Below are 56,980 nucleotides of genomic sequence, written 5' to 3' on the forward strand. Positions count from 1 at the left end.
AGATGCCCCGGTCCTTTTGGCGCTACTAGAAATACATCTACATTAGCTGGTGGTTTTACTTGATCAAAGTGAACATTAAATCCATGTGCGAACACGAGGGAGTTTCCAGCCTGTAAATTTGGTGCAATTTCAGCTTCATATACTTCTGGTTGTAATTCATCAGGCAGTAGAATCATTACTACATCAGCTTTTTCCGCTGCTTCTGCTACTGTATATACAGAAAATCCATCTTCATTCGCTTTATTCCAAGACTTACCTTTTCTTAAACCTACTACTACATCAAATCCGTTATCACGTAAATTTTGCGCATGTGCATGACCTTGCGAGCCATATCCGATGATTGCTACTTTCTTTTCCTTTAATACATTTACTGTTACATCTTTCTCATAATAAACTTTTGCCATTTTCATTTCCCCCTATATTTAAATGATTATTGAATTAACATAACTTGCTTATCTTGTTTTTTCATACTACGTGTAAATGCTGTTACACCTGTTCTAGCAATTTCTTTCAAACCGTATGGACGAAGTAATTCAATTAACGCTTCTACTTTGTCTTGCGTACCTGTTACTTGCACAACTATGGAATCCTTCCCAACATCTATTACAGCGGCTCGAAACGGTTCAATTAAACTATATAATTCTGCCCTCGCTACAGAAGTTGCTACTTTAATAAGAGCAAGCTCTCTAGCAATCATCGCTTCTTCTGTAATATCTGATACTTTCAGTACGTCAATTTGTTTATGCAGTTGTTTAATTAACTGCTCCACTTGCTGTTCACTTTCAACGTGTACAACAATCGTCATTCGCGATATATCTGATGATTCTGTATGACCTACTGAAATACTTTCAATATTAAAATGTCTTCGTGTCATAACCCCTGTAATTCGGTTTAAAACACCACTTTGATTTCGAACTGTCGCTGTAACAATTCTCTTCACCCTTTTTCCACTCCCTCCATTTGGTGAACACCTTTTCCTGGCGCAACCATCGGCATAACCTTCTCTGATTGAAGTACACGACAATCAATTACGACTGGCTCTTGTAATTCAATAGCATGCTGGATTTGCTTCTTTGCAAGAAGTGGATCGTCAATACGAACACCTTTTATGCCATATGCATTCGCAAGAGCGACGAAATCTGGTTGGCATGGTAATAAAGAATGTGAATATCTTTGATTGTAAAATTCATCTTGCCACTGTCTTACCATTCCTAAAGCTTCATTATTTAAAATAAATACTTTAACGGGTAAAGCGTGTTCTTTTAATACACTTAATTCTTGTAGAGTCATTTGAAACCCAGCATCACCAACAATTGCAATAACTAATTCTTCAGGCTTTGCAATTTGCGCACCGATTGCTGCTGGAAATCCAAACCCCATCGTTCCTAATCCACCAGAAGTTACCCATTTATCTGGATTTTTCAGCGGATAATATTGGGCTGCCCACATTTGGTGTTGCCCAACGTCTGTTGTTACAATCGCTTCTCCCTTCGTAATTTCATATAACATATCAATTGCGTATTGGGGCTTAATACTTTCAGAATTTCTTTTATAAGAGAATGGATATTGTTCTTTTCTCCCCTTTAATAAAGTGATCCATTCATGATGATTTTCTTTTCCCCCTTCTGGTTCAAGTAATACTTCCAATGCCCGCTTAGCACTTGCAACAATAGGAATTTCAGTTGGCACATTTTTCCCGATTTCTGCTGGATCGATATCGATATGCGCAACAGTAGCCCCTTTAGCAAAATAAGCTAAATTCCCTGTAAGCCGATCATCAAATCTCGCGCCTATATTAATGAGTAAGTCACATTCATATAACGCCATATTTGCTGTATAAGAACCATGCATTCCTCCCATCCCTAGAAATAGTTCATCATCTGGTGGAAAACCACCAAGACCAAGTAATGTATGCACAACAGGGATTTCATATTTACGAGCAAAATTTGTCAATTCTTTCGAAGCTTTCGCATGCAATATACCCGCTCCAGCTAAAATTAACGGTTTTTTTGCGGTTTCAATTACTTTGAGTAATTTGTTTATTTGAAGTAGATTCGGTTCATAATTAGGGTTATATCCCGGTAAATCCATTTGTACATTGCTACATTGCTCACCTTTCTCGACTACCATATCTTTCGGAAGGTCAATAACGACTGGTCCTGGTCTTCCAGTTTTAGCAATATGAAATGCTTCTTTAATAATTCGAGGTAAATCTGAGGCCTTTCGCACTTGATAGTTATGTTTTGTCACTGGCATCGTAAGTCCCATAATATCTGCCTCTTGAAAAGCATCGCTCCCAATTAACGTTGTTGCTACTTGGCCTGTAAATACTACAAGTGGCAATGAATCAATCATCGCATCAGCTAGACCCGTAATTACATTTGTAGCACCTGGCCCACTCGTTGCAATTACAACCCCTGGATGCCCTGTAATTCTGGCATACCCTTCAGCAGCGTGAATTGCCCCTTGCTCATGCCTTGTTAAAATATGCGGAATTTCACAATCATACAATGCATCATAGAGAGGTAAAACGGCACCACCCGGATAACCGAAAATCACTTCTACGCCTTCCTTTTCTAGCGCTTCTAACAATAGCTGTGCACCAGTTGCCAGTTTCTCTTCCGTTTTTGAAGACATTGTTCTTATAAGCCCCCTTTTTCAAACTTTTATACAATAAAAAAATCCTACGTCCACACTCCAGCTATGTGCTGAAGGGACGAAAGATTTCGCGGTACCACCCTTCTTCGCAAGAATACTCTTGCCTCAGTGATCCATAAATGGATCTAGCTAATAACGGAGCTACCGTCTAAGCCTAGACAAATGCTTTAGCTTAGCACTCAAGGGCGATGTTCGTCGACGTGAACCATCGGTTTTCAGCAACCACCGACTCTCTGTGAGGCTTCACAATCAACTACTCCTCCCTATCAACGCTTTCTTATGTTAAAAAAGTTGTTATCCAACTTTATTTTCTTCGTAAATTTTCTCTCCATCTTCTACAACTAACTTACGAAACTCTTTTAATAAACGGTTCGTATGTGGACCTGTTTGCCCTAAGCCAATCGTTCTACCATCTACTGTCGTAACAGCAATCACTTCAGCAGCTGTTCCTGTTAAAAACACTTCATCAGCTACATATACATCATGTCTTGTAAATAACTCTTCTCTTACGTCATACCCAAGTTTTTCGCCGATTTCTAAAATGGCGTTTCGTGTAATACCTTCTAACGCTCCAGCAGAACTTGGTGGTGTAATTAATTTATTTCCTTTAACAATAAACACGTTATCTCCTGATCCTTCAGCTACATATCCTTGATCATTTAACATAAGTGCTTCTTGTACTCCAGCTAATTTCGCTTCAATACGAACTAAAATATTGTTTAAGTAATTTAAAGATTTTACTTGAGGGGATAAAACATCGGGACGATTTCGGCGCGTTGCAACTGTTACAACTGGAATCCCTTTCTCATAATATTCTTGTGGGAATAAAGATAATTGTTCTGCAATTACTACTACATTCGGCTTCTTACATGAATCGGGATCCAATCCAAGATTTCCTGCTCCTCTTGATACAACAAGGCGAATGTATCCATTAGATAATTTATTTTGTCGAATCGTCTCAACAACAATATTTGTTACTTCATCTAATGAATATGGAATTTCTAAAAGGATTGATTTTGCTGATTCATACAGCCGGACAAGATGCTCTCTCAAACGGAAAACATTACCGCTATAAACTCTAATTCCTTCAAACACTCCATCGCCATATAAATAGCCATGATCATATACTGAAACTTTTGCCTCATCTTTTGGAACAAATTCTCCATTTAAGAAAATCCATTGCTCATTCACTAGAAGCGCCTCCTATGTTCTATGAATTTTTTATTGTTTCCTAGTTTACTCTCCTTTCTAAATAAATCAAGTGAATTTTTAGAAAATTTATAATTTTTAATCATACGTACTTCTTTGCTTATACTGATTTAACAACATTGTTAACGTTTACAAAAAGTCAAAAAATTTTTTTCGCCAATTTCCACTAAAAAAATATTTGTTTAAAAGAAGGATTTTCATCAATTGATACGAATCTATTGTATTCAATAAACGGACGTCCGATTTTATAAATCCGGGGATATATAACGACTTTTGCTGAAAAAGGGGGAAAATAACAAAAATAGCGCTGTCTAAAAATAACATTCATATTTTTCATTTCGTAATCATAATCCTATTTTTAAAAAACAATTTGTCAAAATAAAGGAGGAAATAAATATGGCGTGTGTACAAATTAAAGGAACGAGACAAGAGGTAGTAGAAATGCTGCAATTATTTGATCTAATGGATACGAAAGGTTTTTGTAAATTCGATAATTACGTAGAGGTAGAACCAAATACGAAAGAACATAATCATTTTATTGCTTCAATCGACATCCATTCAAATACTTCTTCAGCACAAGATACATTAAACGATCAATTCGTTAGTCAAATGCTTACTGGCGTATATAACGACTAAACAAAGATTTACTTCCTACCGTCTTTTCATAAATATATGCAGTGAACTTGAGCATACTAGCAATTAGATGGTAGGAGGTGATAATTATGGCTAGAATTGGCGTTGAAAACTCATTAACAGACGTTCAACAAGCTCTTCAACAACAAGGTCATGAAGTTGTTACACTTAACTCAGAACAGGATGCACAAGGGTGTGATTGTTGCGTTGTAACTGGGCAAGATTCTAATGTGATGGGCATTGCAGATACATCAATTAAAGGATCAGTCATTACAGCTCACGGTTTAACAACGGATGAAATTTGTCAACAAGTTGAAAGTCGCACTTAAAAAATGAAAGAGGACCCCTTTTAAAAGGAGTCCTCTTTTTTATATTCACCTAACGGGAAAGTAACATATACTGGATGAAAGCCCTACCTCTCTCTCATCATTACGGTTCCACTGACCGCTCCTTGATTCACTAGTATACATATATAGCTTATAAATACAATTTATAGGGTTTGTTCACAAAAGTTGTTGATAAAATTACCCGATCTTTCGCAAACTTTTCGTATTGCATTCATAAGAGATATTTACTTTACACTAGCTGTAACCGAGACACGAATTAAAATTCTAACACCAATACAATAACTTGTCAACTTTTTTCCGTAAATTAAAAACAGACATTAACGGTTTGTCTGTTTTAGAATGGAGCTTTTTCTTTTATTACATATACAACAAAGCCGCTAACTAACATAAATAAGCCAACTACTAAGTTTTTGATATTAATCATAAATTCCTCTCCCTTATTCCACACATCATATATATTTACATTTCAATTATTCCGATCATCCTAAAGCGCACTTTTTCTAATATATCATAATTCCTAAAAAATGCAAGTTCACTTTTGACGACCATTCACAAATTTATCTACAGTGCTTGGTACAGTATTTAAAGCCTTTTCAATTAAATGTGTACTGCTGTTGAGATGTAATACTTGCACCCCATTAGAACCAACTACTAAAAAAGCTACTGGACTAATGGAAACCCCAGCCCCGCTTCCTCCTCCAAATGGATGCCCTTGTTTGTTCTCTTTATGCTGATTTTGCCCACCGTTATGTTTTTCAGTGATGAAATCCCCTTTAAAATCACTTCCACCAGCTCCAAAACCAAAAGCCACTTGAGATACTGTTAATACTACATTTCCGTCAGCTGTTGAAACCGGGCTCCCAACAATTGTATTTACATCTACCATCTCTTTTAAATTTGTCATTGCCGTTTTCATTAAATTTTCAATTGGATGTTCCATTATGTATTGCACCCTTTCCTCATTATTCCTTTTTATATTTTCCAAAATAGAGGAAGTCATACTAACTTTTCCTATTTCAAAAAAACATTTTCCTTCTTTTAAAAGATACTACTCCCTGTACATGCTCCGGTATAGTGAAACTTTAATCAGTGGGATGTGTACGTAGCTCGACTCCCACAAATAGCGGGATAAAAAAGAAAAAGAGATACATACTACTATTGAACCTTGTTATGAAAGGAGTCATGACTTTGACTGAGAAATTTGATGATTATAAAAAAAGAGATAGAATAGATAGTGATTATAGTGACTATAAAGAAGAGTACGCCGCTGAGGTTGCACCACAACGCATTGATTATGATTACGATGATAAAGACGATAAAGATGTTGTAAAATCGTCCGCTGCTGGATCAACTGCTGGTTTTATCGCTCTTGCGCTATCTATCTTATCGCTATTTACATTTCCAACACTATTTGGTCTTGTTTCTGTTTTACTCGGTATTTACGCTTATAATCGCGGAGCTACTGTAACTGGCGGTATCGCTGCAGTTGTCGGTGGAATTGCTGCACTTATCGCAATTTTATTCCGAGTAGCACTTATTGGTCTATTGTTCTCCCTGTTCTAAAAAAGAAAAAGGTATCTCGCTTAACGCGGGATACCTTATCCTGTAAACACATCTTCCGATGGATATTTTATTTTTTGTTTTGCTGGTCGCGCTAAAGAGAACACAAGTGTTAATGGTCCAATTAATCCGCAGAACATAACAAACATAATAATACATTTTCCAAATGCCGATAGCTTTCCAGTAATTCCCATCGTTAATCCGACTGTGCCAAACGCTGATATTGTCTCAAATAATAATTGAATAAAGCTGAAGTTTTCTGTAAGCATTAATATGAATACCGCTGCTAAAATAAGTATTTGACTGGCAACAGCAATCGCTAAGGCCCTCGTTACTGTCGACATTTTAATTGTACGCTGAAATAAAACAATTTCCTCCTTTTTTCTAAAGAAAGAAAGGACAGATGTAATTAAGATAACAAACGTCGTTAATTTAATTCCTCCACCTGTTGATACACTTCCTGCACCAATAAACATTAAAATCATCGTAAATAATATAGATGATTCTTCCATACCTCCATAGTCAACCGTATTAAATCCAGCTGTCCGCGGAGTAATACCTTGAAAGAAGGAAGCCCATAGTTTTTCATTTAAAGATAAATTCCCTAACGTCTTCACATTATTATATTCCAATACAAAAATCACAATCATTGCTATAACATTTAGTACTACTGTTCCAATAATCATTATTTTTGAGTGAAGTGATAATTTTCGAAAACTGCGACTATACCATATATCAATTAATACGGTAAAACCGAGTCCACCAATTACAATTAAAGAGCAAATCCCAATATTAATAATGGGATCCCCTACATATCTTGTTAAATTATCTGGCCATAAAGCAAACCCTGCATTATTATAAGATGCAATTACATGAAAAATACTATAGTATAAACCTTTTCCAAAACCAAACTCTGGAATAAAGCGAAACGATAAAAAGATGACCCCAATAAGTTCAATACAAATCGAAAATATAAAGACACGCTTTACTAATTTTACAAGACCACCTATATTTGTTTGATTAAATGCTTCTCCAATTAATAAACGATGGCGTAATCCGATTTTTTTACCTAGTACCCAAACAATTAAAATGGCAATTGTCATAAGGCCTAGACCACCTGTTTGAATTAAAAACATAATAACAATTTCGCCAAACATCGTAAATGTACTTGCTGTATCCACTACTCCCAAACCAGTTACGGTCGCTGCTGACGTTGCTGTAAAGAAAGCATCTACCCAACTAATATGTACTTTCGTTGCGAATGGTAATTTTAATAACAAACCGCCAACCACAATTAAGCAGAAAAAGCCTAATGCTAATATTTGTGGTGGGTTTAATCGTATAAGACGATTATACAGCCCTTGTTTTTTTGTTACGTCCATATCACTAACTCCCTTATTAAAGTGAAGCTTCCCCTCATACAATAAAAAGCTTTTTAAAAGCCCTTAAATAATTGGGACAAACCTTATATTCTCATAATATAGTTGAGCATAATCTTTTTTTTCATAGATTACAACTTTTATTTATATTCAGATTCCTTTTCGTTTTATGCTGGAAAACTCTATATCCTAATTCTATATTGCTAGCAATAACAATTTCATATGTACTATTTTTCAAATCCCCATATCTTTCACTCTATGTTCACATAGAGGTCACATCCACCTTTTATAGTATATGTATCGAAGCTGTTCCTCCCTAATTTATAAGACATTCCCCAGTGTCTTTGAATAGCTTCCATCCCTAATTAAATTGACATAAATTGTCCCCTTCCCTTGACCATCTTATAAATGATGGTCTTATTTTTTGTTTGCTTTATCTTTTATTCCGCTATTTGTGGGCAATAAACGCCCGATTGGTTAAGGCTAATAATCAATAGGGGATGAACAAAAAACACTCATTAAATTTTCATTTTATTTAAAACTCCCTCTCTCTTTCACTCTATATTCACACAGAGGTCACATCTATCTTTTATAGTATGTGTATTGAAGTTGTTCCTCCCTAATTTATAAGACATTCCCCAGTGTCTTAAAGCAGCTTCCATCCCTAATTAAATTGACATAAATTGTCCCCTTCCTTGACCATCTTATAAATGATGGTCTTATTTTTTTGTCTTTCTATCTTTTATTTAAAACTTCCACTCTCTTTCACTCTATGTTCACACAGAGGTCACATCTACCTTTTATAGTATATGTATCGAAGTTGTTCCTCCCTAATTTATAAGACATTCCCCAGTGTCTTTGAACAGCTTCCATCCCTAATTAAATTGACATAAATTGTCCCCTTCCTTGACCATCTTATAAATGATGGTCTTATTTTTTTGTCTTTCTATCTTTTATTTAAAACTCCCTCTCTCTTTCACCCTATGTTCACATGAGAGTCACACCTACCTTTTATAGTATATGTATTGAAGTTGTTCCTCCCTAATTTATAAGACATTCCCCAGTGTCTTAAAGCAACTTCCATCCCTAATTAAATTGACATAAATTGTCCCCTTCCCTAGACCATCCTATGTGATGGTCTATTTTATTTTCCAAACACAAAATCAGTCTATCTACACCTAAAAACCAAAAAATTCAGAAAATATTGTTAAATTAGGGATTTTTTCGGTATAATTACTTTAGAAAGAAATTTCACAAAAACAAAAGGGGGGATTTTATTGAAACAAACAAAAGCAATCTTAATCGCATTATTTCTAGGTCTAGTTGTTGGACTCACTCTAAATTTAGCTGCTCCATCTATCTTTGAGCCACTAAATCAATATGTGTTCAACCCAATTGGTCAATTGTTTATTCGACTTATTAAAATGCTAGTTGTTCCTGTTGTGTTCATTTCTATCGTACTTGGTGCTGCCGGCCTTGGAGATCCGAAACAACTTGGAAGAATCGGTTTAAAATCAATTTCATTCTTTCTCGTAACAACTGCGGTTGCCATCTCTATAGCGGTTACATTTGCACTTATTATAAAACCAGGAGCTGGCGGTAATTTTAAAACAGAAGGTCTTAAGTATGAAGGTGCAAAAACTGAAACATCTTTCGTTGACACATTGCTAAATATCGTACCAGATAACCCAGCAAAAGCGATGGCTGACGGAAACATGTTACAAATCATTACCTTTGCCGTATTGATTGGACTCGGTATAGCTATTTTAGGAAAACGAGTTCAAGGTATCCATTCATTACTTGAACAGGGCAACGAATTAATGATGTATCTTGTTAATCTCGTTATGAAATTAGCCCCAATTGGAACATTCGGTTTGCTCGCTTCATCCGTTGGTAAAATGGGGCTTGCAGGCGTCGCTGCGATGTTCAAGTATATGATTGTCGTTATGTTAGTACTCATTATTCACGGGGTCTTTGTATATGGTGGCTTATTAAAAGTATTAGCAAAAGAAAATATTGTTCGTTTCTTTAAACATTTCGGACCAGTAATGGCAATTGGATTTAGTACATCTAGCTCTAATGCATCGCTTCCATTTGCAATGAAAACAGCACAAGATAAGCTTGGCGTTCCAAAAGCGATAAGCTCATTTGTACAACCACTAGGGGCAACTATTAATATGGATGGTACTGCCATTATGCAAGGAGTAGCCACTGTATTTATCGCTCAAGTATACGGAGTTGAACTTACATTACCGCAATTAGCTATGGTCGTATTAACTGCTGTACTAGCTAGTATCGGTACTGCTGGTGTACCTGGTGTTGGACTTGTAATGCTTACAATGGTTTTAAATCAAGTAAATCTACCAGTAGAAGGTATCGCTTTAATTATCGGTATTGACCGTATTCTAGATATGTCTAGAACAGCTGTAAACATTTCTGGTGATGCAATTTGCGCAATGATTGTCGCAAAATCAGAAGAAAAATATAATACGGATCAATCGGCAGCATCTTAAATCAAAAAAGGAGTGAATTATTTCACTCCTTTTTTGATTTACTCCCTTTTTTAGAACGATATTCTTTTCCTTTATTATCATTACCAGTTTCAAATTCAGTGCTAAATTCCTGATTAAATTGGCCGGACTTTGGTGACCCTTGATTACCGCTCCCTTTACTACCGTTACGATTCGTCATATTTCTCCCTCCCTTCCTTGTATTAGTAGTATGGCGCTCTATCTTTTTTCATACACATTTTATTTTTTAACATCTATTACACACGAAAGAAGACCTCCCATATATAAGGAAGACCTTCTATTTCATCACGTAAGCGTTTTCTTATTTATAATCACTTAAATAAGTTTTTTGGAAATTGAAATCATTACATTCATTTCATCTTCTGAAAGTGCAGAGAATCTTTCTTGTAAATATTGTTTTTTCGCATCTTCCATTTTCGCAACTAAATCTTTCCCTTGTTCTGTAATCTCTAAATACACAACTCGGCGATCTGATGTAGAACGTGAACGAGTTACAAAACCTTTATTAATTAATTTTTCTGTAACAGCTGTAATATGACTATTCGACACATTTAATTCATTTGCTACACGCGATACCATTTCTTTATTCGTACGATTTAATATTCTCAGAACGATGAATTCATTCCACGGTATGTAACCACCGAATATTTTTCCGATATCATTACGCAATGTGCGAAACATAGCAAACACATTTGTCGATAGTTCTTCCATTAATTGCTCTCGATTTTGAGACAACATTGACAGCTCCTTTTATTTCATTTAGTTAAATAAAAACCTTATTAATAATTTTACATGAAATCTTACTTTTTGTCATCTTATTTTCCCATAATTCGTAGTTTTTTAATATGTATTTCATGATAAAATGAAGTCAACTTCCAGAAAAAGGGGGATTTTAATGCGTGAGGAGGAGAGGTTCTCAAATCTCAGCCTAAAAGATAAAACAATTATCATTAGTATTATTGCTCTTTTTCTCATTATAGTTTTTACATTTATATTTTTTGTATATGTAGGAATCTTTCAAATTACAGGTATAGCGTATAGTTCACGTACTGCTTTACTTCTCTTTTTTTTATTAATCACTTTCTTAGATGGTATTACATTATTTATTTTCAGTTTCTTCAAAGCGCTGCTATATCCATTGACTCAAAACATGCCAAATTGGATTTCTCTCACTCTTTTCTCATTCATTGAAATTACACTAGATTGGTTCGTCATTCATACTGCTGATGATTGGATAGAAAGCGTACAAATGTCCAACTTAACTGAATTATGTGTCGTACTATTCTTTTTTCTATTAAATAAATTATTAAGTGACAAGAAAGAGTAAGAATACAAGCTTTTCTATATAAAAATTGGTACAATGAAAGCAAATCTTACTAAAGAGGTGTCAATTATGAACTTACAACAATGGGCTGATAAAGGTATGTCCTTTGATACATATGTGAATGAAATGCAAGTAAACCAATACGAGCTACTACACATTTACAATAATTTTTTAATTCCAAATGAATTACTTCCTGTATTAGAAGAACGTCAAAATGATGGCTGGCGTGTTATCGTATTAACTGCTGATTGGTGTGGCGATGCTCTTTTATGCGTACCTGTTATGAAACGAATTTCTGAAGTTGCAAATATTGATATGCGTTTATTAATTCGCGATGAAAACTTAGAATTAATGGATCAATATTTAACAAATGGAACAGCACGTGCGATTCCAATCTTTATTTTCATTGATAAAGATGGAAATGAACAAGCCGTCTTTGGACCACGCGCTCCAAAAGTACAAGAATTAGTAACTTCAATGCGCGCTACATTACCTGAAAAAGAAGATCCAACATTCGAAGAAAAACAAAAAGAAATGTATGCTAATTTCCGTGCTACATTAGCTGATGATACTTCTCTTTGGGAACATGTAATGGAAAACATGATAGAAAAATTAGTAAAATAAAAACCTGCCGAGCTCGGCAGGTTTTTATTTTACATAATGAAGAAATAGAATACCGCAGCTAAAATGAAACGATAATAAGCGAACGGTGTTAGTTTTACACGAGATAATAATTTTAAGAATGAGACAATTGCAAGCATCGCAACAACGAATGCAGTTACAAATCCTGTTGCAAATAGCGTTACATCTGCCGAGCTTAATACATCCCAGCTTTTAATTAAATCTAATCCAGTTGCAGCTACCATCATCGGTACTGCTAAAATGAACGTATATTCAGCTGCCGCTGTATGCGACACGCGAGCTAATAAACCACCACTTATTGTAGAACCAGAACGAGAAAATCCTGGCCAAAGTGCTAAACATTGGAACATTCCAATTGTAAATGCTTGCTTATATGTGATTTCATCTAACGTTCTTGCTGTACTTGGTTTTGAAAACTTCTCAGCAACAATCATTAAAATACCACCAGCTACTAAACTAATGACAACTGGTCCTGGACCAAATAAAACCTTTTTAATTGCACTATGGAATAATACACCGAGTACCCCGGCAGGAATCATCCCAATAATAATATGTAATAAATTTAACGATGGCCCTTCTTTTACTTTCCCAATTCCAACTAACGACCATAATCGTTTCCAAAATACAACTACAACCGCTAAAATCGATCCCAATTGGATTACAACTTCAAAAACTTTCGCTCTCTCATCGTCAAATCCAATTAAATGTCCTGTTAAAATCATATGTCCTGTTGATGATACTGGTAGAAACTCTGTTAACCCTTCAACAGCACCCATGATTAAACCAATTAACCAATCAGCCACAAGTAGTGCCTCCTTAATAACAAATAATATGTAATTTTTTCACACCTTATCATAATACCTTATCCCTTTTCAAAGTGCATCCTTTTTTTATTGGCTTCATATGTTGTAGGCGCGTATTTCTTTTCTAATCTTTGATTAAATTGTATGATAGTAAGAGTTTGTTTTTTTATACGGAAAGGGGATTTTATGAAAGAAACTACTTCATTCTCACAAAAGTTAAAGCAATTTGTATTACTATTTTTTCCGATTTTCGTAACGCAAATGTCATTATTTGCGATGAGCTTTTTCGATACAACAATGTCAGGACATGCAAGCCCAACTGATTTAGCAGGTGTCGCAATTGGAACAAGTATATGGATTCCAGTTAGTACTGGGTTAACAGGAATTTTAATGGCCACGACTCCCATTGTTGCACAGCTCGTTGGATCCAAGAAAAAAGAGGACGTTCCCCACGTTGTCATACAAGCAGTTTATTTAGCAATTTGCGCTAGTTTCGTTGTTATCCTCATCGGTTTCTTCGTCGTTTCACCTATTTTAAACGGCATGCGCTTAGAAGAACCTGTGGAACGTATTGCAGCTCAATTTTTAAGTATTATCGCAATAGGAATTATACCTTTATTGACTTACACGGTTTTACGTGGATTTATTGATGCATTAGGAAAAACTCGAACAACGATGATTATTACATTACTATCATTACCAATTAACGTAATATTAAATTACTTATTAATCTTTGGTAACTTCGGTTTCCCAAAACTCGGTGGTGTTGGAGCGGCAATTGCTTCCACTGCAACATATTGGTGCATTTTAATTATTACAGTCATTATTATTCAGACGAAAGAGCCTTTTGCCTCTTTCAACATTTTCAAACAATTATACCGCCCTTCTCTTTCGAGTTGGACAGCATTCTTAAAGCTTGGCGTCCCTATCGGATTTGCTATCTTTTTTGAAACGAGTATTTTCGCTGCGGTAACGCTTATGATGAGTAATTTTAGTACGACAACTATTGCAGCTCACCAAGCAGCTATGAACTTTGCTTCCTTGTTATATATGACTCCGCTAAGTTTAGCAATGGCAATGACTATTGCGGTCGGATTCGAAGTTGGTGCAAAACGTTTCGATAATGCAAAACAATACGGACTGATTGGAATTGGATTAGCCCTTGCCTTTGCTTTATTATATTCGATTCTTCTCTACTTCTTTGATGATCAAATTGCTTCTATTTATACGACAGATGCAAAAGTTCATCATTTAGCAAAAGAATTTCTTATCTTTGCGATTTTATTTCAAATTTCAGATGCAATTGCAACCCCTGTACAAGGAGCTCTGCGTGGTTATAAAGATGTAAATGTCGCTCTAATTATGACTTTAATTGCTTATTGGATAATAGGTCTACCACTAGGTTATATATTAGCAACGTATACAGAATGGGCCGCAAAAGGCTATTGGATCGGTCTTATTATCGGTCTAGCATTTGGCGCTGCCTTCCTACTTATCCGTCTCTTTCAAGTACAACGAAAATATACAACACAAAACAGCCGCTAATAATAAAGCGGCTGTTTTCTTTATGCATATTTTTTCTTGTAACGTATAATATAATGAAAAAGGAAGGTGGGTACATATGGACGACAAAGAAAAAAAGCAATCATTCGATGAAGAATTTGCCCCTGAAATTTCACCTGGATATCGGCAAGATGTACATAAGCCACCTAAATATAAAAACACTTCGTTTTTAATGGGCATTACCATTTTCGCTGCTGTATTACTCATACTTATCATTTTCGTTTATTTTTGATGAAAGGTGGCCTATTATATGAAGAAACAAGATTCCAATCGTTCAAAAAGAACTGTTAAAACACAAAAAGGATATGCAGGAGATTCTGTTCATACCCTTAAACAAGTCGAGCAAGGAAATTTATATATTGCTCAAAAAGAACTTGGTCAACAAAATGAAAATCTTTAAAGGCCCTTTATTCCTTGAGGGCCTTTTTATTCCGCATTAAGTAGTATACACCCCAAAATGTTCTATTGAGCAATGAATTTCCTTTATTGTACGCGCTGCTTTTGTTCTAGCACCATAAATATATTATTAACCTTTACAATTTTCACTTCATAATTCAATTTCATTTCACTTCTCTTACCATTTTCAGTACCCGCAACGTACGCTACAGCTTGATAAAGAAAACTCTCATCGGTCTCTTCACGTACCTCCTCGTTTGTAAATTTATACTCTAAATCTCGAAAACGATTTGGATAATAATTTCCCATTAATTGTTCATACCCTCTATTTAAAAATAGTTCTTCACCTTTTCGTTTCACATCTTCTTTATTAGTAGACCCAAACACTGATAGTTGCTCGGTCACAAAATGCTCTCCTACCTTTTTCATTTCATTATGAGTTAAATTTTCTATACTTTTGTTCTTTAACTCCTTATTTAACTCGTACTGATCAATCGGTTTAAAGGTAGCAAAAACCTCCTCTTTATATGACCATAACAATATAAAAGCGATACATAGAGAACTGATTAACAGTCTTTTTTTCGTAATACTCCCGCCCTTCTTAATAATGATAGCTATATTTTAACATACAGAAAGAAAATTCTGATATCATAAAGTGGAATAACTTAACTTAGAAACGAGGAACAATTATGGACTCTTACAAACATTATATAAAAGAAGCTTTGCCTAATCTTTCTATACATTCATATAAACAAAATGAAGAAGGATGGGATAATGTAGCAGTTATAGTAAATGATGAGCTATTGTTTCGTTTCCCGCGAAAACAGGAATATGCGATGCGAATTCCGTTAGAAAAAGAACTATGCGCAATTCTCACTCAATCACTACAAGAAATCGAAGTTCCACAATATCACCTAATTTATAAAAATGAATCTGATGAGGTTCCTCTTTGTAGTTACTATACTCTCATTCATGGTGAACCATTAAAAACAGACACAGTTGCCACGCTGGAGGATCCAGAGCTGAAAGCAATTATTACACAATTAGCTACTTTCCTTGCGGTACTACATAGCATTCCTTTACACCAAGTTACAACGCTATGTTTCCCTATTGAAAAAACATGTACCTACTGGAAAGAGCTACAAACAAAATTAAACCAATATCTCACTACTAGCCTTACTTCATTACAGAAACTAGCCTTAAATCGCTTATTTGAAAATTTCTTTGCATGTTTAGCTATATCCACTTTTCAAAACACAATCATTCACACTGATTTTACTCATCATCACATTTTATTTAACAAGCATAACAAAAGTATTTCAGGTGTTATCGATTTTGGTGATGCGCAAATTGGCGATCCTGCTTTTGATTTTGCAGGACTATATTATGATTTCGGACATGAGTTTACTACATCTGTATATGAACAGTACAGTACACTTATTTCTCATCATGATCCATTACTCATTCATCGCATTACTATCTTCTATCAATACAGTCCTTTACTACATAATATTATTTATAACTTTGAGTCAGAGAATAAACTCGAATTCATTACAGGCACAGAACAGCTAAAAACGATATTACAGGGATGAGATTACATTCTCTCCCTATATACTCTCTCCTCATACAACATTAACTTTTTATCCATTTCAACAATGACTTTATACAATTGAAATGCCTGTAAAATTTGCAGTTGAATTTCAAAAGGAGCATTTTGTTCTTTTAACCATTGAAATACTTTCGTTTCATCTTTCATTGATTATTCCTCCCTTTATCCTGCTATTCGCGGGTAGCCCGATTAATGAGGGCTGATAATCAGTGGGGGATTGACAAAACCCCCACTGATTAAAGATTCACTTTATTAAAATCTGCTATAAATATACGGTAAATGATGAAAAGCTTTTCATGTCAACAACAAAAAAGGATGCAAAGTTGCATCCTTTAATGTACGATATTTTTCTTCTGCTCCGCTTCTTTCTTTACTTCTTCCCCTTGGCATTCACTACGAAATGCACAACTTATACACTCAGAACGAAAATGACGCTCTGTATAATGCTCAGGTTGTTGCAACATTTCTTTCATTCTAGATAAATCAGCCATTCCAGTTATAATATCTTCCTGTTTTGGAATGTACTCATACTTAGTTCCTTCTATTAAATTAATAACTTCAATCTTTCCTGGAAGAACGCCGAAAGCTTTATAACTGAATACTGTCATTAGCTTCTGACAAAGAGCAAGCATTTCCTCATCCGCATCGACGACATACTTTTTAATTACAAACGACCCAGCACTCCACTCACCAACTTCAAATGTCAATGACATGTGGACACCTAACTCTTCCATATATGTTTGAAACTTCTCGTATAAAAACAATGGTGGTGTCTGACTATCATCCTTTTCAACAAACTGTAATAAGTGATCCGTTAGCTTAGCTAATACAATATAGTACTCCGTCTTCGAAGCAAACATATTAATCCTTACTTTTTTCCAATACTTTTCTATTAATATTAAAAGTACAATTTTCGTTTGTTGACCCGCAGGTAGCGTGTAATACTCGTTAATAATTTGATTGACAATCATTTGTGCTATTTGTTGCCATTCAAATGAAGAAGGTTCTCTTCTTTTTATATGACGAAAATAAAATTTATGCGGACAACGCATAAAATCATACAAATGATAATCTGTCATCGTTTTGATTGAGATTTTCTCATGCACTTGCTCTTCATCTCCCTTCTGCCATTAAGAAAGATGTTTTACAAATTCAGCTCCAAACTGTAAACATTTTTCTACATCTTCATCTTCTGGCGTTAATTCTACTTTTAGTCCTTCTAACACAACTGCTGCCCCGCGCTCTTGTAGCTTTTCTATTAAAATGTCAACTGCCACTCCGTATTTCGGATAAGCCGAATCACACGATCCGAATACTGCCGCTTTTTTCCCAGTTAAATCAATAGAATCCATTGCATCATAAAAATCTAAGAAATCATCAGGAAGATCACCATCTCCCCAAGTATATGCACCTAAAATAATTCCATCATACTGTTCTAATATAGAAGCTTCTGGTGAATCCATAATATCAATAACTTCAATTTCATTTTCTGTTTCACGAATTACGCCGGCAATGTGGTCAGCCATTTCCTCTGTATTTCCACTCATACTTGCAAAAATCATTACTAACTTACTCAACTGAACCTCTCCCTTTACTTTGTATCTCTTTTTCTGTTTGAATGCTCTTCTTCTCATCTACATATTCAGACCGAATTACATTTCTTTTCCATTCCATATGCTGATCAACATCTTTATCTTTATTTTTATCTTTTAATCCCCTCCGCAGAAGGTGAAAATTTTTTCTCATTAACATGTCGCATCCATCCTATTGATAATAATTATCAATTTCAACTACTTTTAGATTAATTGACATTGATTATCAATGTCAACAACTATTTTTAAAAAAATGATTAAAATGTACAAGCTTGTCCGTTAGCTATTCATATACTATGAATGAGCATAGTTCTTTCTCAGCCCTCTCTGACGGAAAGAAATAAAAGCAACTGCAATAGAGTGCAGTTGCCTTTTTTTGTTTTTCTATGATTTTAGTAATCTTATAGTCGTCTCTAAAAATAGCTCCACTCCACAAATTAATGCTGATTCATCCACGTCAAATTTCGGATGATGATGTGGATAACAAGTATATATATTTTCATTACCTGTTCCTAATTTAATGAAACAACCGGGTGCTTTTCTTAAATATGCTGAAAAATCTTCCCCACCCATAGAAGGTTCAAGCTTCACAACACGCTCATTCCCAAACAAATGTAGTGCACTTTCTTCTACTATTTTCGTAATATATTCATCATTAATAACCGGATCATATCCATATCGATACGTATATGTATACGATCCTCCATGTGCTTCTGTAATTCCTTTCACAATTTTCTCGATTTTCCCTTCTGCTTCCACCCTCAATGCTTGATTAAATGAACGAACGGTTCCCATTAAAGTTGCTGTACTAGGAATAATATTGTCAGCCGTTCCCCCATGAAATTGTGTAACTGAAATAACCCTTTGCATAAAAGCACTCGTATTTCTTGATACGATATGTTGTAAATTTGTAATAATCTGTGCTCCAATAGCAATAGGGTCTATCGTTTCTTCTGGTCGCGCCGCATGTCCTCCTTTGCCTTGAATTTCAACTGTAAATACGTCTGGTGCCGCCATCATCGGCCCATACACAATTCCTATCTTTCCGCTTTCTAATCCAGACATAACATGTAAACCTATTACATAATCAACACCGTCCATTACACCTGCCTCAACCATTTCTTGTCCCCCACCGGGATACACCTCTTCTGCGTGCTGAAAGAATAGACGAATCTCACCTGCAAAATCTTCCTTTATATTTGATAGCACCTCTGCTGTGCTTAATAAAATAGCTGCGTGAGCATCGTGCCCACATGCATGCATCATTCCTTTATTCACAGATGTATAAGATTTACTTGTCTCCTCTTGAATTGGCAAAGCATCTATATCAGCTCGAATCGCAATTACTTTCCCTTGCTTCACACCTCTTTTAATTGCTAGTACACTATACTTCGTCGGTCTCGTTACTTCAAAAGAAGAAAATGAGCATAATGTATCATATATAAATTGCGAAGTTTCTTTTTCATGAAATGATAATTCCGGATACTTATGGAAGTGCCTTCTCCATTTCACGATATTTTCTTCCGAAATTAGATTCTTCCACACTCTATTCATGATAATTTCCTCCTTTTCAAAAGAACTAGAAATTTAAAAGTTTACTCCGTCTTGAATGATTAATAAAAACAAATACTGTATTTTTACGTATTCTTATAGTCCACTTTTATGTATTCACACAATCCACTTTCTATTTACATGTCAAACCCATTACAAATTCATGCTGAATGTAATATAATTGCTAAGTTAGGGATTTTCTTTTTTAGTATTTAGTGCTAATATCAAAAAAGAGCCTTTTGACTTATTTTTACCTAAAATGTGGGATTTTGTTTTTTTCACAATAATGTAGGACATGATACCTACAAAGAGCTATTATTTCATTAAGAGAGGGAAAGACATGGAAAGATTAAAAGAGATATGGTCTCGACCACTCACACAATGGGTTGCAAAGACGGTTTATTATCTTGCAATTTTATTTGCATTACTTTGGTTGTATGGATTCCATGATACAAACACAAGTACATTTATTTACAATGAATTCTAGGGTGGGAACGTTATGAAGTTATTAGAACAAATTGAAAAGTGGGCTGCAGAAACGCCTGATCAAACCGCTTTTGTTTGGCGAGATGCGAAAATTACGTACAAACAATTAAAGGAAGATTCTGATGCGTTAGCACATTGGATTTCTTCTGAGTATCCAGACGATCGTTCACCAATTATGGTGTATGGCCATATGCAACCTGAAATGATTGTTAACTTTTTAGGATGTGTAAAAGCTGGACATGCTTACATTCCTGTAGATTTATCTATCCCAGCTGATCGTGTACAACGTATTGCTGAAAATTCTGGTGCGAAATTACTTTTATCGGCAACAGCAGTAACTGTAACTGATTTACCAGTTCGCATCGTAAGTGAAGACAACTTAAAAGATATTTTCTTTACTCATAAAGGGAACACTCCAAATCCTGAACATGCGGTAAAAGGTGATGAGAACTTCTACATTATTTACACATCAGGAAGCACAGGTAATCCGAAAGGGGTTCAGATTACTTATAACTGCCTTGTTAGCTTTACAAAATGGGCTGTAGAAGATTTCAACTTACAAACAGGGCAAGTATTCTTAAATCAAGCACCTTTCTCATTCGATTTATCTGTAATGGATATTTACCCATCATTAGTAACAGGTGGTACACTTTGGGCAATCGATAAAGATATGATTGCGCGTCCAAAAGACTTGTTTGCTTCTTTAGAGCAATCGGATATTCAAGTATGGACTTCGACACCTTCTTTCGCTGAAATGTGTTTAATGGAAGCATCCTTCTCTGAAAGTATGCTACCGAACATGAAAACATTCTTATTCTGCGGTGAAGTGTTACCAAATGAAGTGGCTAGAAAATTAATTGAGCGTTTCCCAAAAGCAACAATTATGAATACTTACGGTCCAACAGAAGCTACTGTCGCTGTAACAGGTATTCACGTTACAGAAGAAGTGCTTAATCAATACAAATCACTTCCAGTTGGCTATTGTAAATCAGACTGTCGCCTTCTTATTATGAAAGAAGATGGCACGATTGCACCTGATGGTGAAAAAGGTGAAATCGTAATTGTCGGTCCAAGCGTAAGCGTTGGATATTTAGGAAGCCCTGAATTAACAGAAAAAGCATTTACTATGATTGACGGTGAGCGCGCCTATAAAACAGGCGATGCTGGCTATGTTGAAAATGGTCTTCTATTCTATAATGGTCGTCTTGATTTCCAAATTAAGTTGCATGGTTATCGAATGGAATTAGAAGAAATTGAGCATCACCTTCGTGCGTGTTCTTACGTAGAAGGAGCAGTTATCGTTCCAATTAAAAAAGGTGAGAAATACGATTATTTATTAGCGGTTGTTGTTCCTGGAGAACATTCATTTGAAAAAGAATTCAAATTAACATCTGCAATCAAAAAAGAACTCAATGAGCGATTACCAAACTACATGATTCCACGTAAATTCATGTATCAATCTTCTATTCCAATGACACCAAATGGAAAGGTAGATCGCAAAAAATTATTGAGTGAGGTTACAGCATGACCGCATATGGATCATTTTATTTTTTCGCTATAGTGGGCATTTTATTAATACCTACTATCATAGCTGGATTAAAAGGTAAAATGTTGCGTAAATATAATGCAGTATTAACATTAGTCATGATTGCTATTATCTTCTCAGATAAACCGAAGCAAGCGATTATGTTAGCCGCATTTATTATTTGGCAATATGCCCTAATTAAAGGCTATTTACTTTTAAGAAAACAAAATAATAGTACATTCATGTTTTGTATAGCTGTTATTTTATCGATTTTGCCACTTATTTTGGCAAAAATCGCACCCTTTGTACCTGAATTACATTTTATTGTTTTCGCAGGTATGTCTTACGTAACATTTAGAGCTGTGCAAATGGTCTTTGAAGTTCGTGATAATTTAATTAAAGAACTTTCCTTCTTTAATTTCTGGGAGTTTGTTTTATTCTTCCCTGCGATTTCAAGTGGACCTATTGATCGTTACCGTAGATTCCAAAAAGATATTCAAAAGCCACCTAGTGGTGAAGAATATCAAAAGTTACTATATACAGGACTTAACCGTATTTTCCAAGGTTTTCTGTACAAATTTATAATTGCACACTTGATAACAACATATCTTGTAAAGGCCGTATTCGCCAATCAAGATACACTTTTATCTAATGTGATTTTTATGTACGCTACTAGCATGCAATTATTCTTTGACTTTGCAGGTTATAGTGCGTTCGTAATTGGTATCAGTTACATGATGGGGATTAAAACGCCAGAAAACTTTAATAAACCATTCCTTAGTCGTAATATTAAAGACTTCTGGAACCGCTGGCACATGAGTTTATCATTCTGGTTCCGTGATTTTATTTACATGCGTTTCGTCTTTTTTGCAACGAAGAAAAAGTTAATTAAGAACCGTTACACAATTTCGTATATCGGTGCATTTTTAAACTTCTTCATTATGGGAATTTGGCACATCCAAGGAAGCGCTGTTGCACAATATGTTATTTATGGTCTCTATCATGCCGCACTGTTCATTTTATTCGATATTTTCGAACGAAAAAACAAAAAGCATAAGTTTTGGCCAAACAATAAATTTACACACGTCCTTGCGATTGTAATTACGTTCCACGTTGTATGTTTCGGTTTCCTAATCTTCTCTGGACACCTTAACAGATACTTTTAATGCACCCTTCTTATTCCATTAAGAAGTTGCACATATAATAATTTCGGATATAAAGGAGATTTTAAAAATGGCAGAATTCAAAGAGCAAGTATTAGATATTTTAGAAGAAGTATGTGAAAACGATATTGTGAAAGAAAACTTAGATGTTCAATTATTTGAAGAAGGTATCCTTGATTCTTTCGCTGTAGTATCTTTATTAGTTGAATTCCAAGAGCGTTTAGATATTGAAGTTTCTATTTCTGATTTTGACCGTGACGAGTGGGCTACACCAAACATGGTTATTAAAAAGTTGGAAGAAATCCGATGAACAAAGCAAAATTTGGTCCGATGCTTTTAGCATTGGCCCTTTTTGCTGTATTCTTACTTATTCCAACGCGCTTCCTACTTCCACTTTTAAGTGATGAAAAAGTAGAACAAGCTGCTACTTCTTTAAAAGAAGAAAAAATTCAAAGTATGATTTTACAGCAAAAGATGTTAGTAGATCCAAAATATCTTCCGATGTACGGTTCATCGGAATTCGCACGTATGGATGCTTTCCATCCATCTAATTATTTTAAAGTAAAGCCTGAAGGATTTACGCCATTCCTTCTTGGACGCGGCGGAACACAAGACCTTGTACATGTGTTAAACTTCGCATCTACAATGGATCAATTGAAAGATAAGAAAATGGTATTCGTTCTTTCTCCGCAATGGTTTGTACCACAAGGTATTGACGAAACGCACTTTGCACCTAACTTTTCAAAACAACAAGGTTACCACTTCATTTTCAACAATGATTTAAAACCTGAAATGAAAAAACAAATTGCAAAGCGTTTATTAAACTTTGAGATTGTAAAAAAAGAAACTTTATTAAAAATCTCGCTTGAAGGTATCGCTTATGATGATACGAAGTATAAAGTAAAAGCACTTGCTGCTAAACCTTTCGCTTATATTTACCGTAACATTTTAGATCGTAAAGATTTATTTACAGCTATGTTTAATATTAAACCGCACAAAGAGAAGCTCGATCCTTCATTAAAACAAATGAACTGGGAAGAAGCTCGTAAACATGCGGATCAAACAGGTGCAGCAGAATCTGGATCTAATCAATATGGTATCGAAGATGGTTACTTCAATAGCAAAATCAAGAAGAAATTAAAGCAACGTGAAGGCTACTTAAAAAATGATGCTTATGATCAATCGCCAGAATATGAAGATTTACAAATTGTACTTGATTTATTAAAACAATCTGGTGCAAAACCACTCTTCATTTCTGTTCCTGTAAAAGGTCCTTGGTACGACTACGCTGGCTTCCCGAAAGAACGCCGCGAAGCATACTATAAGAAAGTTCATGAGCAAATTGAAAAAGCTGGTTATCCAATTGCCGACTTCTCAAATCATGAATACGATAAATACTTCTTAAAAGATCATATGCACTTAGGTTGGAAAGGCTGGGTTTACATCGACGAAGCCATCCAACAATTTTATAAAGCAAACTAATGAAAAGACCGCTTGAATTACTCAAGTGGTCTTTTTGTATATATTTTGTAATTGTTCGATTGCATTCTCTGCTTCTTTCATAACTCGCTCCACTACATGCTGAGCTGATTCGATTCGAGCTAATGATGCTGCCTGTCCTGCCCAAAGTGACATATATTCTTCCTTATTTTGCTTCGCTGCCTCTTGGCGTATTTTAGAAGTTAATACGTTTTGCACTGGATACATCGGCAGCCCTTCTTCTTTTCCTTCATGTCTCTCTATAAATTCATTCCGAATACCCCGCGCATATTTCCCAGAAAACGCACGAGTTACAGTTGTGCTCGTATCTGTACTATGTAAAACCGCTTCTTTATACACATCGTGCGTAATACTCTCTTCACTTGTTAAAAAGGCCGATCCCATTTGAACACCTTCTGCTCCTAGTGCCAATGCCGCAACAAGCCCTTGTCCGTTCATTACACCACCTGCTGCGACAATTGGGATATACGGAATAGCCCCTACTAACTGAGGTATTAACGCAAAAGTACCGATCATAGCATCTCGTTCTTTCCCAATAAACGTTCCTCTATGCCCTCCGGCTTCGCTTCCTTGCCCGACAATAATATCTACTCCTAGCTCGGCAAGTACTTTCGCTTCCTTCACATGGGTAGCTGTTCCGATAACTTTTATTCCACTTCTTTTTAAATCATTTATTTCTTCTTTTTCTAACGTTTGAAATGCAAAGCTAACGACTGGTACTTTTTCATCTAATAACACTTGTAATTGTTCCTTATAGCTTTTTGGAAGTTTTAACGTCCCTTCTACTTCTATACCTAATTCTCTATTTACTCCACTTAGTAATACTTTCGCCTCATTTACCTTCTCTTCTTCTATTTGTATCTCTTTCGTTACAAGTAAATTAACACTGAAAGGCTTATCTGTTAGTTCTCTTATTCTATAAATCGCTTCACGAATTTGTTCTGGGCTCATATAGCCCGCTCCAAGCGTCCCTAATCCTCCGCTATTACTTACTGCTGCAACAAGTTCTGGCGTCGTAATCGCGCCTGCCATACCGGCTTGAACAACGGGATACTCAATTTTTAATATGTCTGTTACTCGACTTGTAAACATCATTTTCCCTCCTATTTCCCTTATATCTTCTTTATTTGATAAGCTTTCCCCTGCTTTTGCAAGGGTTGAACTTCATATGAAGCGAATATATTGAAAGAGAAGGAGGCTGAGCTTAATGATTTATCCAAATGCATTAAAACAAGGTGATACAGTAATAATTATTGCACCATCTGGTCCACCTACAATCGAAAATGTATTAAAAGGTGTGAATGTATTACAAGAGATGGGGTTATCCGTAATAATCGGGAAGAGTGTTTACGAGAAATATGGATTTTTAGCCGGAAGTGATCAAGTTCGGCTTGACGATATACATGAAGCATTTACAAATAATGAAGTGAAGGCCGTTTTCTGTGCACGAGGTGGTTACGGAAGTGCTCGTCTCCTCCCTCACATTCAATATGAAATCATTCGGCAAAACCCTAAAATCTTTTGGGGGTATAGTGATATTACAGCTTTACATAATGCTTTTTCACGTTATGCAAAGCTTATAACATTTCATGGTCCGATGATTGAAGAACTAGGAAAAGGTATTGATTCCCTATCTTTATCCTCTTTCAATCAACTATTCCATCCGTATTCAACCATTTTATCTGCATCAGAATGTATCGTACCTAGCTCTCACAGTACAGTTACAGGTACGTTAGTTGGAGGAAATTTAGCTGTGTTAACAAGTATAATTGGCTCGCCCTACGAGATAAATACGGACAATACACTTTTATTACTTGAAGACATTGGTGAAGAACCGTACCGCATTGACCGTATGTTAAATCAGCTACTTTTATCTGGAAAGTTTAATGAATGCAGGGGCGTTATTTTCACAAGTTGTCACGACTGCACTCCTTCAAAGCCATCTCAATCATTGCAAACAATATTATATGAGTATTTCACTCCATATGCTATCCCTGTCCTGTTCGGTCTACCGATTGGACATATAAGTCCAAACATTGGGATTCCTCTTGGAGCTACAGCTACAATAAGTACACATAATAAAACACTCTCTATTTCTTCCGGCGTAGCCACCCCGTGTTCAAATTAAAAAGGAAAAGCGATTACGCTTTTCCTTTTATTTATAATAGTTAAAAATTCGTCCAGATGCGATATCTGCAATTTCTTCTGGAATAAATGTTTTACTTATATCAGTGCCAACATTTAATACAGCTATAGCATCTTTCTCAATGCTACCAAATAACTCTTTCCCACGTATCGTAATAAGGGGCGTTCCTTCTGGCAACACATCTTTTACAAATTCCATTTGTGTAAAGAACGGAACGATCCATCTACCTTCTCCTTGGAAATGACGCAAACGAAGTATTCCTTCTGTTGCCCCGTCCTCTGCTTCTAGTGAACCAGCAACATAAAACTCAGTAGATAAGAGCAATTCATAAAATTCCTTTTGCTTTTGTTTATCATCCCCTGCTACAACAAGTACCTCTTCTAATTTCTTTACTGAAATTTGCTCCATATGATGCCACCCCTATTTTCAAAATGATTGTACTTAGATTATACGAAATATTCTTATTTTTTTCTACATAATTCGCAATTATTTTCTTAAAATAATTTTAATACTTCTTTTGTCGTCACAATCGTAGCAAACTCTTCATGTAAATTTACAAGTGTCATATTGTGAATATCCTCTGCACTATACTCCTTACCATCTAAACCTTTACGGTTAAAAGTAGCCGTTGCATCACTCACTAAATATGTTGTAAATCCTAAATTCCCTGCCATTCGTGTCGTAGTTTCCACACAGTGATTTGTCGTTAATCCTACAACCATTACTGCATTACATTTGTTCTTTCTTAATTGCTCTTCTAAATTTGTCCCAATGAACGCGCTGTTAACGAATTTCTGAATAACCACTTCACCAAGTAGTGGTTGCACTTCTTCTTTAAAGTTTACCGTTTCCGCTCTCTCATAAAACATTGACTGCGCATTTTCTTTATTTACATGTTGAATATGAAAAACTGGTCGTTCCCTTTTTCTCCATTCTTCTAATAAAATTCTCATGTTTTCTTCAGCAAAAATATTATTTCTCTCGCCCCAATCTGGTAATTGAAATGCCTTTTGTACATCGATTATGATAAGTGCTATTTGATTTTTCATCATTTCCCCCCTTAATTTGGCTGTAATTGAAATAGAAAACCAAGTTGTTGTGACGCAGTAATAAAGCAAACATAGGCGCAAAGCTCTACAATTTCTTTTTCTGTCCAATATTGTTTTAATACGTGAAACATAGTATCATCTATTGCTTTTCGGTCATGAACAAATGTATGCGCAAAAGTAACGGCTACACCAATCTCCTCTGCCTTTTGCACATCATCAGGTCTTCCTTTTGCCATACAGTACGGACATTCATTCCCATACGCTAATGTTCTTCTCACTTGCTCCTTCAACTCTGCTGAAAGAGTTCCTTTATTGTACAGTGTATCTTCTAACGTACTCCACGAATGTAATATATCCGAATTATGCCCTAATAACTTTTGAAACTTTGTATCTCCTACATTTGATAATGAAATTCTCTCCATCATTTCCCCTCCTATTCCCTTCTGTTTTATTGTAAAATAAATAACGTTCACTTTACATTTCATATGAATCTTAATTTATATTTTCCCTTTACAAAAATCATTATTTTACTGGAGGTATATTTACAAATGCAATTAGACCGTGTTGATCGAAAAATTTTAAATGAATTATATAATGATAGTCGCCTTTCGATGCGTGAATTGGCGAAACGAGTAAACTTATCTGCTCCGTCTACTTCAGAACGTGTTCGTAAGCTCGAAAGCGAAGGGGTTATTCAAAAATACACAATCGATATTGATTATAAAAAGGCAGGACTCGTTTTAGATTGTATTTTAGAAATCACTTTAAAAAATGGTGATACAACACGTATGCAACAGTTTATTCAGTCTTATCCATCTGCAAGTTTTTGTTACCGAGTAACAGGAAGCTTATGCTACATTGTAAAAATTTCTGTTCCTTCACTCGTCGAACTGGAAGAATTTATCAATGATGTTTCTTCATATGCAACGACCGTTTCTCATATCGTATTATCAGAAGTATCTCTTACTCCTGATATTGAACATATCTTCCCAGAAGATTAATTTATTTTTATTCATAAAATATAAAAAAACCCCTTACAATAAGAATAAAAATAATATATTATGTATTAAAATACATAAAGTTCGAGAAAGGGGCTTTACATTGAAAATCTGGTTTTATGAAAAAACGGCACAATTAGATGACTTGCTTGGTATTTGGGACAATGTTCCGACCATCCCGCGAATTGGTGAAAAAGTGGAGATTTTAAAGACGGTCCGCACTGTTACAGATATTAAATATGTAAAGAACGGTAATAATTTTCGTGTGGAAATTATTACAAATTAAAAAGTAGCTCTTAAGGAGCTACTTTTTAATTATCTATTATGTGCTTTCTTTATAACGATTTTATCTTCTTCTACAGATACTGTTACATAATCATTTTCTTCTAACCGAAGCTTATTTACAGCCTCATCTGGTAACTCTATGGCCATCAATCTATCGGTTACGATCACTTGACTATACACTTCATTTTCTTGTGATGAACTCACTACTTTTTGCTCATTTATAAAACGTACTGGTGGCACGCCAACTTCTTTTACTGTACGCCATTGTTTCCAAACATAAGGAATTAACCAAAGTAATCCAACAACTGTAAGACCGATACCAATCCATAAATTACTTTGCGCTTGTAATTCAGTAATTGAGATTGTACCACTTTCTTCTCCACCGAAAAATTGCATACTTGTTGCAATCTAAGTGAATTTTATGTAATAAAAATCCCCGTTTTTACAAGCGGGGATTTCTTTTATTATAATACGTCACGTTTTTGGAATAATGCACTTGATGCTACAAGTAACACAACAAAGTATGCAGCTACAAGTAATAATGAAGTTGTAAATGTAAATTCTGTAAATGTTGGTTCTACTCCGCCACTAATTAATTTATTGCTATCGTAAGCTCTTAAATCCAAATGGCTAAATACTACAAACTTCGCTACACCTTTTGCAAACATCATTAATACCATGTTAATTGTACCTTGTAAGAATAATAGAAACATCGTAATAATTATTGGTAATACAGACTTTCTAAACACGTTTGCTAAGAAAAATGCAAGTGTTGCAAAGAAAAATGGTGATAACAGCTGATATACAATTGTTTTTAAAGCAATTCCTAACGTTAATTCAGTTTTACTACCGTCCATTACAATTATACCAATAATCATAGCAATTAACGTACTAGCAAATACGATAAATAACATCGTTAATAATACTGTAATATATTTAGAAAATAAAATTGTCATTCGTTTTCTTGGACGAATTAATAATTGCTTAATCGTTCCTTTTTGGAATTCATCTGTAATTGTACGAGAAGCTATTGTAATTCCAAAGATCGTTGTGAATATCATAATTAAGCCGATATTTGAACTTGCAAAATCTAAGTAAGATCCACTTAAGCTACCAGCGTCGCCCCATTTCGCCAATACTACTGTTCCTAAAATCTCTAATAAAGCAATGACACCAATTAAAATATACATACCTTTTTTCGCATGCAACTTTAAAAATTCATTTTGAATTAATTTAAACATTACGCTTTCACTCCCCCAGTAATCGCTAAGAACTCATCCTCTAACGTTTTATTTTGAACAGTAACGCCATATACAAGCACATCAGCATGAACAAGTTTTTTTACAAGTTGCGGAATGTTGTCTTTTGTTACAGATGCTACAATTACATTCCCTTTTGCTTTACCTTTAATGATTTCATTTGCTTTCTGAACTTCATCTACTTCAAACGCTACAACGACTGCCTCATCATGTTTCACTTTTTCATGTAAGTTGTACTCTTGTACAAACTCACCTTGTTTAATAATAACGACGCGATCACACATTAATTCAATTTCACTCAATAAGTGACTTGATACGATTACAGCAATATTCTCTTCTTTCGCTAAACGTTGTAAATAATCACGAATTTGGCGAATACCAGCTGGATCTAGTCCATTTGTCGGCTCATCTAAAATTAAGATTTTCGGCTGATGAAGTAATGCCTGTGCAATTCCTAAACGTTGTTTCATACCAAGTGAATATGTTTTCACCTTTTTATGAATCGCATGCTCTAATTCAACAAGCTTTACAATCTCAGCAATCCGCTCTTTACTAATTGGTGTAATGGCCATATTCGCAAAATGCTTTAAGTTTTGCATTCCTGTCATATAATCATATAGTTCAGGATTTTCTACAATCGCTCCAATTTGCTCTAGTGCCTTTTCACGCTCCGAGCGAATACTATGTCCACAAATTGTAATATCGCCCTCTGTCATTGAAATAAGACCTGTCATCATACGGATCGTCGTCGTCTTACCGCTACCATTCGGTCCAAGGAATCCGTATACTTCTCCTTCACGAACCTCAAATGATAAACCACGAATAATTTCCGTTCCACCAATCCTTTTTCGAACATTCTCTAACTTTACTACTACGTTTCCCAATGCTGATTCCTCCTTTAGACTTCTAGTTTTTTATCGATAATGTGACCTGTAACTACTAGTAATATAATTGTTAATAAACAATTAAAAAATAGATTTAAAATTGTAACCTCTGTACCAGAATAAAATGATGTATTTAAAAAACCATTTTGATCTATAAATCCAATATTATTTATAGCAAACACATACTTTTCTATTTGCTGAAAAATATACGTTATTCCTCCATTAAATGCGGTAAAAATGACGAATAAAACTAAACAAGCAACTTTATTCATCGATGATTTCACATTGAATAGTTTTACAATTACTATAATAAAATAAATAGAAACTAGCATATTAAGAAAATCTAGTCCCCATAAGAAAATAGATAATATATGATGTAATATTCCATAATTATATAAACTGTGTATTGCTTGCTGAATACCTAAATTAGTTTTTCCATTGTAAATATTTAAAGAAAAATAGTATAGAAAAATGATTCCTATTCCTAGTAAAATCATAAAGAGTAGTACACAGAATAAAATATTTGCACATATATACTTTTTTGCTGAAATAGAAGTATAACGTAGCATAGAGTTTTTTAACATTTTCCGAAAAGACGATATACCTGTTAAAAGAATTGCAAATCCATTTATACCTAGTACGATAAAGAATATAATAATAATTATATCTTGCCTACCTGAAATTCTAACTCCTGAAACTCCTTTCATATTAAATAAAAGAATGAATGAAACTGTAATAAAACCAAAGTAAATAATGGCTATCTTTCTCTTATTACAATTATACAGATAACGAAAAAGCTGACTCATTTCTCATAGGCCTCCTTAAACAGCTCATGTACTGCTTTACCCTTTTGAAATCGTAGTTCTTCCACATTTTCATGCAATATTATTTCTCCATCTTTCAAAAAGATTACTTCATCGAATATATTTTCGATTTCTCTTATTAAATGAGTCGATATAAGTAGCGTACAATCTTCACGATAAAATTTAAGTATTAGCTCAAGTACATGTTCTCTAGAAACAAGATCAATCCCGCCCAACGGCTCATCCAGTACGTATAGCTTCACTTTTCGAGAAAACGTTAAAATAATCTGCAGCTTCTCAACCATACCTTTTGACAATGCTGTAATTTTTTCTTCTAACGGTATTTTAAATTCTGCAATCGTATCTACCGCTTTTTGAATATCGAAGTCTTTATAAAAATCTCGGTAAAAAAATAAAGCATCTTTTACAGTCATCCAATCATCAAAGACTGGCTTATCAGACATAAATGAAACGATTTCTTTCGTCTGTAATCCTACCTTTTTACCGTCTATTGTAATACTACCTTCAGAAGGGTGTTGCAAGCCTGCAATCATTTTCAATAACGTCGTTTTCCCGCTCCCGTTATCTCCAACAAGCCCAACGATTTTCCCTTCCGTAATCTCTATGTTTAATTCACGAATCACTGCTTTTAATCCGTATCTCTTCCATAAGTTTTCTATTTTCAATAGCTCTGTCATTGGCTCTCCTCCCTCTTATCATGTAATGAAGAACGAAGAATTGTAAGAATTTCTTCTTCTGAAAAACCTAAATTGTCCATTCCATCTATAAAAGAATGAAGTAATTCTTTCGCCATCTCTTTTCGCAGCTCCATAATTTTCTCCCCTTCATTCGTTACATACCGTCCCATTCCTCTACGTGTGACAACAACTCCATCCCGTTCTAGCTCTTGAAATGTACGCTGAATCGTATTTGGATTCACTTGTAATTCACTCGCTAATTCACGGACAGAGAGAATTTTATCACCAGGCAATAAATGTCCTGTTACGATCTCTTTTTTTATGTATTCCATTACCTGAATGTAAATTGGTGTATTTGGAGAAAACTCTATTTTCATTTCTTCCCTCCTTTTGTATCGGTGTACTAGTTAAATAATACACTGATACAAAAGGTTTGTAAATACCCATTTAATTACAAAAAAGTTCTATCCGTTAACCGAATAGAACTTCCCAAATATAAATCGCTATACAAAAATAATAGTGTTATGTAAACAAAATTATAAAGAAAAGCTGTCTTATCAATCAATAAGACAGCTTTTCCTTATAATCCTATATTAAAAGTTAAACACGAAGTCATCGTCAGCTAACTTTTCAACGTTCGTTGCTTTTACGTAACCATTTCCTTTTACAGAGAAGAAATCATGGTTTTTCGTATCTGTACGTAAACCATTTAAAACGATTGGGTTAATTTCTTCTTCTTCAAACTTCGGCTCAAGTCCTAAGTTCATAAGCCCTTTATTTGCATTGTAACGAACGAAACGATTTACATCTTCTACAAGACCGATAGAAGTGTAAATTTCTTCTGTATAGGCCATTTCAATTTCATATAGTTCCATTAATAACTCTTGTGTTTCTTTTTGCACTTCTTGTTGCTCTTCTACAGAAAGTTCTGCGAAGATTTGTTGTGCTAAAATACCGACGAATACGCCGTGAATTGACTCATCCTTTTACCTTCACATAAGTTCGCTACTCCTATGCCGTTTATACAGCTTACAGTTTCCTGTAAGAAGAGACTATATCATCTACCTTCTCAGGTAGCCCTCCATTTCGATTTAAGGGATTCTCACCCACCGCTTGGCCCTACTCCTCTTGCGGAATTTCACCGCCATTGGGATAGTCGTTGAACGTTCCTTTATCTACGTATCGCACCCACCACTGTTTATACAGTTTTCGATGTCTGATACTTCCGTACATGTTATCGCTAGATAAAGGCTTCGCTGCTGATTGCCCTATCAGCTATTCTCCTTTCCATCTATTGATAGTTAGAGAATAACCTGAATGCATATATTCATCAATAATAATACAGATAAATTTACAATAGGGGGTCCCAGCAATTAAAAGGGTTTTTCAATTGGTATCTCTACCAAAAGCCGCCATAAGTTAACGGATAATAAGGTTAATAATTTCACCACTTGCCGTCAGTTTACCTTGACCAGCTAAGTAAAGTGGATAGAAAAATCCACTATAGAATAAGTAACTTTCTAAGAACACACTTGCTACCATTGCCATGTATAACTCTTTTTTCGTTACTTCAGGCTTTAATAAACGACGATAGTAACTAGTAATAATACCAGCTTTTTTCTCAAGTAACGGATGATTGTCTACCCAGTCAAAAATATCATCAATTTCTTCTTCTGTAGCTAATGTTGTGAAAATGTGACTATAACTTTTCGCATGTACTTCTTCCATAGCTCCCATGAAAGCTAATACACTTTTCGCTTGTAAATTTTCAAGATGAACAAGTACAAGTGGCATTCCTTCGCCACCTTGTTTCGTATCTAAAAGTGTTAAACCACCTAATACACGCTTATAAGCAATTTGCTCTTCTTTCGATAATTGCACCCAAGTATTTTTGTCAGACGAAACCGCGATTTCTTCTTCTGTCCAAAACTGAGCGATGTTTTGCTTCCAAAACATTAAACTGAAATCATCTTCCTTTTTATTCCAGTTAACAGCGCGCATTGAATCACCCCTATATCTATTATTGTTCTACTGAACGGTTAAATTTCCATCTAACAATGAAAAGCTAACCGTTTAGTAGAACAAACCAAGTATGAGCAGGGTTCATAACCCTGCTCATACTATTGGGTTATTCATTTAGTATGGCAATATGCCATTAAACGGTACAAGCCACACACTCTTCCACGCTTAATTTACGTGTTCTCGTATAATACAGACTCTTTAAGCCTTTTTTATGTGCATAGATGTAGTAACGTGCTAATTCACGTGTTGAAATATCACTATTAACGTAAAGAATTGTACTAATTCCTTGGTCAATATGTTCTTGAATTTCTGCGATTAAATCAATTAATTTAAACTGATTCATATCGTAAGAAGATTTATAGTACCAGAACGTATCTTTTGATAAATACGGCATTGGATAATATGTTGTCGCATTCGCATATGTTCTTGATTCGATTTGACTTACGATCGGCATTACGCTTGAAGTTGCATTTTGAACGTAACTGATTGATTGTGTTGGAGCAATGGCAAGACGATATGAGTTGTATAAACCATTCTTCTGCACTTGCTCTTTTAAACTTGTCCAATCTTCTTTTGTCGGAATATGAATTCCTTCAAATAGTTGCTGAACTTTTTCAGTTACAGGACTGTAATCTGTCGTTTCATACTTTTCGAAGTATGTGCCATTCGCATAATCAGATTTATCGAAGTCTTTAAATGTCTCGCCTTTTTCTGTAGCGATTTCCATACTTTTCTCAATAGAATAGTAATTTAACATCATAAAGAATGTACGAGCGAATTCTTTCGCTTCTGCACTTTCATAAGCGATTTTATTTTTTGCTAAATATCCGTGTAAGTTCATTGCTCCAAGTCCAACTGAATGAAGCTCGTCATTTGCTTTTTTCACAGTTGGTGCATTCGGAATAATCGTCATATCAGAAACAGCTGTTAAAGCTTCCATTCCCGCATGAACTGCTTCACGAATTTCTTTATTTTCCATTACGTTTACAATATTTAACGATCCTAAGTTACAGTTAATATCACGACGGATAATGTCATCTGTACCGTAATCATTTATTTCTGAAGTTTCTTGAAGCTGGAAGATTTCTGTACATAAGTTCGACATCTTCACAGTTCCAATATCCTTCAATGGATGTTGATTATTTGCATTTGATTTAAACATTAAGTATGGGTAACCAGACTCAAGCTGAATCATAGCGATTTTAATAAGCATATCACGTGCACTAATATCTAGTGGCTTCTTCTTCACTTTCGGATTGCTCATTAATTCATCGTACATTTCATCAATGTCAATATCATCTAAATGCTTGCCATATTCTTTATAAACCGTATAAGGCGCGAAAACATGGAAAGGTTCGTTTTTCTCAGCAAGCTCAAAGAACTTACTTGGAACGATAATTCCGATTGATAGAGACTGAATACGGCTCTTCTCATCGGCATTTATTTTTTTTGTATCAAGGAATTCAATAATATCCCAATGGAAAATGTTTAAATATACTGCACCGGCACCTTTTCGTTGGCCAAGCTGATTCGCATATGAAAACGAATCTTCAAGCAATTTCATAACAGGTACTACGCCACTTGCAGCGTTGTCGATACCTTTAATTTGCTCACCACGTGCGCGTAGCTTAGATAGGTTTAAAGCTACTCCCCCGCCGATTTTTGATAATTGCATCGCAGTATTAATGTTAAAGCCAATTGAATTTAAGCTATCATCCATCTCTAACAAGAAACAAGACACCATTTCTCCTCTTCTGCTTCTTCCCGCATTTAAAAAGGTTGGTGTCGCTGGTTGGTAGTTTTGTTTTACAATCATGCTTGCGAATTGTCTTGCTTTCGAAACATCACCGCGTCCTAAGTATAATGAAACAATTGCTACACGATCTTCATAGCTTTCTAAGTATTGTTTTTGATCATTCGTTTTTAACGCATAATCTTTGTAGAACTTAGATGCTGCCATATAAGATTGGAACTCGAAGTTTTCACCATAAGCGATGTTATATACTTCCTCTACTTCCTCCAAGCTATACTCGTCCAGAACGTTGTAATAGTAATCATGTTCTTTCATATACTCCATTCGCTCTGCCACGCTATTAAAAGGAACGGTATTCTCTCTAGCTTCTTCCATAAAGACTTCTAATGCCTCTTTATCTTTATGAAGCTGATAAAAACCGTCCTGCATTTGCGTGATTTCATTATTCAGTTCAATGTGTCGCAATCTCCCGCACCCTTTCCTTAAAATATTCTACATCGTTATTTGTTCCAGATAACTCAAATTTTGATACAATAGGCACTTCATATTTAGTAGAAATCTTGTCAGCACTTGCACCGAACATGTCTCCCCAGTTACGATTGCCGCTTGCAGATACGCCTTTTAATTTTTCATTATTGCGCTCTAAAAAGTCTAAAACACGTTCTGGTACATTTCCAAAACCTGTTGTATACGTAATAAGAATAAAGTCTTCATCTATTACTAGATCTTCATCAATTTGAACGGCCGGCATATTTAATTTGTGAATGAAACGCTTCACGTTTCCTGTCATAGAATCATATGCAACTAACATTTCCGACCCTCCCTCTCAAATCTATATTCTCTATATGTTGTTCTTGATTTCTCTATATATTGTATTACGTTTCAAAATAAGACACAAGATATATGTATAAATTCTTTCTTTTTTTAACTTTTACTTTTCGACATGATAGCCGTTTTTTTTCAATACAATGACTATGAAACAACATTCTAAAACTCATGTCAATAAAGTGCTTTTCAAAAAAGTTGTCAACGAATTTAACCTTATTTTTAAAAAAGTTAACAATATATTTTGTCATAAAACGGTAGATGCTGAAGAAATATATTTCTCCAGCATCACGCAAAAAAGAACAGATATGAAACTATAATCTGCTCTAAAAAACGATTACATTTATCAAATTTACCTTATTAAATATATTATACATATACTTTCGTTTTTCGTTACATACTAAAAGATAACTATTATAGAAAAAGATTATTATTATGGAACTTCAATTTATTTATGAAAAGTTTATTCAGAGTACTCAATGCGCAAAATATCTTTTACAAATATATGATGTGGATTTTCATCTTTATCAAGCATTGTACATACAGGAGCCTCTTCATCAAAGTATACAATCAGTCCTTCTACGTACTGATATGTATGTTGAACTTGTACAGTTACTTTAATTTCTATTGCTTCTTCATATGCTCTTTTTATTTTCTGAAGCATTTTTGCTGAACATTTTCGTTTCTCTGGATACATAACCATTCCCATAAATCGATTGCCGGCTCTATCTTTCCACATATAATCCCAATGTGGTAAAATGCCTTGTTTAAAATCGCCCATAATTCCCCTCTCCTTTATCTTTTATTTATCCCGCATTAAACGTCCGTTTGGTGAAGGCTACTAATCAGTGAGAGATGCCCTGCTGATCAAAATTCTCCTTTATGAACGTGGCGTTTCTGAATATGTATAAATCACTTGCCCGCCTCGCTGTGCGTTACCAATGAAATGCTTAAAGTCTTCTCTATTTACAACAACTTCTCTGAACGTATAAAATACATCTTTCGTAACAACATACTCCTTTATTTCACCATTTTTTAGCTGATCTAAAATTGTATTTGCTAATTCTTTATCCATGTATTTCACCTCTCTGCAATATTTTATTTTATCTTATATTCTATAGGTCAACAACTGTAAATTTATCCCGCTATTTGCAGGTAGTCCGATTGGTGTTGACTACTAATCAGTCGTAGAATGAACAAAAAATCTTACTGATTAACGTTTCACTTTATCTCGTTGTTATGCCATGATTTTATTTTCGTTATTTCGCAAACAATATTGTTTTACTATATGTCCACTAAATATCATATACTAACATAGCTACTTCTCTATATCAAACATTTCGGCATTCAATTATGCAAAGTTCCATACCACTATGCTACAATATACAAATAGAACTAGGAGGGATACTATGATTCGGAAAGCAAAAAAGACAGATGCAATGGCAATAGCTCCTTTATTGTATAATGCTCTGCATGAAATTGCTGAAAAAATCACAGGTAGCACAGTTGAAGCAGAAGTATTACTAGGACTTGAGACATGGTTCTCAAAAGAAAATAACCGTCTGAGCTACGAAAACTGTTTTGTCTATGAACAAGACGAGAGTGCAGTTGGAATTATTGTCGCTTATCACGGTAGTGAAGCAACACAGCTTGACGCACCAATTGTACATCACTTAAGAGCATTACATAAAGATGAATCAATTACGTTAGAAAAAGAAGCTGAGCTTGATGAGTATTACATTGATACATTATCAGTTTCAAGTGCACACGGCGGAAAAGGTATAGGTTCTAAATTAATTGAAGCTGCCGAAATCTATGCAACTGAAAAAGGGCATAAAAAAATCGCTTTACTTGTTAATTTAGAAAACAAACGCGCCTATTCACTATACGAAAAGTTAGGTTATAAAAAAGATGAAATTGTTATGCTAGTAGGAGAACCTTATGCTCATCTCGTAAAACCATTAAACGTCAAAATTTCTATATCTTAAAAAGAAAGCACACGATTTATATAAATCGTGTGCTTTTATGTTAAATTTGTATTTAATATATTTCCATCCATCGCCTCGTGAAACGTATATGTTGTACATCCCCATGGCTCTCTGTGCAAAATAGGAGAACCAGACCATCCCATCGCTCTCAGTTCGGCACCAATCATTACATTCACATAATTATGACCTACAAGAGCTATACTTCCATGTACGAGAGCATAACGATGTAACAGGTAAGCCGCTTGCCTTACCCTCTCTCTTACTTCCTTATAAGACTCAACATCTTTATGGTAGCCAAGTATCCATAATGTTCGTCCAATGAACATCCATACCTTAATTGTGCATTTCAACCACTTCGGAGCAAAAAAGCATGAAGGAACTTCAGCTTCTCTAAAAAGAGAATTTTGCATAAAAGATAAAGAATCCGTCAATTCAGCTGCTGATTGTACAGCACGCCTTTGATCACTTGTTAAGACAAATTTCGCTGCTTCAATTGCCTCTATTGTTTCTATCGGCATTTTAGCTTTTTGTATCATTGACTCGGAATCATACTGTTTCATCCATTCGTGAAATGAATTAATTGTCATCGGTTCTCTTATACGACTTAAACAACCATGACGAATAAAAGAAATCTTCATTCTTTTCACTCTCCATTCATCACTTATGAACTCTATTATGCACTAGTTCTAAACATCATACCACGCAAGAAAATAAAGTTATATACCTTTACATCTCCCCACCACTATCATGTGTTATCGAAGCATGGATACCATCCATCCCATCAAAATATGTACTCGTATCATATTGACGAATCTTTTTTAAATGCATATAAGAAAATAAAAATAAAATTAAAGCTATAACACTCCCCACAAATTCAAACATCATTTTACCGCCTCTAATTTCTCCCACTTCAGCAGGTTATTCTACTTTTTCATTATACCTCGATATAAAGATTCTTGCATTTTTGCTATTTTTTCTAAAAAACATGGATTTTCTACATATTTTCTTACAAAAAGTGAATATTTTTCGAATTTTTACTTTGGAAACATTTACAAAGTAGGAAATATGGTTCAAAATAGGAGGAAATAAAAAAACCCAAATTTATTCTTTTTTTGGGAAAACTGTAACAAGGAGAGTTGCTTATGCAGATCGCAGAAACTGGAGATATCATCGAATTTAAAGGTGGAATGCAAGGCCGTGTTCAAAAAGTAAATCAAAACTCTGTTATTGTTGATATAACAATTATGAAGAATTTTAGAGAACTAGATATGGAACCTCTTACAGTTGTAAGTCATAAAAACTATACTGTCATTAATCAAAATGCATAATATAATAGAAAGAAAGGGCCTGTATAGTATACAGGCCCTTTCTTTCTATTAACGATTATCAATTGTTTCCGGATATAGATCGTGGTTCATCATGCGGTAGTCAGCCATTTGTTCATACTTCGTACCTGGGCGCCCGTAGTTGCAGTATGGATCAATTGAAATGCCACCACGTGGTGTGAATTTCCCCCATACCTCAATATAACGCGGATCCATTAATTTAATTAAATCGTTCATAATAACGTTCATGCAATCTTCGTGGAAATCACCATGATTGCGGAAACTAAATAAATACAACTTTAAAGATTTACTCTCTACCATTTTTTGCTCTGGAATATAGCTAATATAAATTGTTGCAAAATCTGGTTGTCCTGTTTTCGGGCATAAACTTGTAAATTCAGGACAATTGAATTTTACAAAATAATCACGGTTTGGATGATTATTATCAAATACCTCTAATATTTCTGGGCTATATTCAAATAAATATTTTGTATTTTGATTCCCTAGTAATGTTACATCTTTTAAATCTTCATCTAATCTTCCTGTCATTTTAAACATCCCTTCTCGTTATACGCCGCGCTTATTTCCCCATACTAACGCATGAAGCTGAGGCAATACTTTTGCATCATTCATCTCTTTACAATTTACAGCTTTATCAATCAGCCATTCATACTTATCTAATAAATTTTTTATAAGCATCGCATCATCCACTGTTTTTGTATCATCGTTTCCTACTTGTAAGAAAAATGGTACCTTTGGATAACGTTCGTGCATCTTAACTGCATATTCAAAATCATGATCATCGAATACTACTACTTTTAAACTAATATCTTTTCCTGCTAGTTTCTGAATAATAGCATCTAACTTATGAAAATCTGTTTTCATCGTTGAACTTGGTGGTTTTGGAGAAATTGTTACCTCATCAATTTGAAGTAACCAATCTTGCCATTTACTCCCTTGCGTTTCAATTGCCGTTCGCATTCCATTTTCTTTTAATATAGAAAGAAGAAACTCAATATTTTTCAGCAATGCCGGATTTCCACCTGAAATCGTAACATGAGAAAAATTTTCTCCTCCAATTGCAACAAGCTCATCCCAAATATCTTCTGGTGTCATCTGTCTAATTTGATCTTTAGCTGATCCATCCCACGTAAAAGCAGAATCACACCAAGCACAGCTATAATCACAACCAGCTGTACGAATAAACATTGTTTTTTGCCCTACAACCATTCCTTCACCTTGAATAGTCGGACCGAATATTTCTAAGACAGGGATTTTACTCATCAAGCATCCACTCCCGTCTTACTTCCGCATAACTAGTCGGCGTCTCAAATAGACGAACAAATTCAACGCGAGCTCCTTTATATTCGTTCACTCGATTCTCTTTTGTTAGTGCTTCTGCCATCTTTTCATAAATCCAAACGACCATATTTTCAGCAGTCGTATTCATTGCAGGTAACGTTTCGTTTAAATAACGATGATCTAGATAAATTTCGATTTCATTTTTCCAAATTTCTTTTATATCTCCAAAGTCAATTGCAAGACCTATTTCATTTACATATCCACTAATTCCAAATACAACTTTATATGTGTGACCGTGTAAGTTTTTACATTTCCCTTCATAACAGTGTAAATGGTGTGCTGCATCAAATGTAAATTCCTTGCTGACCATTACTCTTTTATTATGGTATTTGAGTTGTTTACGCTGAATATCCTTGTCCATTTTTTGCAAATTCTCTACGATGCGAAATCCAAAAAAGTTATCCATTAGTTATTCGCTCCTTCGCGTTCTTGTAGGTACGTATCTAATCCTGCTTTACGAAGTTGACATGCTGGACATTCACCGCAACCATCACCAATGATTCCGTTATAACATGTTAATGTTTTTTCTCGAACAAACTCAAATGCTCCAAGTTCATCTGATAATTTCCATGTTTCAGCCTTATCAATCCACATAAGTGGCGTGTGAATGACAAACGGGTAATCCATAGATAAATTTAAAGTAACATTTAACGATTTCACAAACACGTCACGGCAGTCTGGATAACCACTGAAATCAGTTTCACATACACCCGTTACAATATGACGTGCTCCAACTTGTTTTGCTAATACAGCAGCAAATGATAAGAAGAGTAAATTTCGTCCATCTACAAATGTCGATGGCAATTCACCTTCTTCATGTGTAATCTCCATATCCGTTCTGGTTAACGCATTTGGAGCAAGTTGATTTAATAGACTCATATCTAGTACCGTATGCTTTATTCCTAGTTCTTTTGCAATTTCCGCTGCACAATCAATTTCTAGCTTATGACGTTGATTGTAATTAAACGTTACAGCTTCTACCTCTGCAAACTGCTCTATTGCCCAAAATAAACATGTCGTACTATCTTGTCCTCCACTAAAAACAACAACTGCTTTTTCTTTTTTCATTTCACTCATTCTCCTTCTCTACTATAAATAAGAAGAAAGAACGTTCTTGAACTGTCACAATAAAAAAACAAAACAATACCTAAGGATATTGTTGTTTCCATAGTTTTTTATAGAGGGAGTTCGCGAACCTCTCCCGCGCGATGCACGGAATTTCTTCTTTCATTGACACAGCTTATTGTAACATATTGTATACTAGCGTAAAAATTTCTGATTTTTCCGCTATTTATTATTTCATTTCTTTCATTTTATAGTATGATTAATTTAATCTAAGAAGAGAGGAGGCATCCCACTGAAATCCTTTATTATTTATCTCTTTTTAAATATATTATTCATCCTGATTACAATGCTCGTATATCATTTATTTTGGAATCAAAAAGGGAAACGCTCTCCTAAATTAAATTCAGCTATATTCATTGTACTCTGTTGCCTTGCTACCGTACTCTGTATTACATTTGCAGCAAAAACAAATAATGGTTTTCAATTTGATATGCGCCATATTGTATTAATTGTCGGTACATTAACGGGAGGGCCTATTGCTGGTGGTTCTATCTTAGTTGTATTAAACATATATCGCTTATTATTAGGTGGGGTAGGTGTTTTCCCATCTCTTATCGGTTCTGTTCTTCTATTTATTGTTCTACTATTAACATATAAATTTTTTAATCAAACTTCTAATCGTATAAAAATAACACTTGCTATTATCTACAGTCTCACATACGGATTTAGTTGGATACCCTTCTTCCTTTCAAAGGTTACAAATAAGACTGATTATATACTGCATATTATTGTGTATGAGTTATGTTCAATGCTTGGTACGATTCTAATTTTATATTTACTGCACATATTACAAACTCAAGTTCGTCTCCAAAACGAACTTATAAATGCTGAAAAGTTTCATTTAATTGGTGAAATGGCAGCGTCTATCTCTCATGAAATTCGCAATCCATTAACTTCAACGAAAGGTTTTTTACAACTGTTACAATCAGATACCTGTACTGAGCAGGAACGAAAATTGTATATCGACATTGCCATTAACGGCATCGAACAAGCAAATCATGTTCTTACAGATTATTTAACCTTTGCTAAACCAAGCATTGAAAAAGAACAAACATTACAGTTAGAAGAAGAATTACTACATGCATTGTCGTTAATTACACCGCTTACTAATTTAACAAATGTACGTACTCATTATATAAAGCAAAGCACTTCTTTTTTTATCGCTGGTGAAAAGCAAAAACTAAATCAATGTTTATTAAATATTTTAAAAAATTGCATTGAGGCTATGCCAAAAGGCGGTGATCTTTATTTCACATTAGTTCCTGATCATAAGCATATTCAGTTATATATAAAAGATACAGGAGTCGGTATGGATTCAGAACAAGTAAAACGTCTTGGCTCTCCTTTTTATTCAACGAAAGAAAAAGGTACTGGACTTGGAATGATGGTCGTATTCAGTGTTGTTCAAGCTATGAATGGAAAAATTGATATTATAAGTGAAAAAGGAATCGGTACAACCTTTTTATTAACTTTTCCACTCATACAAAAAACGTGATGAAATACTCATCACGTTTTTTCTGTTCCTTCAACTAATTCAGCAAAAGCTTTCACTTTTCCGTGCGGTTGTTGATTTTCTTTACGTGCTTTCCAGGCGCGCTCTTCTTCTCGCTTCTTCTTAGACATGTTTTTTCAACTCCTTCTTTTCTTTCTCCATGTAGTATTCCAAAATAAGAAAGAAAACTATGCACGTATCAAAAAAGAAGTGGTTTCCCACTTCTTCCACTTTAGCGTTGCAAAATTGCATGTTTCGCCTCTTTTAACTGCGTAAGATGTCTTTGTTCATGCAAATCAAGAAATTGAACCCATTGATACAAATTCAGATCATTAAAAACAGGATGCTTTAATCCATTTTCAAATAAATCTTTTTCATCTATAACACTATGAAGCGCGTGTAATAGTTCTTGGCGTGAATGTTCTAGCAATTGAATTCCTTGCTGTTTTTTCATTAAAGTTTCTGTTGGTTGCATTTGCTGAGGAGCTTCTCGTTTATGTGTGCGATCAAGCGTAAGTTGGAGGTCTTTAAATGGAGTCATGTTTCTTTCCTTTTTTTGTAAAGCATATACAAGGGCAGACGTGACAGATTGTTCAACTAAATGCAAGTGGTGTAAAATTTGAATAATGCTCCATTTATCACGGCGTGGCTTTACATTCACTTCTGTGTCATTTAACATTTCAATTTCTGATAATAGCGTGCTTCGAGTAGACTGTAATGAGTTTACTAAACTTTCTAAACTTACATCCATATTAGATTGAAGCATACTTGTTCCCCCCTTTTGTTTGTGAAAAGAGGTGCTCCTTATTAGAAACACCTCTTTAGTATTCTGAATTTTCTTTTATTATCTCATCATTTTCCCATTATGTCGATGTTAAACATGTGAAAAAAAGCGCATGTTTTTTACAATTTTGTGTCGTCAATCGCATGTAACCATGCTTCAATTTCTGTAATAACACTTTTCACACAGCCTTCAGCAAATGGTGATGTTAAATTTGCAACTTCTACTAATTCTAAGAACGATTTACTTCCACCTTGTTGGCACAGATTCACATAATCTTCCCAAGCCTCTTGTCTATTATCTCTTGCACGTTTCCAAAATTGTAGCGCACAAATTTGAGCAAGCGTGTAATCAATATAATAGAACGGTGAGCTATAAATATGCCCTTGACGTTGCCAAAAACCACCGCGCTCTAAATAATCATTATCCTCATAATCACGATGTGGTAAATATTTCTTCTCTATGTTACGCCATGCTGTCTTACGCTCTTCAGGTGATGCTTCAGGATTTTCATATACACAATGTTGATATTCATCAACAGATACACCATAAGGTAAAAACAGAAGTGCTGAACTTAAGTGAGAGAAGTAATATTTATCTGCATCTTCTTCAAAGAATAGCTTCATCCATGGCCATGTAAAGAATTCCATACTCATAGAGTGGATTTCACATGCCTCATATGTTGGCCAATTATATTCTGGAATTTCAAATTTACGACTTTCATATACTTGGAAAGCATGACCTGCTTCATGTGTTAATACATCAATGTCACCAGATGTTCCATTGAAGTTTGAGAAAATAAATGGCGCTTTATAATTCTCAATATATGTACAATATCCGCCACCAGCTTTTCCTTTTTTCGCAACTAAATCTAATAAATCATTATCTAGCATGAAATTGAAAAATTCATCTGTTTCAACCGATAACTCTTTATACATTGTCTTTCCATGATCAACAATCCAATCCGCATCTCCTTTTGGAGTTGGGTTACCTGTAGCAAACTCAAAGTTTTCGTCGTAATAAGCTAACTTCTCTACACCGATACGTGCTTGTTGTCGCTTTCTTAATTCCGTTGTAACGGGAACGATATAATCTAGCACTTGCTGACGGTAATTAGCCACCATCTCCGCATTATAATCTGTACGGTACATTCTTGCATATCCAAGTTCAACAAAGTTTTTGAAACCTAAAGATTTTGCGATTTTCGTTCTCACTTTAACAAGCTCATCATAAATACGATCTAGTTCTTCCTCATTTCCAGCTAAAAATCCGTAGTATGCTTCACTTGCTGCTTTACGTTCGCTTCTTTCTTTTCCTTGCATAAACGGAATCAGTTGCGATAACGTTCTTTCTTCTCCAGCAAAGTCAATTTTTGCAGATGCTAATAACTGTGTATATTGCGATGATAATTTATTTTCTAATTGTAAATCTTTCACGACTTCATCTGAATATGTTTTTAAATCACATTCTGCTAGAGCAAATAATTGTTTTCCATAATACGCCTCTAATTCTTCACGAAATGGAGAATTAATGAGTGCCTTATAATATTTTGTACCATATCCTTGTACAACTGGAGAGAATTCATCAAAGAAATCCTGCTCCTCCTTATAAAAAGTATCCGTCGTATCAACAGAATGGCGAATGTAACAAAGGTTTCCCATTGTACCAAAATCGTTGCGAATCTCATTAATTGAATGAATGACTTGTTTTTGTTCTTCTACAGTTTTTGCGTTATCAAACTTCTCTAAAGCAACAGTAAATTTCTCTTTTAACTCTTCAATATTTGGGCGTTTATATTCATAGTCTTTAAATGACATGAACGAGCCTCCTCTCCATTACATACCTTTATTATAATTCAATACGTATTCTCGAATCCCCTCTTAATTTCCAACAAATTTCGGCAGTGACTGCCATGAGTTCATTACAAATAAAAAAGCCTTGGATTTATTTATCCAAAGCTCCTTTGGAACATATTATTTTTCATACTTCCCAATTTTTTTTAATAAATCAAGTAATTCATCTTTTTCATCTTTCGTTAACATTTCAAAAGACTGATGTATAACTTTCTCATGCCCCGGAAAAATAGAAGCAATAAAGTTCTCGCCAGACTCAGTTAATTGCGCGTAAATAACACGTCTGTCATTCGGACATGGGATTCTCTTTACTAATCCCTTTTTCTCCAACTTATCTACAACATATGTAATGCTGCCACTAGCTATTAAAATGCGCTCACCAATTTGCTGGAGTGGTTGACCGCCTTTATGATATAGCAGTTCTAATACAGCAAATTCAGTTGGATTTAACCCGTTACTTTGTATAGATTTATTTGTAGTATCCATAACAGAACGATGTACACGAGATAATGCAATAAATACTTTTAAAGATTGAGAAATATCTTCTCGTTCATTATTTGATGTCATACAACTTTCAACCCTTCACTTAAATTCTCAGCAATAAAAAGAAAATACCACTTCATACTTCATGTGAATTCCGAATGAGCATTCACTCATCCATTTCCTCTCCCCTAATATATTAAAAATCATTCTTGAATAAAAACATGACAATTTTAACATAGTTTATATATAATGATAATAAAAAAAGAAGGAGTACCACATTTGAAAGTCAAATTCCAAAGCATAATTATATATATATTGCTTGTTATCCTACCGACAATAGGGATTGGTGCTACATTTTATTCGTATCATACATATAAAATGAAACAGGAAAACAAATTATCTGCTCATACAGTTCTCTTTTTATATAGAGATTATTTGGATCATCATCTTGGTGAAGCAATTTCTGCTTTAGACATGCTTGCAAAAGTTGTAGGCACCGAGACTGGTAATATAAATGGCATTAAACAAATTGTACATGATACAGATGGAAACGATGCACGCTTTTCTGGTCTATATTACGCTACACCAGAAGGAGTCATTACAATCGCATCTGAAGATGAATCAAAGCCTATAGATGTTTCAGACCGTAAATATATTCAAGACGCGCTCCAAACTAAAAAAACCACTGTATCATCAGTCATTACTGATCGCGTTCTTGGACATAAAGCTATTATGATTGCTGCCCCCATATTTAATAAACAGAAGGAGCTCTCAGGATTATTATTAGCTAGTTTACGCTTTGATTACATTTCCTCTTCTTTAAATGCCATTAAACCACAATACCATTTTGAGGTAACTGATAAACATGATGTAGTTTTTCTAACCGATGATAATAACGACACAAGTGATACGCATTCTAATATGCTTACTACCCCACTCCAAAGATTAAATTGGAAGGTCTCTGTTTCTCCATTACCCATTCATCAAAAAACCTTATACCAGTGGGTTGCAATAGAGTGTATAGCTACTTTATTTTTAATGTCTATTTTATTTTTGCTTGCTCAATATATGTTGTTAAAACGTCAAACAAAACTTGAAAGACAACAAAATGAACTACAGAAAATTGAATTAGTTGGAACTTTTGCAGCGAGTACAGCACACGAAATCCGTAATCCTCTTACTGGAATTAAAGGACTCGTCGCTCTATTAAAAGAGAAATATAAAGATGAACAAGATCAGTTCTACTTTTCCGTAATTGAACAAGAAATAGAGCGAATCAATGAAATTGTAAGTGAATTTCTTATTCTAGGAAAGCCAACCGCCATCATCGAACAAACATATGATGTAAGAACAATTCTAAATGAGGTAGCATTAATTATTCAATCTGAGGCGAATTTACATAACATTGTATTCCATTTACATTTGCCAGACCATCCTGTTCATATCCGTTGTTCGAAAGACCATATGAAACAAGTGGTTTTAAACATTACCAAAAATGCAATTGAGGCCATGACTTCTAATGATACACTAACCATTGTAGTAAAAAACAATGAAACACACGCACAACTGCATATTACAGATACTGGAAAAGGGATTCCGCAACATATTCAAAAACACCTCTTTCATCCGTTCTTTACTAATAAAGATACTGGAACAGGTCTTGGACTTGTCATATGTAAACGAATTGTAGAGATGTATAATGGGCATATTTTTATCGACAGTACAGAAAATGAAGGAACGACAGTTCATATCGAAATTCCGTTACACATAGTATAATTATCCTTATCCTATAAGGGTAATTATACTTATTTCATAAAACCAGCCACAAGCATTCGCCAAAAATTATTTGATTTTCCTTCATACCCGATTTGGAAAATAGGTATTTTTATAATTGAAAACCATTTCGGTGTTTGTTTTTCTTTATAACATTGATATTGTAAAATAAGCTTGTCCAATTCTTGACTAACTTGAATTGTCTCCCTACTATTTAGCCCACTTGTTAATCCTAGTTGAATCATTTCTTCACGTTTCATATGAATATCACGTGAAAGCTTTTCTAATGTGTACTTCCTTTTTACAGTAAACATCCATATCCCCCTTATTATACTTCCATGCTCTTAACTTCACTTCTCCATTGACTTTTTTTAACTACTTAATCATATGCAAATTTGAAGAATCAGAAAATTTAACATTTTCTCCCTGTAATTTACAAATCTTTACCCTCACTTTGAGAATTATTACAAATTATTCTATCTTTGTAAATACATTCGCAATAATAGACATTTTTTTCATCTTCTTTTTTATAAATTCTACGTAAACCGGGGATTCTTAATTTTCCACCTACTTTTCTTCGACATTTTTTGTTTAATTTATATAAAAAAGCAAAACATAATGATGATTGATAAAGTGAAACTTTAATCAGTGTTTTTTTGTTCAGCCCCCACTGATAATTAGCATTCACCAATCGGGTAGGCAGTTAATCTCCCACCTATCCAGCCCAATGTTGAGGTGGGAGTCTTACTACCCACAAATAGCAGGATAACAATAGAAAGGAAATATTTATATGCGAAAATATACGATTGCATTATTCATCATTGTTTTGTTTTTACCGTCTTTCTTATTTCCTATTCAAGCAAATGCTCATACGAATAAAGTTGCTATTGTCATTGATGATTTCGGTAATAATATGAAGGGGACTAATCAAATGTTATCACTTCCCATTCCACTCACTGTTGCTGTTATGCCTTTTCTTCCTTCCACAAAAGAAGACGCAATAGCTGCCCATAAGAAAGGCCATGAAGTTATTATACATATGCCAATGGAACCTATAAAAGGTAAAAAAGAATGGCTTGGGCCGAAAGCAATTACAACTGATTTAAGCGATGAAGAAATAAACAACCGACTTGAACAAGCCATTCAAGAAGTACCGCATGCAATTGGAATGAACAATCATATGGGGTCAAAAGTAACAGCGGATGAAAGAATTGTTCGCCTTATACTTGCTGCTTGTAAAAAACACGGTTTATTTTACTTAGATAGTAAAACGAATCCTAATAGTGTCGTCCCAAAAATCGGAAAAGAATTAGGAGTTCCTATTATTGAAAACCAACTATTTTTTGATGATGTGTATACAGCAGGACATATTTCAAAACAAGCCCAATTACTCATCAAAAAAATTCAAGAAAAACCTATTATGGTAGCTATCGGGCATGTGGGCCCCCCAGGTGAAATTACATCACGCGTTATTGAAACTTCTATCCCTAAAATTCGTGAGCATGCAGACTTTATTTTCTTATCTGATCTAGCATTATCCCCGCCTCCTGTTTCAAAATAAAGTTCATTACTCACATATAATCAGCCTCACCAATTGGGCTTTTACAGGTAACACCCGCCCACCTAACTTCTTTGCTTTCACCAAATTTTGAGGCGTGGATTTTACTACCCACAAATAGTGGGACAAAAAAGTACCTATCTATATATAACAGATAGGTACTTTTCTTTTTAACTTAAATATAATCTACGTGACTCACTCTGAATCCTTTTTTCTCTATTTTTCCGATTAATTGCTTTAATTTTGTTTCATCTAACTCATCTGATATATTTACAATAACGCGGCGGATATATTGATCACCGTTATCTAGCGTAAATAGGCCACCGATATTATATGCTTTTAACAATGTCCCAAGCTCTTTAATCGTTCCCTTACAATCTTGTGTTGCAATTGTTAATATATAACCACCTGTTCGCATACCAAATGAATCTTCAATAACATCAAATATATTCGAATGCGTTAACATACCGACAAATTCATTATAATCATTTAGCACGGCTAAAAACGGAAGCCGACGAATTACATAAAAGGCTCTGAAGAAGGAATCCTTTTCAAAAATAAATGCATTGGAATCGTCGAGCATATCCCCTGCACTTACATGCTCTAATCCGCTATTGCATTTTTTTTCTAATAAATCTACTTTATAAATAATCCCCGTGAATTTCTTCTCATCTTCTGCTAATACCGGGATGGCTCGAAATCCCGTTTCGTTCATCATTTGCAGTGCCTCTTCACCAGAATCATTTATTTTGCAAAATGTTACTTGCTGCTTTGGCAGAAAATGATATTTAACTCGCAAAATATGTTCCTCCTTACATGTCAACATGTAATCTATATATAATAAGGAGACCTATATTTTATGAGTGAAATTATTTTTAAAACGCTTTCATTTATTTATTAACTTGTAGCTATATCACATCCATTTTTATATAACAGAGCTCCTTGCCCCCTTAATCATTAATAACTTTACATGATAGTTCATTAAATATTCTATACCCTCTAGCCATTTTTTCGCCTCTTCTGGCGTTTTTCCCCACACAATCATGCCGTAATTATGAACAAGAACTACTCCTCCACCTTCAATGAAATTCGGAACATTCCTTTCTAATAAATCAGCGAATTTTTTTTCATCTTCTACAATTGGAATTGTCATTTCTGTTATACCTTCTTTTCCGAAAACACGCTCCACACTGCGTTTATCGAACGTTACTTCTCCTTCTTCCCCATATAACTCTGATATTAAATGACTATCTACAGTCTGCACTTGTAAAATACATCCTGCACTACTTTTTTTATAAATATCCGCATGCATAAATGACTCTGCAGCTGGTTTTTCTTCATTTTCAAATACTGACTCGCACATGCAATTTACGACAATAAAATCTTCTTCCGAAAATAGCCCTTTATCTCTTCCTTCAACATTTACTAAGAATGTTAACGGCTCTTTTGACGTACATAGCGATAAGCTAATTTTGGTACCATAAAACCAATCACGAAGTGCCAATTCAGATTTCACATCTTTTAATTCATTCCATTTCTTCAGAAAAAATAACATTTCGTCACCCCCGGCATAATATTCATATAAGGTTCGAATCCTTTCTATGTAAAAGGAATATTTTTTGATTATTCTAAAAATTAATTGAATTATCACATGAGAACGCTTTTTTGTCAATATAGTTTCGTGGTTCTTCTTTAAAATAGGCTATTCATATGTCTATACTCCTATCTATTTCCTATTTCATTTTGTACATAAAAATACGCTACTCTTTAATTAAAGAATAGCGTATTTTCCTCATTTTTTATTCCGCATTAACGGGCAGCCCGATTAGTGAGGGCTAATAATCAGTGGGGAATGAACAAAACCCCCACTGATTAAAGTTTCACTTTATTTCTTTATTGCATTATATAAAAACTGTGCATATTGTTCACGTGTTACGAAATTATCTCCTAAAAAATTCCCTTCCCCATCGCCTTTTGATATTTTATTATCCACTAAAGCTTTCACATATCCTTTCGCCCAATGGTCATTTGGTATATCTTTAAAATTCTCTGCACTATTTTCATTTTCTTTTAACTGAAATACTCTTTGTAATACTACTGACATTTCATATCGAGTTAATACTCCATCTGGACGGAACATACCATTTCCATAGCCTGTCATAATTCCAGCTTGAACCACTGCATCAATAGCCGTTTCATACATATTTCCTTTCGTATCTGTAAATGCCGTTTTTGGTACTAGATTATTTTCTAATTTTAAATACCTTTGTATTAGAAGAGCTACTTGTCCACGAGTAATGTTATCACCAAATCCAAATTCACCATTTCCATAGCCTATAAATAATTTTTCTTTCGCTAAGTAATTAATTGCTTCTTCTGACCAATGTCCCTTTGGTACATCTTTAAATTCTACCACTTCTGTTTTCTCATCTTCTTTAGACGTATTACCGTCTTTACTTTCTACTACATTTTGAATAACAGACCCTGTAAAGAAAATTCCTGTATCCGCGAATGGATCTTTCACACCAAATTCATATATTTTCTCACCTGGTGTACTCCATTTCACTACACCATTACTATACGTACCGTTATCGCTCTTCAGACGGATTTTCGTAGAAACCTCACCATCTTTTTCATATATAGGTACTTTTACTTCTTTATTTACTTCTGTTTCCTCTAAAAATACTTTTTGATTTTGGACATTAATATAAGCCGTCTTACTTAGTTCTATAACTGGTCGGACATCACGGATTTCATTTGCAACAAAACTTAGAAATACTAATTTTTTCAAATTACTAACTGGTGATAAGTCTGAAATATAATTCGCTTCTAAATCAAGCTTTTGTAAGTTTACTAAACTTGATAATGGCGTAATATCCTTTAACTCATTGTTAGGTAAGTGTAATTGTTTTAACTGTGTCATCTTACTTAGAGGAGTAACATCTTTTATTTCATTTTTCCCGATCCACAATTCTTCTAATTGCTTCATTTGCTCAATGCCGGATAAATCTTTAACTTTATTACGTGTTAATACTAAGTCTGTTAAAGGTAATGAATATAACGCTTTAATATCTTCAATTTGATTACCTGCTAAAGTTAAGTATGTTACATTTTTCAAAGCGCTTAATGGAGCAACGTTCGTAATTTTATTATTTGCTAAATTCAAGTAATCTAGTTGTTCCATTTTCGCTAATGCTGTTACATCTTCTATTTGGTTGCCTGATAGAAATAAACTTTTTACATTTTTCATTTCAGTTAGTGGTGCAACGTTTGTAATTTTATTATTACTTAAATCAAGAGATTCTAAATTATCCATCTTAACAAGTGGCGTTACATCTGAAAATTCATTACCACGCAAAGCTAAATGACTTAATTGCTTTAAGTTCGCAAAGAACGACGGATCTTTTATCTTCGCATTCGCAACTGTTAAAGATTTTAAATTTGGCATATATTTTAATGCACTATAATCAAGTATCTCATTCGTATTTAAAAACAAATCCTTTACTTGTAATAAATCTTCTTTCGTAATTGGTGTATTTAAATCTTTTCTATTAAATACTTTTTTATTAACAAGCTCTCTTAATTTCTTATCTGTTATCATATTTTGATTATCAACTGGATTATCCGTTTCCGTATTGCCTGAATTAGAGTTATCATCTGGTTTCTCTGTTTCTTTGTTACCTAAAGTTGGATCTTTAATTTCAAATTGAACTTGATATTTGTGATCATATCCAATAGCTGGAATAAGTATATGCATTTGCATATTGTGCTTCTTCTCAAACTCACCAATTTCAAATTGAACTACTTTCGTTCCATTCTTCCTCTTATCTTCTGACAAAACCTTCACATCATGAAATACACCAGGCTGGTTTCTATCTTCTATTCTAAGATATTGAAAATAATCACTATCTTGCATTGTTACAGTGACAATTTTTTTGCCAGCTGCAATCGTTACTTTAGGATCTTTTATATATTGAGAAACCATAGATGGCTCATCTTTTTGGTCCTTATATATTTTAATCTCAGTATCATACGTGCGATTACTCGCTGCTGCTACCGATTGATTTGCTTCAACTTTTAATGCCGCTAATGCTGGAGTAGAGTACGTAGCAAATGGAATTGCTAATGTTGTCGCTACTACTAGCGCCTTCATGTAATTTTTTTTCAAAATAATATCCCCTATCATATATAATCTTTACAATTGATAAGTATTATCAATTTTCCACAAATAAATGATAATGAATATCATTATCATTGTCAATGAGAATATTACATTAAATTTATATTTTTAAAGATATAAAAATAAAAAAGCCCTTTATTCAAAGGGCTTTTTTACCTATCGTATGAAGAATTTCACTTTTTTCCTTCTCATTGATGACACCGATTTTTTGCAAAATATTCGCGTACAATACAAGTTTATTATATATTCGTTCTGACATGTTCTCCCTTCTTTCCTTCGACCAACTTTTTTTGTATTGGTAAATTATATGAAAGAGGTGAGAAAATGTGTCCACTTTTTGCATAACTGCAAATCTTTTATTTTACGATTTACAGATAATAAAACTCCCTCCTAAAAATTAGGCGGGAGTTTATGTGCTTTCACTGTATTTAACAAACTGTCCACTGAATATTATGCTTCTTAAGTTCTTCTTCAAAGCTATATGGCATTTTTTTATCACAAATTACGTGTTGAATACGCGAAATTGCTGCTATACGATAATTCCCTTTCACGCCTACCTTCGTATGATCACATAAAATATATGTTTTCTCAGCTAATTTCATCATCGCCTCTGACAATTTCGCTTTCTCTAATTCAAAGCTGGAAACTCCAAAACTAGGTAATAACCCATCAATCGAAACGAACGCTTTATGAAAATGAAATTGCTGTATGACTTGCTGAGAAATAGACCCTGATACACGCGAATGCTTTGGAGATACTTTTCCACCTATAAACAAAACTTCACCGTGAAACATCTTTTTATTAATAGAAGAAATTAATTGTGTTGCGACTGGAAATGAACTTGTTACAATCGTTAAGTTTTTACGATGAACAAGGTATGGAACCATTTGAAGCGGTGTACTTCCATCATCAATTGCAATGACATCACCGTCTTCTACAAATGTCGCTGCTTTATAACCAATTCTTTTCTTCTCTTCTATATGTAGCATTTCTCTTTCTAACATTGGTGCCTCTACTCCAGCGCCTGGAAGTTGAACAGCTCCACCATACACTTTTTTCAGCTTCTTTTCACGATCTAATTCTTCTAAATATCGACGAATCGTTTCTGTTGATACAGCAAATTCTCTCGCTAATTCTGAAACCTTTACTTTCCCTTTAAATTCTACCTTTTCAAGAATGGTTCGCTTTCTTTCTTCTCCTACTACAGACATAGCTTCACCTCATTTATATCTCCCTTATAAACGTCCTTACTTATACAAAGCTATAATTTTCTTTATAAGTAGAAACTTCTTCATGAATATGAATACCGCGCTTTGCTAGCTCATCAAAAATCAATTGTGGATTTTCAAAGGCTTCTTCAGGCGTAACAACACCCACCCTATTTACATTTCCATTTGCAATTAACTCTGCAGCAATCCCAAATGGAATACCGACGTTTCTCGTATACGCTCTTAATTTTTCCCATCCTACAACAGAACCATCAGATAACGGATGTGTATGATATAACACATGTCTTTGCTTCTCATTATTTTTCATACCTATTACTTCTACATGAAGTGCATAACCATAAAGCTCTGTTTCTTGCCCTTCTTTCGATTGCAATAAATACTGTGAAATACAATCCATAATGCCTATTTCTTTCCCGTTTATTTCAATCTGATCATTACGCAATATGCCGTAATCATATAAAGCACGTACAAGTTGCATATTTTGCTGTGGCCAAGTTCCTCTCGTCTCTATCAGTTTGACACCTTTATTTTCTAATGCCTTTGCTAGCGTAATCGTTTCAGAATGCGGAATGATATACTGCGTTGCCTTACCATAAGGCTCTGGCAATTCTATTTCTCTCGGACGCGCAAACGGAGGT

The 56,980-nt window shown here is 34.5% G+C and carries 68 protein-coding genes, 4 pseudogenes, 1 riboswitch and 1 other annotated feature (2 of these 74 cut by a window edge); of the genes and pseudogenes, 23 read left to right on the plus strand and 49 right to left on the minus strand.

Annotation, left to right across the window (positions count from 1 at the left end):
- From ilvC to ilvE, 4 genes are all read right to left on the minus strand, one after another.
- Positions 1-404, minus strand: the start of a protein-coding gene (gene ilvC, locus B9A45_RS22820) for a ketol-acid reductoisomerase (RefSeq protein ID WP_001151747.1). It extends 607 nt beyond the left edge of the window; only the first 404 of its 1,011 coding nucleotides appear in the window; it begins with the start codon at positions 402-404; the stop codon falls past the left edge of the window.
- Positions 405-430: 26 nt separating this feature from the next.
- On the minus strand, positions 431-940 hold the full coding sequence (gene ilvN / locus B9A45_RS22825; protein ID WP_000822952.1) for an acetolactate synthase small subunit: 510 nt from the start codon (positions 938-940) through the stop codon (positions 431-433).
- Positions 937-2,637, minus strand: a complete 1,701-nt coding sequence (gene ilvB / locus B9A45_RS22830; protein ID WP_000095832.1) for an acetolactate synthase large subunit — start codon at positions 2,635-2,637, stop codon at positions 937-939. Before ilvB ends, ilvN begins: the two co-directional genes overlap by 4 nt.
- Before the next feature lie 72 nt (positions 2,638-2,709).
- Positions 2,710-2,937: a binding site (T-box leader), on the minus strand.
- 15 nt (positions 2,938-2,952) lie between these two features.
- A complete protein-coding gene (gene ilvE / locus B9A45_RS22835; RefSeq protein WP_001005487.1) occupies positions 2,953-3,849 on the minus strand; it encodes a branched-chain-amino-acid transaminase in 897 nt (298 codons plus the stop codon).
- 414 nt (positions 3,850-4,263) lie between these two features.
- On the opposite strand from ilvE, the gene B9A45_RS22845 reads away from it, so the two are divergent.
- Entirely contained in the window at positions 4,264-4,503 is a 240-nt protein-coding gene (locus B9A45_RS22845; protein ID WP_000752512.1) for a DUF3911 family protein, read from the plus strand.
- A gap of 86 nt (positions 4,504-4,589) precedes the next feature.
- Positions 4,590-4,829 carry a YkuS family protein gene (locus tag B9A45_RS22850; RefSeq protein WP_000101022.1) on the plus strand — a complete coding sequence of 80 codons (240 nt, stop codon included), beginning with the start codon at positions 4,590-4,592 and terminating at the stop codon, positions 4,827-4,829.
- Positions 4,830-5,181: 352 nt separating this feature from the next.
- Here the strand turns inward: B9A45_RS22850 and B9A45_RS22860 are convergent, their stop codons facing one another.
- Positions 5,182-5,271 (minus strand): hypothetical protein, encoded by a 90-nt coding sequence (locus tag B9A45_RS22860; protein ID WP_000608227.1) that lies wholly within the window; start codon positions 5,269-5,271, stop codon positions 5,182-5,184.
- A gap of 108 nt (positions 5,272-5,379) precedes the next feature.
- A complete protein-coding gene (gene ytfJ / locus B9A45_RS22865) occupies positions 5,380-5,847 on the minus strand; it encodes a GerW family sporulation protein (RefSeq protein WP_000204234.1) in 468 nt (155 codons plus the stop codon).
- Between the two features lie 188 nt (positions 5,848-6,035).
- Between ytfJ and B9A45_RS22870 the strand changes: the two genes are divergently transcribed.
- Positions 6,036-6,410: a hypothetical protein gene (locus B9A45_RS22870; protein ID WP_000136535.1), complete on the plus strand. Its 375-nt coding sequence runs from the start codon at positions 6,036-6,038 to the stop codon at positions 6,408-6,410.
- Between the two features lie 35 nt (positions 6,411-6,445).
- On the opposite strand, the gene B9A45_RS22875 is transcribed toward B9A45_RS22870, so the two are convergent.
- Positions 6,446-7,789, minus strand: a complete 1,344-nt coding sequence (locus tag B9A45_RS22875; protein ID WP_084065151.1) for a TrkH family potassium uptake protein — start codon at positions 7,787-7,789, stop codon at positions 6,446-6,448.
- A 1,274-nt stretch (positions 7,790-9,063) separates the two neighbouring features.
- Here B9A45_RS22875 and B9A45_RS22880 point away from each other — a divergent pair.
- On the plus strand, positions 9,064-10,299 hold the full coding sequence (locus B9A45_RS22880; RefSeq protein ID WP_084065153.1) for a dicarboxylate/amino acid:cation symporter: 1,236 nt from the start codon (positions 9,064-9,066) through the stop codon (positions 10,297-10,299).
- A 22-nt stretch (positions 10,300-10,321) separates the two neighbouring features.
- Here the strand turns inward: B9A45_RS22880 and B9A45_RS22885 are convergent, their stop codons facing one another.
- Positions 10,322-10,477: a hypothetical protein gene (locus B9A45_RS22885; protein ID WP_000184928.1), complete on the minus strand. Its 156-nt coding sequence runs from the start codon at positions 10,475-10,477 to the stop codon at positions 10,322-10,324.
- 155 nt (positions 10,478-10,632) lie between these two features.
- Entirely contained in the window at positions 10,633-11,052 is a 420-nt protein-coding gene (locus tag B9A45_RS22890) for a MarR family winged helix-turn-helix transcriptional regulator (RefSeq protein WP_000081432.1), read from the minus strand.
- Between the two features lie 160 nt (positions 11,053-11,212).
- Here B9A45_RS22890 and B9A45_RS22895 point away from each other — a divergent pair, with 160 nt between their 5' ends.
- Both B9A45_RS22895 and B9A45_RS22900 read left to right on the plus strand, forming a co-directional pair.
- Positions 11,213-11,644 (plus strand): regulatory YrvL family protein, encoded by a 432-nt coding sequence (locus B9A45_RS22895; protein WP_070757154.1) that lies wholly within the window; start codon positions 11,213-11,215, stop codon positions 11,642-11,644.
- Between the two features lie 33 nt (positions 11,645-11,677).
- Positions 11,678-12,265 carry a thioredoxin family protein gene (locus B9A45_RS22900; protein WP_142263083.1) on the plus strand — a complete coding sequence of 196 codons (588 nt, stop codon included), beginning with the start codon at positions 11,678-11,680 and terminating at the stop codon, positions 12,263-12,265.
- A 29-nt stretch (positions 12,266-12,294) separates the two neighbouring features.
- Here B9A45_RS22900 and uppP read toward each other — a convergent pair whose 3' ends face one another.
- A complete protein-coding gene (gene uppP, locus B9A45_RS22905; protein WP_000796258.1) occupies positions 12,295-13,086 on the minus strand; it encodes a bacitracin resistance undecaprenyl-diphosphatase in 792 nt (263 codons plus the stop codon).
- Between the two features lie 186 nt (positions 13,087-13,272).
- On the opposite strand from uppP, the gene B9A45_RS22910 reads away from it, so the two are divergent.
- From B9A45_RS22910 to B9A45_RS32290, 3 genes are all read left to right on the plus strand, one after another.
- On the plus strand, positions 13,273-14,631 hold the full coding sequence (locus B9A45_RS22910) for an MATE family efflux transporter (protein WP_084065156.1): 1,359 nt from the start codon (positions 13,273-13,275) through the stop codon (positions 14,629-14,631).
- Between the two features lie 76 nt (positions 14,632-14,707).
- A complete protein-coding gene (locus tag B9A45_RS22920; protein ID WP_000341062.1) occupies positions 14,708-14,881 on the plus strand; it encodes a hypothetical protein in 174 nt (57 codons plus the stop codon).
- Positions 14,882-14,899: 18 nt separating this feature from the next.
- Positions 14,900-15,049, plus strand: a complete 150-nt coding sequence (locus tag B9A45_RS32290) for a hypothetical protein (protein ID WP_000743742.1) — start codon at positions 14,900-14,902, stop codon at positions 15,047-15,049.
- Between the two features lie 83 nt (positions 15,050-15,132).
- Here B9A45_RS32290 and B9A45_RS22930 read toward each other — a convergent pair whose 3' ends face one another.
- Entirely contained in the window at positions 15,133-15,651 is a 519-nt protein-coding gene (locus tag B9A45_RS22930) for a biotin transporter BioY (protein WP_084065159.1), read from the minus strand.
- Between the two features lie 83 nt (positions 15,652-15,734).
- Between B9A45_RS22930 and B9A45_RS22935 the strand changes: the two genes are divergently transcribed.
- On the plus strand, positions 15,735-16,637 hold the full coding sequence (locus tag B9A45_RS22935; protein ID WP_000378980.1) for an aminoglycoside phosphotransferase family protein: 903 nt from the start codon (positions 15,735-15,737) through the stop codon (positions 16,635-16,637).
- A gap of 2 nt (positions 16,638-16,639) precedes the next feature.
- On the opposite strand, the gene B9A45_RS32295 is transcribed toward B9A45_RS22935, so the two are convergent.
- From B9A45_RS32295 to amaA, 5 genes are all read right to left on the minus strand, one after another.
- Positions 16,640-16,801, minus strand: a complete 162-nt coding sequence (locus tag B9A45_RS32295) for a hypothetical protein (RefSeq protein WP_000651084.1) — start codon at positions 16,799-16,801, stop codon at positions 16,640-16,642.
- Positions 16,802-16,986: 185 nt separating this feature from the next.
- Complete coding sequence (locus B9A45_RS22945) at positions 16,987-17,760, minus strand: hypothetical protein (protein WP_000544577.1); 774 nt, start codon at positions 17,758-17,760, stop codon at positions 16,987-16,989.
- A 24-nt stretch (positions 17,761-17,784) separates the two neighbouring features.
- Positions 17,785-18,231 carry a flavodoxin gene (locus tag B9A45_RS22950; RefSeq protein WP_000041153.1) on the minus strand — a complete coding sequence of 149 codons (447 nt, stop codon included), beginning with the start codon at positions 18,229-18,231 and terminating at the stop codon, positions 17,785-17,787.
- Positions 18,224-18,406 carry a hypothetical protein gene (locus B9A45_RS22955; protein WP_047385784.1) on the minus strand — a complete coding sequence of 61 codons (183 nt, stop codon included), beginning with the start codon at positions 18,404-18,406 and terminating at the stop codon, positions 18,224-18,226. The genes B9A45_RS22950 and B9A45_RS22955 overlap by 8 nt, the downstream gene beginning before the upstream one ends.
- A 224-nt stretch (positions 18,407-18,630) precedes the next feature.
- Positions 18,631-19,800 (minus strand): N-acyl-aliphatic-L-amino acid amidohydrolase, encoded by a 1,170-nt coding sequence (gene amaA, locus B9A45_RS22960; protein ID WP_001082784.1) that lies wholly within the window; start codon positions 19,798-19,800, stop codon positions 18,631-18,633.
- A 337-nt stretch (positions 19,801-20,137) separates the two neighbouring features.
- On the opposite strand from amaA, the gene B9A45_RS22965 reads away from it, so the two are divergent.
- From B9A45_RS22965 to dltD, 5 genes are all read left to right on the plus strand, one after another.
- A complete protein-coding gene (locus B9A45_RS22965; RefSeq protein ID WP_000440293.1) occupies positions 20,138-20,284 on the plus strand; it encodes a teichoic acid D-Ala incorporation-associated protein DltX in 147 nt (48 codons plus the stop codon).
- Between the two features lie 12 nt (positions 20,285-20,296).
- The gene (gene dltA, locus B9A45_RS22970) at positions 20,297-21,811 is read left to right on the plus strand and encodes a D-alanine--poly(phosphoribitol) ligase subunit DltA (protein ID WP_000770512.1); all 1,515 of its coding nucleotides are present in this window, start codon (positions 20,297-20,299) and stop codon (positions 21,809-21,811) included.
- Positions 21,808-22,974: a D-alanyl-lipoteichoic acid biosynthesis protein DltB gene (gene dltB / locus B9A45_RS22975; protein ID WP_000127929.1), complete on the plus strand. Its 1,167-nt coding sequence runs from the start codon at positions 21,808-21,810 to the stop codon at positions 22,972-22,974. Before dltA ends, dltB begins: the two co-directional genes overlap by 4 nt.
- 67 nt (positions 22,975-23,041) lie before the next feature.
- A complete protein-coding gene (dltC, locus tag B9A45_RS22980; RefSeq protein WP_000807310.1) occupies positions 23,042-23,281 on the plus strand; it encodes a D-alanine--poly(phosphoribitol) ligase subunit DltC in 240 nt (79 codons plus the stop codon).
- On the plus strand, positions 23,278-24,453 hold the full coding sequence (gene dltD, locus B9A45_RS22985; protein ID WP_084065162.1) for a D-alanyl-lipoteichoic acid biosynthesis protein DltD: 1,176 nt from the start codon (positions 23,278-23,280) through the stop codon (positions 24,451-24,453). The genes dltC and dltD overlap by 4 nt, the downstream gene beginning before the upstream one ends.
- 21 nt (positions 24,454-24,474) lie before the next feature.
- On the opposite strand, the gene B9A45_RS22990 is transcribed toward dltD, so the two are convergent.
- Positions 24,475-25,563 (minus strand): NAD(P)H-dependent flavin oxidoreductase, encoded by a 1,089-nt coding sequence (locus B9A45_RS22990; RefSeq protein ID WP_084065164.1) that lies wholly within the window; start codon positions 25,561-25,563, stop codon positions 24,475-24,477.
- A gap of 115 nt (positions 25,564-25,678) precedes the next feature.
- Here B9A45_RS22990 and B9A45_RS22995 point away from each other — a divergent pair, with 115 nt between their 5' ends.
- Entirely contained in the window at positions 25,679-26,599 is a 921-nt protein-coding gene (locus tag B9A45_RS22995) for a S66 peptidase family protein (RefSeq protein WP_084065167.1), read from the plus strand.
- A 27-nt stretch (positions 26,600-26,626) separates the two neighbouring features.
- On the opposite strand, the gene B9A45_RS23000 is transcribed toward B9A45_RS22995, so the two are convergent.
- From B9A45_RS23000 to B9A45_RS23010, 3 genes are all read right to left on the minus strand, one after another.
- Positions 26,627-27,025 (minus strand): SseB family protein, encoded by a 399-nt coding sequence (locus tag B9A45_RS23000; RefSeq protein WP_000435264.1) that lies wholly within the window; start codon positions 27,023-27,025, stop codon positions 26,627-26,629.
- 86 nt (positions 27,026-27,111) lie between these two features.
- Complete coding sequence (locus B9A45_RS23005) at positions 27,112-27,666, minus strand: cysteine hydrolase family protein (protein ID WP_000795748.1); 555 nt, start codon at positions 27,664-27,666, stop codon at positions 27,112-27,114.
- A gap of 11 nt (positions 27,667-27,677) precedes the next feature.
- Positions 27,678-28,091, minus strand: a complete 414-nt coding sequence (locus B9A45_RS23010) for a carboxymuconolactone decarboxylase family protein (RefSeq protein ID WP_100240212.1) — start codon at positions 28,089-28,091, stop codon at positions 27,678-27,680.
- A gap of 123 nt (positions 28,092-28,214) precedes the next feature.
- On the opposite strand from B9A45_RS23010, the gene B9A45_RS23015 reads away from it, so the two are divergent.
- Positions 28,215-28,667 (plus strand): Lrp/AsnC family transcriptional regulator, encoded by a 453-nt coding sequence (locus B9A45_RS23015; protein WP_001175505.1) that lies wholly within the window; start codon positions 28,215-28,217, stop codon positions 28,665-28,667.
- A gap of 100 nt (positions 28,668-28,767) precedes the next feature.
- The gene (locus tag B9A45_RS23020; RefSeq protein ID WP_000707107.1) at positions 28,768-28,950 is read left to right on the plus strand and encodes a DUF3913 family protein; all 183 of its coding nucleotides are present in this window, start codon (positions 28,768-28,770) and stop codon (positions 28,948-28,950) included.
- Between the two features lie 29 nt (positions 28,951-28,979).
- On the opposite strand, the pseudogene B9A45_RS23025 reads toward B9A45_RS23020, so the two are convergent.
- The 13 genes and pseudogenes from B9A45_RS23025 to B9A45_RS23085 all read right to left on the minus strand — a co-directional run.
- A pseudogene (locus B9A45_RS23025) lies at positions 28,980-29,357 on the minus strand (AbrB/MazE/SpoVT family DNA-binding domain-containing protein); the annotation flags it as partial.
- 56 nt (positions 29,358-29,413) lie between these two features.
- A complete protein-coding gene (locus B9A45_RS23030; protein ID WP_000475438.1) occupies positions 29,414-30,190 on the minus strand; it encodes an ABC transporter permease in 777 nt (258 codons plus the stop codon).
- Positions 30,190-31,092, minus strand: a complete 903-nt coding sequence (locus B9A45_RS23035) for an ABC transporter ATP-binding protein (protein ID WP_000528820.1) — start codon at positions 31,090-31,092, stop codon at positions 30,190-30,192. Before B9A45_RS23035 ends, B9A45_RS23030 begins: the two co-directional genes overlap by 1 nt.
- Before the next feature lie 14 nt (positions 31,093-31,106).
- The gene (locus B9A45_RS23040) at positions 31,107-31,898 is read right to left on the minus strand and encodes a hypothetical protein (RefSeq protein ID WP_000080438.1); all 792 of its coding nucleotides are present in this window, start codon (positions 31,896-31,898) and stop codon (positions 31,107-31,109) included.
- Positions 31,895-32,593, minus strand: coding sequence for an ABC transporter ATP-binding protein (locus B9A45_RS23045; RefSeq protein WP_000137748.1), 699 nt, complete (start codon positions 32,591-32,593; stop codon positions 31,895-31,897). Before B9A45_RS23045 ends, B9A45_RS23040 begins: the two co-directional genes overlap by 4 nt.
- On the minus strand, positions 32,590-32,970 hold the full coding sequence (locus B9A45_RS23050) for a GntR family transcriptional regulator (protein WP_053513479.1): 381 nt from the start codon (positions 32,968-32,970) through the stop codon (positions 32,590-32,592). Before B9A45_RS23050 ends, B9A45_RS23045 begins: the two co-directional genes overlap by 4 nt.
- Before the next feature lie 216 nt (positions 32,971-33,186).
- Positions 33,187-33,594: pseudogene (locus B9A45_RS23055) on the minus strand (ribonucleotide-diphosphate reductase subunit beta); the annotation flags it as partial.
- Between the two features lie 118 nt (positions 33,595-33,712).
- Positions 33,713-33,820: pseudogene (locus tag B9A45_RS33250) on the minus strand (nuclease); the annotation flags it as partial.
- Between the two features lie 198 nt (positions 33,821-34,018).
- Positions 34,019-34,594: pseudogene (locus tag B9A45_RS23060) on the minus strand (ribonucleotide-diphosphate reductase subunit beta); the annotation flags it as partial.
- Positions 34,595-34,748: 154 nt separating this feature from the next.
- A complete protein-coding gene (gene nrdE / locus B9A45_RS23065) occupies positions 34,749-36,833 on the minus strand; it encodes a class 1b ribonucleoside-diphosphate reductase subunit alpha (RefSeq protein ID WP_001215839.1) in 2,085 nt (694 codons plus the stop codon).
- Entirely contained in the window at positions 36,820-37,179 is a 360-nt protein-coding gene (nrdI, locus tag B9A45_RS23070) for a class Ib ribonucleoside-diphosphate reductase assembly flavoprotein NrdI (protein ID WP_000959447.1), read from the minus strand. The genes nrdE and nrdI overlap by 14 nt, the downstream gene beginning before the upstream one ends.
- Before the next feature lie 477 nt (positions 37,180-37,656).
- Positions 37,657-37,974 (minus strand): hypothetical protein, encoded by a 318-nt coding sequence (locus B9A45_RS23080; RefSeq protein ID WP_000502197.1) that lies wholly within the window; start codon positions 37,972-37,974, stop codon positions 37,657-37,659.
- A 99-nt stretch (positions 37,975-38,073) separates the two neighbouring features.
- Entirely contained in the window at positions 38,074-38,268 is a 195-nt protein-coding gene (locus tag B9A45_RS23085; protein ID WP_000356684.1) for a hypothetical protein, read from the minus strand.
- A gap of 334 nt (positions 38,269-38,602) precedes the next feature.
- Between B9A45_RS23085 and B9A45_RS23090 the strand changes: the two genes are divergently transcribed.
- The gene (locus tag B9A45_RS23090) at positions 38,603-39,181 is read left to right on the plus strand and encodes a GNAT family N-acetyltransferase (RefSeq protein ID WP_000619548.1); all 579 of its coding nucleotides are present in this window, start codon (positions 38,603-38,605) and stop codon (positions 39,179-39,181) included.
- Positions 39,182-39,216: 35 nt separating this feature from the next.
- On the opposite strand, the gene B9A45_RS23095 is transcribed toward B9A45_RS23090, so the two are convergent.
- On the minus strand, positions 39,217-39,819 hold the full coding sequence (locus B9A45_RS23095; RefSeq protein ID WP_000703098.1) for a histidine phosphatase family protein: 603 nt from the start codon (positions 39,817-39,819) through the stop codon (positions 39,217-39,219).
- Between the two features lie 88 nt (positions 39,820-39,907).
- Positions 39,908-40,063 (minus strand): hypothetical protein, encoded by a 156-nt coding sequence (locus tag B9A45_RS32300; protein ID WP_000461432.1) that lies wholly within the window; start codon positions 40,061-40,063, stop codon positions 39,908-39,910.
- A 260-nt stretch (positions 40,064-40,323) separates the two neighbouring features.
- On the opposite strand from B9A45_RS32300, the gene B9A45_RS23110 reads away from it, so the two are divergent.
- Positions 40,324-40,509, plus strand: coding sequence for a YkvS family protein (locus B9A45_RS23110; protein WP_001165082.1), 186 nt, complete (start codon positions 40,324-40,326; stop codon positions 40,507-40,509).
- A 48-nt stretch (positions 40,510-40,557) separates the two neighbouring features.
- Here B9A45_RS23110 and queF read toward each other — a convergent pair whose 3' ends face one another.
- From queF to queC, 4 genes are read right to left on the minus strand one after another with little or no spacing between them, the layout of a single operon-like run.
- Positions 40,558-41,055 carry a preQ(1) synthase gene (queF, locus tag B9A45_RS23115; protein ID WP_001986050.1) on the minus strand — a complete coding sequence of 166 codons (498 nt, stop codon included), beginning with the start codon at positions 41,053-41,055 and terminating at the stop codon, positions 40,558-40,560.
- Between the two features lie 18 nt (positions 41,056-41,073).
- Positions 41,074-41,790, minus strand: a complete 717-nt coding sequence (gene queE, locus B9A45_RS23120) for a 7-carboxy-7-deazaguanine synthase QueE (RefSeq protein ID WP_000036298.1) — start codon at positions 41,788-41,790, stop codon at positions 41,074-41,076.
- Positions 41,783-42,274, minus strand: coding sequence for a 6-carboxytetrahydropterin synthase QueD (gene queD / locus B9A45_RS23125; RefSeq protein WP_000368414.1), 492 nt, complete (start codon positions 42,272-42,274; stop codon positions 41,783-41,785). Before queD ends, queE begins: the two co-directional genes overlap by 8 nt.
- A complete protein-coding gene (gene queC, locus B9A45_RS23130) occupies positions 42,274-42,936 on the minus strand; it encodes a 7-cyano-7-deazaguanine synthase QueC (RefSeq protein WP_000711595.1) in 663 nt (220 codons plus the stop codon). The genes queD and queC overlap by 1 nt, the downstream gene beginning before the upstream one ends.
- Positions 42,937-43,029: 93 nt before the next feature.
- A riboswitch (PreQ1 riboswitch) is annotated at positions 43,030-43,073 on the minus strand.
- Between the two features lie 206 nt (positions 43,074-43,279).
- Here queC and kinB point away from each other — a divergent pair.
- Complete coding sequence (gene kinB, locus B9A45_RS23135) at positions 43,280-44,488, plus strand: sporulation sensor histidine kinase KinB (protein ID WP_000964152.1); 1,209 nt, start codon at positions 43,280-43,282, stop codon at positions 44,486-44,488.
- Positions 44,489-44,499: 11 nt separating this feature from the next.
- Here kinB and B9A45_RS32860 read toward each other — a convergent pair whose 3' ends face one another.
- The 4 genes from B9A45_RS32860 to B9A45_RS23155 form a co-directional block, all read right to left on the minus strand.
- Positions 44,500-44,616, minus strand: coding sequence for a DUF6254 family protein (locus B9A45_RS32860; protein ID WP_000038355.1), 117 nt, complete (start codon positions 44,614-44,616; stop codon positions 44,500-44,502).
- A gap of 101 nt (positions 44,617-44,717) precedes the next feature.
- The gene (locus B9A45_RS23145) at positions 44,718-45,251 is read right to left on the minus strand and encodes a DinB family protein (RefSeq protein WP_000941970.1); all 534 of its coding nucleotides are present in this window, start codon (positions 45,249-45,251) and stop codon (positions 44,718-44,720) included.
- Between the two features lie 137 nt (positions 45,252-45,388).
- The gene (locus B9A45_RS23150) at positions 45,389-47,083 is read right to left on the minus strand and encodes a M3 family oligoendopeptidase (protein ID WP_084065170.1); all 1,695 of its coding nucleotides are present in this window, start codon (positions 47,081-47,083) and stop codon (positions 45,389-45,391) included.
- A 156-nt stretch (positions 47,084-47,239) separates the two neighbouring features.
- Positions 47,240-47,686: a MarR family winged helix-turn-helix transcriptional regulator gene (locus B9A45_RS23155; RefSeq protein WP_000203336.1), complete on the minus strand. Its 447-nt coding sequence runs from the start codon at positions 47,684-47,686 to the stop codon at positions 47,240-47,242.
- Between the two features lie 195 nt (positions 47,687-47,881).
- On the opposite strand from B9A45_RS23155, the gene B9A45_RS23160 reads away from it, so the two are divergent.
- Positions 47,882-49,378 carry a DUF3149 domain-containing protein gene (locus tag B9A45_RS23160; protein WP_000865053.1) on the plus strand — a complete coding sequence of 499 codons (1,497 nt, stop codon included), beginning with the start codon at positions 47,882-47,884 and terminating at the stop codon, positions 49,376-49,378.
- A gap of 29 nt (positions 49,379-49,407) precedes the next feature.
- Here the strand turns inward: B9A45_RS23160 and B9A45_RS23165 are convergent, their stop codons facing one another.
- The gene (locus B9A45_RS23165; RefSeq protein WP_000495536.1) at positions 49,408-49,689 is read right to left on the minus strand and encodes an aspartyl-phosphate phosphatase Spo0E family protein; all 282 of its coding nucleotides are present in this window, start codon (positions 49,687-49,689) and stop codon (positions 49,408-49,410) included.
- Positions 49,690-50,165: 476 nt separating this feature from the next.
- On the opposite strand from B9A45_RS23165, the gene B9A45_RS23175 reads away from it, so the two are divergent.
- Entirely contained in the window at positions 50,166-50,936 is a 771-nt protein-coding gene (locus B9A45_RS23175) for a divergent polysaccharide deacetylase family protein (protein WP_001234107.1), read from the plus strand.
- Between the two features lie 172 nt (positions 50,937-51,108).
- Here the strand turns inward: B9A45_RS23175 and cbpA are convergent, their stop codons facing one another.
- The 5 genes from cbpA to B9A45_RS23205 all read right to left on the minus strand — a co-directional run.
- Entirely contained in the window at positions 51,109-51,732 is a 624-nt protein-coding gene (gene cbpA / locus B9A45_RS23180; RefSeq protein WP_001264207.1) for a cyclic di-AMP binding protein CbpA, read from the minus strand.
- A 126-nt stretch (positions 51,733-51,858) separates the two neighbouring features.
- Positions 51,859-52,488: a class II aldolase/adducin family protein gene (locus B9A45_RS23185; RefSeq protein WP_000896005.1), complete on the minus strand. Its 630-nt coding sequence runs from the start codon at positions 52,486-52,488 to the stop codon at positions 51,859-51,861.
- 330 nt (positions 52,489-52,818) lie between these two features.
- Positions 52,819-55,119 (minus strand): NEAT domain-containing leucine-rich repeat protein, encoded by a 2,301-nt coding sequence (locus tag B9A45_RS23190; protein ID WP_084065175.1) that lies wholly within the window; start codon positions 55,117-55,119, stop codon positions 52,819-52,821.
- Between the two features lie 422 nt (positions 55,120-55,541).
- A complete protein-coding gene (locus B9A45_RS23200) occupies positions 55,542-56,324 on the minus strand; it encodes a DeoR/GlpR family DNA-binding transcription regulator (protein WP_000117667.1) in 783 nt (260 codons plus the stop codon).
- A gap of 40 nt (positions 56,325-56,364) precedes the next feature.
- A protein-coding gene (locus tag B9A45_RS23205; protein ID WP_000862174.1) for a saccharopine dehydrogenase family protein crosses the window boundary here: on the minus strand, positions 56,365-56,980 show its 3' portion. 569 nt of this gene lie beyond the right edge of the window; the window shows 616 of its 1,185 coding nt (coding positions 570-1,185); the start codon falls outside the window, past its right edge; its stop codon occupies positions 56,365-56,367.

Source organism: Bacillus sp. JKS001846 (assembly GCF_900176455.1).
Classification (GTDB): Bacteria; Bacillota; Bacilli; order Bacillales; family Bacillaceae_G; genus Bacillus_A; species Bacillus_A cereus.

Bases quoted from the DNA above. Each gene is read 5' to 3' on its own strand.
- ilvB (WP_000095832.1), bottom strand. From the start codon at position 2,637: ATGTCTTCAAAAACGGAAGAGAAACTGGCAACTGGTGCACAGCTATTG.
- B9A45_RS22845 (WP_000752512.1), top strand. From the start codon at position 4,264: ATGGCGTGTGTACAAATTAAAGGAACGAGACAAGAGGTAGTAGAAATG.
- B9A45_RS22850 (WP_000101022.1), top strand. From the start codon at position 4,590: ATGGCTAGAATTGGCGTTGAAAACTCATTAACAGACGTTCAACAAGCT.
- B9A45_RS22860 (WP_000608227.1), bottom strand. From the start codon at position 5,271: ATGATTAATATCAAAAACTTAGTAGTTGGCTTATTTATGTTAGTTAGC.
- ytfJ (WP_000204234.1), bottom strand. From the start codon at position 5,847: ATGACTTCCTCTATTTTGGAAAATATAAAAAGGAATAATGAGGAAAGG.
- B9A45_RS22875 (WP_084065151.1), bottom strand. From the start codon at position 7,789: ATGGACGTAACAAAAAAACAAGGGCTGTATAATCGTCTTATACGATTA.
- B9A45_RS22885 (WP_000184928.1), bottom strand. From the start codon at position 10,477: ATGACGAATCGTAACGGTAGTAAAGGGAGCGGTAATCAAGGGTCACCA.
- B9A45_RS22895 (WP_070757154.1), top strand. From the start codon at position 11,213: ATGCGTGAGGAGGAGAGGTTCTCAAATCTCAGCCTAAAAGATAAAACA.
- B9A45_RS22900 (WP_142263083.1), top strand. From the start codon at position 11,678: ATGAAAGCAAATCTTACTAAAGAGGTGTCAATTATGAACTTACAACAA.
- B9A45_RS22910 (WP_084065156.1), top strand. From the start codon at position 13,273: ATGAAAGAAACTACTTCATTCTCACAAAAGTTAAAGCAATTTGTATTA.
- B9A45_RS22920 (WP_000341062.1), top strand. From the start codon at position 14,708: ATGGACGACAAAGAAAAAAAGCAATCATTCGATGAAGAATTTGCCCCT.
- B9A45_RS32290 (WP_000743742.1), top strand. From the start codon at position 14,900: ATGAAGAAACAAGATTCCAATCGTTCAAAAAGAACTGTTAAAACACAA.
- B9A45_RS22935 (WP_000378980.1), top strand. From the start codon at position 15,735: ATGGACTCTTACAAACATTATATAAAAGAAGCTTTGCCTAATCTTTCT.
- B9A45_RS32295 (WP_000651084.1), bottom strand. From the start codon at position 16,801: ATGAAAGATGAAACGAAAGTATTTCAATGGTTAAAAGAACAAAATGCT.
- B9A45_RS22955 (WP_047385784.1), bottom strand. From the start codon at position 18,406: ATGTTAATGAGAAAAAATTTTCACCTTCTGCGGAGGGGATTAAAAGAT.
- amaA (WP_001082784.1), bottom strand. From the start codon at position 19,800: ATGAATAGAGTGTGGAAGAATCTAATTTCGGAAGAAAATATCGTGAAA.
- B9A45_RS22965 (WP_000440293.1), top strand. From the start codon at position 20,138: ATGGAAAGATTAAAAGAGATATGGTCTCGACCACTCACACAATGGGTT.
- dltA (WP_000770512.1), top strand. From the start codon at position 20,297: ATGAAGTTATTAGAACAAATTGAAAAGTGGGCTGCAGAAACGCCTGAT.
- dltB (WP_000127929.1), top strand. From the start codon at position 21,808: ATGACCGCATATGGATCATTTTATTTTTTCGCTATAGTGGGCATTTTA.
- dltC (WP_000807310.1), top strand. From the start codon at position 23,042: ATGGCAGAATTCAAAGAGCAAGTATTAGATATTTTAGAAGAAGTATGT.
- dltD (WP_084065162.1), top strand. From the start codon at position 23,278: ATGAACAAAGCAAAATTTGGTCCGATGCTTTTAGCATTGGCCCTTTTT.
- B9A45_RS22990 (WP_084065164.1), bottom strand. From the start codon at position 25,563: ATGTTTACAAGTCGAGTAACAGACATATTAAAAATTGAGTATCCCGTT.
- B9A45_RS22995 (WP_084065167.1), top strand. From the start codon at position 25,679: ATGATTTATCCAAATGCATTAAAACAAGGTGATACAGTAATAATTATT.
- B9A45_RS23000 (WP_000435264.1), bottom strand. From the start codon at position 27,025: ATGGAGCAAATTTCAGTAAAGAAATTAGAAGAGGTACTTGTTGTAGCA.
- B9A45_RS23005 (WP_000795748.1), bottom strand. From the start codon at position 27,666: ATGAAAAATCAAATAGCACTTATCATAATCGATGTACAAAAGGCATTT.
- B9A45_RS23010 (WP_100240212.1), bottom strand. From the start codon at position 28,091: ATGATGGAGAGAATTTCATTATCAAATGTAGGAGATACAAAGTTTCAA.
- B9A45_RS23015 (WP_001175505.1), top strand. From the start codon at position 28,215: ATGCAATTAGACCGTGTTGATCGAAAAATTTTAAATGAATTATATAAT.
- B9A45_RS23030 (WP_000475438.1), bottom strand. From the start codon at position 30,190: ATGTTTAAATTAATTCAAAATGAATTTTTAAAGTTGCATGCGAAAAAA.
- B9A45_RS23040 (WP_000080438.1), bottom strand. From the start codon at position 31,898: ATGAGTCAGCTTTTTCGTTATCTGTATAATTGTAATAAGAGAAAGATA.
- B9A45_RS23045 (WP_000137748.1), bottom strand. From the start codon at position 32,593: ATGACAGAGCTATTGAAAATAGAAAACTTATGGAAGAGATACGGATTA.
- B9A45_RS23050 (WP_053513479.1), bottom strand. From the start codon at position 32,970: ATGAAAATAGAGTTTTCTCCAAATACACCAATTTACATTCAGGTAATG.
- nrdI (WP_000959447.1), bottom strand. From the start codon at position 37,179: ATGTTAGTTGCATATGATTCTATGACAGGAAACGTGAAGCGTTTCATT.
- B9A45_RS23080 (WP_000502197.1), bottom strand. From the start codon at position 37,974: ATGGGCGATTTTAAACAAGGCATTTTACCACATTGGGATTATATGTGG.
- B9A45_RS23085 (WP_000356684.1), bottom strand. From the start codon at position 38,268: ATGGATAAAGAATTAGCAAATACAATTTTAGATCAGCTAAAAAATGGT.
- B9A45_RS23090 (WP_000619548.1), top strand. From the start codon at position 38,603: ATGATTCGGAAAGCAAAAAAGACAGATGCAATGGCAATAGCTCCTTTA.
- B9A45_RS23095 (WP_000703098.1), bottom strand. From the start codon at position 39,819: ATGAAGATTTCTTTTATTCGTCATGGTTGTTTAAGTCGTATAAGAGAA.
- B9A45_RS32300 (WP_000461432.1), bottom strand. From the start codon at position 40,063: ATGTTTGAATTTGTGGGGAGTGTTATAGCTTTAATTTTATTTTTATTT.
- B9A45_RS23110 (WP_001165082.1), top strand. From the start codon at position 40,324: ATGCAGATCGCAGAAACTGGAGATATCATCGAATTTAAAGGTGGAATG.
- queF (WP_001986050.1), bottom strand. From the start codon at position 41,055: ATGACAGGAAGATTAGATGAAGATTTAAAAGATGTAACATTACTAGGG.
- queE (WP_000036298.1), bottom strand. From the start codon at position 41,790: ATGAGTAAAATCCCTGTCTTAGAAATATTCGGTCCGACTATTCAAGGT.
- queD (WP_000368414.1), bottom strand. From the start codon at position 42,274: ATGGATAACTTTTTTGGATTTCGCATCGTAGAGAATTTGCAAAAAATG.
- queC (WP_000711595.1), bottom strand. From the start codon at position 42,936: ATGAAAAAAGAAAAAGCAGTTGTTGTTTTTAGTGGAGGACAAGATAGT.
- kinB (WP_000964152.1), top strand. From the start codon at position 43,280: ATGCTCGTATATCATTTATTTTGGAATCAAAAAGGGAAACGCTCTCCT.
- B9A45_RS32860 (WP_000038355.1), bottom strand. From the start codon at position 44,616: ATGTCTAAGAAGAAGCGAGAAGAAGAGCGCGCCTGGAAAGCACGTAAA.
- B9A45_RS23145 (WP_000941970.1), bottom strand. From the start codon at position 45,251: ATGCTTCAATCTAATATGGATGTAAGTTTAGAAAGTTTAGTAAACTCA.
- B9A45_RS23150 (WP_084065170.1), bottom strand. From the start codon at position 47,083: ATGTCATTTAAAGACTATGAATATAAACGCCCAAATATTGAAGAGTTA.
- B9A45_RS23155 (WP_000203336.1), bottom strand. From the start codon at position 47,686: ATGACATCAAATAATGAACGAGAAGATATTTCTCAATCTTTAAAAGTA.
- B9A45_RS23165 (WP_000495536.1), bottom strand. From the start codon at position 49,689: ATGTTTACTGTAAAAAGGAAGTACACATTAGAAAAGCTTTCACGTGAT.
- B9A45_RS23175 (WP_001234107.1), top strand. From the start codon at position 50,166: ATGCGAAAATATACGATTGCATTATTCATCATTGTTTTGTTTTTACCG.
- B9A45_RS23185 (WP_000896005.1), bottom strand. From the start codon at position 52,488: ATGTTATTTTTTCTGAAGAAATGGAATGAATTAAAAGATGTGAAATCT.
- B9A45_RS23190 (WP_084065175.1), bottom strand. From the start codon at position 55,119: ATGATAGGGGATATTATTTTGAAAAAAAATTACATGAAGGCGCTAGTA.
- B9A45_RS23200 (WP_000117667.1), bottom strand. From the start codon at position 56,324: ATGTCTGTAGTAGGAGAAGAAAGAAAGCGAACCATTCTTGAAAAGGTA.